General features: G+C 65.4%; 42 protein-coding genes and 1 tRNA gene. 15 read left to right on the top strand and 28 right to left on the bottom strand.

Annotated elements, in window-relative coordinates:
* Window positions 1-288 precede the first annotated feature (288 nt).
* The 8 genes from BLU54_RS22495 to recA all read right to left on the bottom strand — a co-directional run bounded on the left by BLU54_RS22495 (window position 289) and on the right by recA (window position 11137).
* Window positions 289-2097, bottom strand: a complete 1809-nt coding sequence (locus tag BLU54_RS22495) for a PglL family O-oligosaccharyltransferase (protein WP_091913333.1) — start codon at window positions 2095-2097, stop codon at window positions 289-291.
* 935 nt (window positions 2098-3032) lie between these two features.
* Window positions 3033-3500 (bottom strand): pilin, encoded by a 468-nt coding sequence (locus BLU54_RS24335; protein WP_139169798.1) that lies wholly within the window; start codon window positions 3498-3500, stop codon window positions 3033-3035.
* A gap of 1047 nt (window positions 3501-4547) precedes the next feature.
* Entirely contained in the window at window positions 4548-5276 is a 729-nt protein-coding gene (locus BLU54_RS22485; RefSeq protein WP_091913331.1) for a TerC family protein, read from the bottom strand.
* A 228-nt stretch (window positions 5277-5504) separates the two neighbouring features.
* The gene (gene sucD, locus BLU54_RS22480) at window positions 5505-6392 is read right to left on the bottom strand and encodes a succinate--CoA ligase subunit alpha (RefSeq protein ID WP_091913329.1); all 888 of its coding nucleotides are present in this window, start codon (window positions 6390-6392) and stop codon (window positions 5505-5507) included.
* An 81-nt stretch (window positions 6393-6473) separates the two neighbouring features.
* The gene (sucC, locus tag BLU54_RS22475) at window positions 6474-7640 is read right to left on the bottom strand and encodes an ADP-forming succinate--CoA ligase subunit beta (RefSeq protein ID WP_091913327.1); all 1167 of its coding nucleotides are present in this window, start codon (window positions 7638-7640) and stop codon (window positions 6474-6476) included.
* A gap of 12 nt (window positions 7641-7652) precedes the next feature.
* Entirely contained in the window at window positions 7653-8018 is a 366-nt protein-coding gene (locus BLU54_RS22470) for a hypothetical protein (RefSeq protein WP_091913325.1), read from the bottom strand.
* A 781-nt stretch (window positions 8019-8799) separates the two neighbouring features.
* Window positions 8800-9975, bottom strand: a complete 1176-nt coding sequence (gene recX / locus BLU54_RS22465) for a recombination regulator RecX (RefSeq protein WP_211435396.1) — start codon at window positions 9973-9975, stop codon at window positions 8800-8802.
* Window positions 9976-10063: 88 nt separating this feature from the next.
* A complete protein-coding gene (gene recA / locus BLU54_RS22460; protein WP_091913321.1) occupies window positions 10064-11137 on the bottom strand; it encodes a recombinase RecA in 1074 nt (357 codons plus the stop codon).
* A gap of 634 nt (window positions 11138-11771) precedes the next feature.
* Here recA and BLU54_RS22455 point away from each other — a divergent pair.
* From BLU54_RS22455 to BLU54_RS22440, 4 genes are all read left to right on the top strand, one after another.
* A complete protein-coding gene (locus BLU54_RS22455; RefSeq protein WP_091913319.1) occupies window positions 11772-12500 on the top strand; it encodes a response regulator in 729 nt (242 codons plus the stop codon).
* A 153-nt stretch (window positions 12501-12653) separates the two neighbouring features.
* On the top strand, window positions 12654-14252 hold the full coding sequence (locus BLU54_RS24065) for a sensor histidine kinase (protein WP_235838088.1): 1599 nt from the start codon (window positions 12654-12656) through the stop codon (window positions 14250-14252).
* Window positions 14253-15188: 936 nt separating this feature from the next.
* The gene (locus tag BLU54_RS22445) at window positions 15189-16847 is read left to right on the top strand and encodes an MFS transporter (RefSeq protein WP_091913317.1); all 1659 of its coding nucleotides are present in this window, start codon (window positions 15189-15191) and stop codon (window positions 16845-16847) included.
* A 197-nt stretch (window positions 16848-17044) separates the two neighbouring features.
* Window positions 17045-17121, top strand: a tRNA-Met gene (locus BLU54_RS22440).
* 613 nt (window positions 17122-17734) lie between these two features.
* On the opposite strand, the gene BLU54_RS22435 is transcribed toward BLU54_RS22440, so the two are convergent.
* Both BLU54_RS22435 and BLU54_RS22425 read right to left on the bottom strand, forming a co-directional pair.
* A complete protein-coding gene (locus tag BLU54_RS22435) occupies window positions 17735-19300 on the bottom strand; it encodes an FAD-dependent monooxygenase (protein ID WP_091913315.1) in 1566 nt (521 codons plus the stop codon).
* 1288 nt (window positions 19301-20588) lie between these two features.
* Window positions 20589-21095, bottom strand: a complete 507-nt coding sequence (locus BLU54_RS22425; RefSeq protein ID WP_091913312.1) for a hypothetical protein — start codon at window positions 21093-21095, stop codon at window positions 20589-20591.
* A 152-nt stretch (window positions 21096-21247) separates the two neighbouring features.
* Here BLU54_RS22425 and BLU54_RS22420 point away from each other — a divergent pair, with 152 nt between their 5' ends.
* A complete protein-coding gene (locus BLU54_RS22420; protein WP_139169796.1) occupies window positions 21248-21559 on the top strand; it encodes a hypothetical protein in 312 nt (103 codons plus the stop codon).
* Window positions 21560-21811: 252 nt separating this feature from the next.
* Here the strand turns inward: BLU54_RS22420 and BLU54_RS22415 are convergent, their stop codons facing one another.
* Window positions 21812-22927: a LacI family DNA-binding transcriptional regulator gene (locus tag BLU54_RS22415; protein ID WP_091913308.1), complete on the bottom strand. Its 1116-nt coding sequence runs from the start codon at window positions 22925-22927 to the stop codon at window positions 21812-21814.
* Between the two features lie 81 nt (window positions 22928-23008).
* Here BLU54_RS22415 and BLU54_RS22410 point away from each other — a divergent pair, with 81 nt between their 5' ends.
* The 4 genes from BLU54_RS22410 to BLU54_RS22395 all read left to right on the top strand — a co-directional run bounded on the left by BLU54_RS22410 (window position 23009) and on the right by BLU54_RS22395 (window position 28593).
* Window positions 23009-24343, top strand: coding sequence for an MFS transporter (locus BLU54_RS22410; protein WP_091913306.1), 1335 nt, complete (start codon window positions 23009-23011; stop codon window positions 24341-24343).
* A 12-nt stretch (window positions 24344-24355) separates the two neighbouring features.
* On the top strand, window positions 24356-26131 hold the full coding sequence (locus BLU54_RS22405) for a gamma-glutamyltransferase family protein (protein WP_091913304.1): 1776 nt from the start codon (window positions 24356-24358) through the stop codon (window positions 26129-26131).
* Window positions 26132-26441: 310 nt separating this feature from the next.
* Window positions 26442-27449: a LysR family transcriptional regulator gene (locus BLU54_RS22400; protein WP_091913302.1), complete on the top strand. Its 1008-nt coding sequence runs from the start codon at window positions 26442-26444 to the stop codon at window positions 27447-27449.
* Between the two features lie 196 nt (window positions 27450-27645).
* Complete coding sequence (locus BLU54_RS22395; protein ID WP_091913300.1) at window positions 27646-28593, top strand: LysR family transcriptional regulator; 948 nt, start codon at window positions 27646-27648, stop codon at window positions 28591-28593.
* An 83-nt stretch (window positions 28594-28676) separates the two neighbouring features.
* Here the strand turns inward: BLU54_RS22395 and argE are convergent, their stop codons facing one another.
* The 4 genes from argE to BLU54_RS22375 form a co-directional block, all read right to left on the bottom strand.
* Window positions 28677-29834 (bottom strand): acetylornithine deacetylase, encoded by a 1158-nt coding sequence (gene argE, locus BLU54_RS22390; protein WP_091913298.1) that lies wholly within the window; start codon window positions 29832-29834, stop codon window positions 28677-28679.
* Window positions 29827-30504, bottom strand: coding sequence for a DUF1028 domain-containing protein (locus tag BLU54_RS22385; RefSeq protein WP_091913295.1), 678 nt, complete (start codon window positions 30502-30504; stop codon window positions 29827-29829). The genes argE and BLU54_RS22385 overlap by 8 nt, the downstream gene beginning before the upstream one ends.
* Before the next feature lie 10 nt (window positions 30505-30514).
* A complete protein-coding gene (locus tag BLU54_RS22380; protein WP_091913293.1) occupies window positions 30515-30952 on the bottom strand; it encodes a RidA family protein in 438 nt (145 codons plus the stop codon).
* A 102-nt stretch (window positions 30953-31054) separates the two neighbouring features.
* Entirely contained in the window at window positions 31055-32401 is a 1347-nt protein-coding gene (locus BLU54_RS22375) for a flavin-containing monooxygenase (RefSeq protein ID WP_091913290.1), read from the bottom strand.
* Between the two features lie 805 nt (window positions 32402-33206).
* Between BLU54_RS22375 and BLU54_RS22370 the strand changes: the two genes are divergently transcribed.
* Window positions 33207-34604, top strand: a complete 1398-nt coding sequence (locus tag BLU54_RS22370) for a purine-cytosine permease family protein (protein WP_091913288.1) — start codon at window positions 33207-33209, stop codon at window positions 34602-34604.
* A 40-nt stretch (window positions 34605-34644) separates the two neighbouring features.
* Here the strand turns inward: BLU54_RS22370 and BLU54_RS22365 are convergent, their stop codons facing one another.
* The 7 genes from BLU54_RS22365 to BLU54_RS22335 form a co-directional block, all read right to left on the bottom strand.
* Complete coding sequence (locus BLU54_RS22365) at window positions 34645-36105, bottom strand: NAD-dependent succinate-semialdehyde dehydrogenase (protein WP_091913342.1); 1461 nt, start codon at window positions 36103-36105, stop codon at window positions 34645-34647.
* A gap of 61 nt (window positions 36106-36166) precedes the next feature.
* Window positions 36167-37054 (bottom strand): MBL fold metallo-hydrolase, encoded by an 888-nt coding sequence (locus BLU54_RS22360; protein ID WP_091913286.1) that lies wholly within the window; start codon window positions 37052-37054, stop codon window positions 36167-36169.
* A complete protein-coding gene (locus BLU54_RS22355) occupies window positions 37051-38430 on the bottom strand; it encodes an MFS transporter (RefSeq protein WP_091913284.1) in 1380 nt (459 codons plus the stop codon). The genes BLU54_RS22360 and BLU54_RS22355 overlap by 4 nt, the downstream gene beginning before the upstream one ends.
* A gap of 290 nt (window positions 38431-38720) precedes the next feature.
* A complete protein-coding gene (locus BLU54_RS22350; protein ID WP_091913282.1) occupies window positions 38721-40055 on the bottom strand; it encodes an MFS transporter in 1335 nt (444 codons plus the stop codon).
* Between the two features lie 97 nt (window positions 40056-40152).
* Window positions 40153-41562, bottom strand: coding sequence for an LLM class flavin-dependent oxidoreductase (locus BLU54_RS22345; RefSeq protein ID WP_091913280.1), 1410 nt, complete (start codon window positions 41560-41562; stop codon window positions 40153-40155).
* A 77-nt stretch (window positions 41563-41639) separates the two neighbouring features.
* Entirely contained in the window at window positions 41640-42008 is a 369-nt protein-coding gene (locus BLU54_RS22340; RefSeq protein WP_091913278.1) for a DUF4387 domain-containing protein, read from the bottom strand.
* The gene (locus BLU54_RS22335) at window positions 42005-43372 is read right to left on the bottom strand and encodes an acyclic terpene utilization AtuA family protein (protein ID WP_091913276.1); all 1368 of its coding nucleotides are present in this window, start codon (window positions 43370-43372) and stop codon (window positions 42005-42007) included. Before BLU54_RS22335 ends, BLU54_RS22340 begins: the two co-directional genes overlap by 4 nt.
* A gap of 180 nt (window positions 43373-43552) precedes the next feature.
* Here BLU54_RS22335 and BLU54_RS22330 point away from each other — a divergent pair, with 180 nt between their 5' ends.
* The 4 genes from BLU54_RS22330 (at window position 43553) to BLU54_RS22315 (ending at window position 46823) form a co-directional block, all read left to right on the top strand.
* Window positions 43553-44521, top strand: coding sequence for a LysR family transcriptional regulator (locus tag BLU54_RS22330; RefSeq protein ID WP_091913274.1), 969 nt, complete (start codon window positions 43553-43555; stop codon window positions 44519-44521).
* A 162-nt stretch (window positions 44522-44683) separates the two neighbouring features.
* The gene (locus tag BLU54_RS22325; RefSeq protein ID WP_091913272.1) at window positions 44684-45193 is read left to right on the top strand and encodes a flavin reductase family protein; all 510 of its coding nucleotides are present in this window, start codon (window positions 44684-44686) and stop codon (window positions 45191-45193) included.
* 8 nt (window positions 45194-45201) lie between these two features.
* Window positions 45202-46362, top strand: coding sequence for an iron-containing alcohol dehydrogenase (locus tag BLU54_RS22320; RefSeq protein WP_091913339.1), 1161 nt, complete (start codon window positions 45202-45204; stop codon window positions 46360-46362).
* Complete coding sequence (locus BLU54_RS22315; RefSeq protein ID WP_091913271.1) at window positions 46362-46823, top strand: 6,7-dimethyl-8-ribityllumazine synthase; 462 nt, start codon at window positions 46362-46364, stop codon at window positions 46821-46823. Before BLU54_RS22320 ends, BLU54_RS22315 begins: the two co-directional genes overlap by 1 nt.
* 118 nt (window positions 46824-46941) lie before the next feature.
* On the opposite strand, the gene BLU54_RS22310 is transcribed toward BLU54_RS22315, so the two are convergent.
* The 6 genes from BLU54_RS22310 to BLU54_RS22285 all read right to left on the bottom strand — a co-directional run bounded on the left by BLU54_RS22310 (window position 46942) and on the right by BLU54_RS22285 (window position 53128).
* Entirely contained in the window at window positions 46942-48342 is a 1401-nt protein-coding gene (locus BLU54_RS22310) for an LLM class flavin-dependent oxidoreductase (RefSeq protein WP_091913269.1), read from the bottom strand.
* A gap of 76 nt (window positions 48343-48418) precedes the next feature.
* Window positions 48419-49714: an MFS transporter gene (locus BLU54_RS22305; protein WP_091913267.1), complete on the bottom strand. Its 1296-nt coding sequence runs from the start codon at window positions 49712-49714 to the stop codon at window positions 48419-48421.
* 78 nt (window positions 49715-49792) lie between these two features.
* Window positions 49793-50857, bottom strand: a complete 1065-nt coding sequence (locus BLU54_RS22300) for an amidohydrolase family protein (RefSeq protein WP_091913265.1) — start codon at window positions 50855-50857, stop codon at window positions 49793-49795.
* A gap of 12 nt (window positions 50858-50869) precedes the next feature.
* Complete coding sequence (locus BLU54_RS22295) at window positions 50870-51430, bottom strand: flavin reductase family protein (protein ID WP_091913263.1); 561 nt, start codon at window positions 51428-51430, stop codon at window positions 50870-50872.
* Window positions 51427-51756 (bottom strand): DUF4387 domain-containing protein, encoded by a 330-nt coding sequence (locus BLU54_RS22290; RefSeq protein ID WP_091913261.1) that lies wholly within the window; start codon window positions 51754-51756, stop codon window positions 51427-51429. The genes BLU54_RS22295 and BLU54_RS22290 overlap by 4 nt, the downstream gene beginning before the upstream one ends.
* Window positions 51716-53128 carry an acyclic terpene utilization AtuA family protein gene (locus tag BLU54_RS22285; protein ID WP_091913259.1) on the bottom strand — a complete coding sequence of 471 codons (1413 nt, stop codon included), beginning with the start codon at window positions 53126-53128 and terminating at the stop codon, window positions 51716-51718. Before BLU54_RS22285 ends, BLU54_RS22290 begins: the two co-directional genes overlap by 41 nt.
* Window positions 53129-53301: 173 nt before the next feature.
* Here BLU54_RS22285 and BLU54_RS22280 point away from each other — a divergent pair, with 173 nt between their 5' ends.
* Window positions 53302-54252 (top strand): LysR family transcriptional regulator, encoded by a 951-nt coding sequence (locus BLU54_RS22280; protein ID WP_170845269.1) that lies wholly within the window; start codon window positions 53302-53304, stop codon window positions 54250-54252.
* Window positions 54253-54420 lie beyond the last annotated feature (168 nt).

Below are 54420 nucleotides of genomic sequence, written 5' to 3'. Positions count from 1 at the left end.
GCCGGTTGCCGGTTGCCGGTTGCCGGTTGCCGGTTGCCGGTTGCCGGTTGCCGGTTGCCAGCGTAACGGCCTGCCGGGCACTGTGCGTCGGCCCGGCGTCCTGCCGGCCTACCGCGGAGACGCATGCAGCCAGGATGGGGATAACAACGTCAAGCCATCATCGCGACGCAGCCTCTCTCCAACAAGTGCAAGCTGAGCAACAGGCTCATCGGGCGTCTGCCTACCGGCCAAACATGATGGCGCTGTCGAAGCCCACCGGCTCTGCGCCCGCACGGCTTCCATACGCGATCAGTCGTCGACCTCGTCGCCATCGGCATCGTCGTTGACGCTCGCAGCGGGCCGTCCGCCGTAGCGGCGTTGCAGTTCGGCCTTGAAGCCATCCAGCACGACGCCTTGGTCGTCGCACAACGCGTACATCAACCCGAGTTGCGTGGGCCAATCGTTGAGGGCAGTCGCGAACTCGCGCAGACGCGCCACTTCCTCGATCGCCGCCTGCTGACGGCCGTCAAGCGCCAACAGGATCGCGTAACGACGCAATACCGTCTCCCCCGGCAGCAAAGCGATTGCCTGACGATGCATGGCGAGCTTGCCGGTCAGATCATCCGCATTGAGCGGAAGCAGCGTTGCCAGCCCATAGTTGCCCCAGGGGCTGAAGAACGTCGACGGTGCCGCACGGTATTGCTGTTCGGGCCGCTGTCCGTAATACAACACCTCGGCACGCTGATAGTCGGCGAACACCGGATACAGCGCGCCGATGCCGACCACCGTGAGCACGCCGTAGAGCGCGGTGCTCACGCGAGCCGGCACCCGCACCATCGACTCGGTCTCCAGCAGGCCGATCAGCAGCGCGACCGGCAGCAAGAAGAACAGATACTGTTGCGGATACTCCACGCAAGCGTGCACGGCCACCACGCCCAGCAACGTAAAGCAAAACAGGCGCGCATGGCTCAAGCCAGCCGACACGGCCCGCCAGAGCCAGAAGGCAAGGCCGCCGAAGACAACCAAGGCGCCCAGGCCACCGGTCTTGGCCAGCAGGTCGACGACGATGTTGTGCGAATTGTTGGCGATCTCCACCTTGCCGAGCGACAGCACCAGCTCATGCTGCGCGGCAGGGAAATCTCCCCAGCCAACGCCCAACCAGGGACTTCCGAGGAACATCGTCCAGCCGTAGCGCCAGAGCGACAGGCGAGGCGAGATCTGCCCGGCGTCCTTGAAACGCTCGGCCGCGGACACGGCGAGCTTCCAGTCGAGCAGCACGTTGAGTTCACGCACCACCACGTTGACGATCAGATAGATCACCAGCACCCCGGCCGGCAACAACCACGGCCGCAAGCGCAAGCCACGCGGCCGGAAACGTGCGCCGATCTCACGGCTGACCGACCATGCCATCAGCCAGCCGCAAGCAACGATCACCAGCACTTGAAGCCAGGGCGTGCGCGATACCGTCAACGCCTCTCCGACCGCGAACAGGGTCGTCAGAACCAGCCACGCCCACACCGGCAGGCGCCGAGTCTGCACGAGATACAGCGCCGCGGCGAGTGCGAACGCCAGGTAGGTCGCCAGATGATTCGCCTGCGCAAGGTTCGCGAACGGTCGCCGGAAGTCAGCGACACGGTAGGCAACCACAAAAGGCGAAACCTTGACTTCGAGGTGGAACAACTGGATCAACTGGCAGAACAGCGCGAAGGCGCCGCCTGCCAGCAGCGCATACGCGCTGACCAAGACGGTGCGCTCCGCCAGACCCAAACGTCCACTCCAATACCCGACATGCATGACGAGCGTGGCGACGAGCAAGAAGCCTATGCCGAGGTAGATCAGGACCGGTTGCTGTACCGGCAGCAAGAAACGCTGCGCCACCAGCACCGCAGCAAGACCGAGGAATATGAATGCGGCACGGGGGGAAGGATTTAGCCGAGGACGGCCAAGCGCGAACCATTGCCAGCCCAGCGCCGCTGCGCCCAGAACAAACAACGAAAGCGCCGCAAATTCCGAGAAAAACGTCGGGATCGGGTAGGTGTGCGCGGTGATGCTGTACGGCACGGTCCACCACAGGGCGACGAAACCGAGGAATACCAGCGGTGGAAACTTGGAGGACATGAGAGGACTGCCTGACTGGACCCGGCGACTATACACAAAGGTTCGCACCGCGTCACATGGGTCGCACGACACCGTCATGCGCGGCGATGCAAGCGACTGCACGGGCGGCTGCATGAGCGACAGCACAAGCAACCGCACAGCGACGGCACAATCCCGATCAGGGCCGCAGCGACGGCGCTGCCGTCCTGTTCAGACAAGCGGGGCACAGGGGCGCAAACTCTGCCGATGCGTTTCTCCTTTCCTGCAACTGCTCCGGGTCCAGGCTGCCGTCCCGGCGCGCCGCTCATAACGACTGTTCGTACCCGCGTGCTGTCCGTTTTCGCTGTCCGTTTTCGCTGTCCGTTTTCGCTGTCCGTTTTCGCTGTCCGTTTTCACTCGGCCCAATCGCTGCGTCAGTCTGCGCGCAAGCCGGGCCCACAGACTTCTTAACCCGGCGCTCCTGGCCGGCGTTCCCAGCCTGCGCTCGCAGCCAGCGCTCGCAGCCAGCGCTCCTGGTCTGCGTTCTTGGTCTGCGTTCTTGGTCTGCGTTCTTGGTCTGCGTTCTTGGTCTGCGTTCGTGGTCTGCGTTCCTGGTCTGCGTTCCTGGTCTGCGTTCCTGGTCTGCGTTCCTGGTCTGCGCTTCGGCTTCCGCTGCCGGTCCGCGCTACCGGCCTGCGCTCGCAGCCAGCGCTCCTGGTCTGCGCTCCCGGCCTGTGCTGCCGGTCTGCGCTCCCAGTCTGCGCGTACGGCCTCCGCTGCCGGTCCGCGCTCCTGGCCCAAGCTCCCCGCCTGCGCTCTGAGCGGCCCCCCCTGCCGATCTCATCGATCATCTAAGACGACATCGCACCCCGCCCCCTCTCCGCGCCGAGAAATCGCGGTCGGCGGGTCGAAACGCCCGATGAATCGACAATACTGGACAGCTGCGCATTCCTGCCCGGCAGCGTCTGGGTGCGGCGCTAGCCGCGGCATTCCGCCGGCGCCAGCTTACCCGGCAACGTTGGTTGGACTCTCGGCAGCGGTGCGTCGTCGTCAAGCTGAGAGCGGTCCTTGCCCGCTGCGAAGCATTCCCACACTAGTACGCCCTCCTGGCGAACGCCCACCTGAAGGCCGCCACGGGACGCGCCATCGGCCGTCGACGGTACGAGCACGAGCACATTGGACCCGGGCGACGCGACGCGAGCCTGGTAGGCGATGGCAATCTGGCCGCTTGCCGGATCGATTTCGATCGACTCGACATTGCGGGTCGACGCGGGCGGCTCGTAGCCCGCCTCGAAAGCGGTGCCGTTCGACGCATTTTCCGTCACGGCCAGTTGCGCCATGCTCGCCAGAACCAGACCCTCGCTGACGCGGCTTCGCGCAAGGTAGTCTTGGTAAGCGGGAACGGCGAAAGCCGATATCACAGCGACGATCGCCATTACGATCATCAGCTCGACCAGCGTGAAGCCGGCCCACGCGTGGCGCCTCGTGCGCCACCCATGCGGGCCAACCGCGCGGCCATGGACTGCCTGCGCGTGATGTGTGCGCTGGTCTGGCGGTGGCGACACACACTCGGCGACAGCGCGCGAGAGCGGAGCGCGCGACGGGCCGACCCTGGACGCGTCCGCTCCGCAGGCACCGAGCACGCGACATTGCCAGCGCCCGGCAGACCCGCTACCCAGTGCCTCGCACTGAACCGCCGCCCTCGCCCAGCGCCGCCGCTGTCTACGCCGTTCGTGATGGTGGCGTGCCAGCCATCGTGTCGGCCATCCCTCCTCACCTAGCCCGACGCGCTTGACGACCCTCAGGCGGTGCACGAATGGGGGCGGCCGATGCACGCGATGTTTCGGCGCCTCGTGGATGCCAGAGGGTTCACGGAGTCCGGATTGGGCCGCGTCATCCGTGGCCTGGCCGACGGCGCGACCGGCGTCGCGCGGCGCTTGATGTGGTGCCGGAATCGCCAGACGTCGTTCGCCACGCTCCGCCGGCCGATCCGACCTGCTCGGCGCGTCGCACCGAGCGGAACAACCGGGCGACCGCGGGCCGATGCGAATGTCTTGCCGGAGAGGAACGCGCAGCTGGGTCGGCTGGCGCAGTTGTCGGCTCGCTTGCCGGCACGCCTGTTGGAACGATTGCCGGCGCGAATGGCGGCCCGATTGGCGGCGCGATTGGCGGCCCGATTGGCGGCCCGATTGGCGGCCCGATTGCCAGCGCGATAACGTGCTGGCGGCGCGGCGCGTTATCGAGCAGGTGGCTCCGGAAGGTGATGGCTGAGTGTTTGCAGTCGCCGACTCCCGGGACGAGCGACGTCCTCGATCGATGATGGAAGCCGAGGTAAAAGTGCTGGCAGCGGCAAAGTGAGCGGTAGACATCGCGGCACGACCCATGTGACAGGATGTCTACAGTGCGCCGCTCCGAGCCGCTGCGCGACTCGGCCGAACGGCCTACCCCAATCAGTGCAATTGACGAACACGACTCGTGTTCAACATGCTTGGTCAGTCAGTGTGTCGGTCGGGACGCTCGCCAGACACCGCAATGCGCTGCGCGTGCCGCCGCCGCATGAACATTGCACAGACGACGACAAAAACGGCACCTGCTACGTGTGCGGCAGTGACGCCGTAGGGCACGGTAGCGAACGCGGTGCGCTCGACCAATGGATCGGTGACGATCAGCCCGCCGCCGATCCAGCCAAGCAGTGCCGCGCCGGCAATGACGATCCATGGCATGCGATCGAGCAGACGCAGGATCAACTGGCTGCCGAAGACGATGATCGGAATGCTTAGCACCAAGCCGAACGCGACCAGTCCGATCCGATGCGCCGGATCTGCTGCCTCGGCCGCCCCCGCGATCGCGATCACATTGTCCAGACTCATCACCAGATCGGCGACGATGATGGTCTTGATCGCGGCGAGCAGCCGCGAAGCTGGCTTCACGTCGTGGTGCTTGTCGTCCGGCAACGCCAGGCGCACGCCGATCCACAGCAGCAACAAGCCACCGGCCAGCTTGACGACCGGAATATTGAGCAAGGTGACTGCGAAGGAAATCAGCACCAGCCGCAGCAGAATGGCGCCCGCAGTGCCCCATAGAACACCGCGACGCCGCTGTTCGGGCGGCAAGCCCTTGCACGCCAATGCGATCACGACGGCGTTGTCGCCACCGAGCAGGATATCGATGACGACGATTTGTAGCACCGCGCCCCAGTGCAGATCAGTCAGGAATTCCAAGTGTGCCTCGGGATGAAAAAGTATCGCTGAAGGGACTGCCGGCTCGCCTCGCTCATCTTGAAAATCCACCGTGGCAGTAAGAAGGGCCACGCGCAAGGGGATCTGCAGACGCGCCAGCTCAGCCTAGCGCCGGGCCAACGAAAACGGGGTGCCACCGGCACCCCGTATATTAGACGTTCCTTACGGACGCCCTACAGTGTTTTCGCTGCGGCATTGCGCCGTCGCGTTTCAGGCACCGATCGCAGCCTTCAGCAGGCGACCCATTTCCGACGGGTTCTTGGTCGTCTTGATGCCGCACGATTCCATCACTTCGAGCTTGCTCTCAGCCGTGCCTTCGCCGCCCGAGATGATCGCGCCCGCGTGGCCCATGCGCTTGCCTTCCGGCGCGGTGACACCCGCGATGAAGCCGACGATCGGCTTCTTCATGTTGTCCTTCGCCCACAGTGCCGCCGCTTCTTCGTCCGAACCGCCGATTTCGCCGATCATCACGACCGCATCGGTTTCCGGATCGTCGTTGAACATGCGCAGCACGTCGATGTGCTTCAGACCGTTCACCGGGTCGCCGCCGATGCCGACTGCCGACGACTGGCCAAGGCCCAGCGCGGTCAGCTGACCAACTGCTTCATACGTCAGCGTGCCCGAACGCGACACGACGCCGATGCGGCCCTTGCGGTGAATGTGGCCCGGCATGATGCCGATCTTCAGTTCGTCCGGCGTGATCACGCCAGGGCAGTTCGGTCCCAGCAGCAGCGTCTTGCGGTTCTCGCGGCGCATGCGGTCCTTCAGCGCGATCATGTCGCGGACCGGGATGCCTTCGGTGATGCAGATCGCCAGATCGAGATCGGCCTCGACGGCTTCCCAGATCGCAGCCGCGGCGCCAGCCGGCGGAACGTAGATGACCGACACGGTCGCGCCGGTCTGTTCCTTCGCTTCCTTGACGCTACCGAAGATCGGAATGCCTTCGAAGTCTTCGCCCGCACGCTTCGGATTGACGCCCGCGACATAGGCTTCGCGGCCATTGGCGTATTCGCGGCAGGTACGCGTGTGGAACTGGCCGGTCTTGCCGGTGATGCCCTGCGTGATGACCTTGGTGTCTTTATTGATCAGAATCGACATGGTTACCTCTGTCTAATAGGGTGCCCCGCTCGTCGCCACGAGGCGCCGAGCACGGGTTGCGGCATAGGGAAGGCGTCGGACTTACTTGCCGGCAGCCGCGGCGACCACGCGCTGCGCCGCTTCTTCCATGCTGTCCGCAGAGATGATCGGCAGACCCGACTCGGCCAGCATCTTCTTGCCGAGGTCCTCGTTCGTGCCCTTCATGCGCACCACCAGCGGCACCTTCAGAGACACGGCCTTCGACGCGGCGATCACGCCTTCGGCGATCACGTCGCAACGCATGATGCCGCCGAAGATGTTGACCAGAATCGCCTTCAGGTCCGGGTTCTTCAGCATGATCTTGAACGCTTCGGTGACCTTCTCGGTCGTCGCGCCACCGCCGACGTCCAGGAAGTTCGCCGGCTCGCCGCCAAACAGCTTGATGGTGTCCATCGTCGCCATTGCCAGACCGGCGCCGTTGACCAGGCAGCCGATGTTGCCGTCGAGCGAGATGTAGGCGAGATCGAACTTCGAAGCCTCGATTTCAGCCGGATCTTCTTCGGCCAGATCGCGGTATTCGACGATTTCAGGGTGACGGAACAGCGCGTTCGAGTCGAAGTTGAACTTGGCGTCGAGCGCGATGACGTTGCCGTCACCGGTCAGCACCAGCGGGTTGATTTCGGCGAGCGACGCGTCGGTATCCCAGAACGCTTGATACAGACCCTTCAGAACCGTGCGAGCCTTCTCGATCGACGCGTCCGGCACACCGATCTTGCGCGCCAGATCGTCCGCCTGGGCGTCCGACAGGCCTTGCGACGGGTCGACGGCGACCTTGTGAATCAGCTCGGGCGTCTTGGCGGCAACTTCTTCGATTTCCATGCCGCCTTCGCTCGAACCCATCACCGTCACTTTTTGCGTGACGCGGTCGACGACCAGACCGAGATAAAGTTCCTTCTTGATGTCCGCGCCTTCTTCGATCAGCAGACGGCCCACCTTCTGGCCTTCGGCGCCGGTCTGGTGCGTGATCAGCTGCATGCCGAGGATCTGGCCGGCATATTCACGCACCTGGTCGAGCGACTTGGCGACCTTCACGCCGCCGCCCTTGCCCCGGCCGCCCGCGTGGATCTGAGCCTTCACGACCCAGACCGGACCGCCCAGCTCTTCAGCCGCCTTGACGGCTTCGTCGACGCTGAATACTGCGGTGCCACGCGGCACGGCGACGCCGAATTTGCGCAGGATCTCTTTGCCCTGGTACTCGTGAATCTTCATGCGTGATTCCCTTCAGTCAGAATGATTCGTTTGGAAAAAGGCTGGCCGCGTCATTGCCGTCGCAGGTGTCCGTTCGGTATGTGCGCCAGGAAACGGAACGGCATCGAACCGTGCGATTCGGCATTCCTGGATGCGGGATACGAAAGGAGAAACGATGGCAGGCAGTCGAGACGCGGCCGCCGCCAGTTGCGGCAGCCGGAAGTACTTCGCGAACGCGGTGCGCCGGGCGCCGCGGAAAGACAAATGGACCCCGGCGACCGGAACCGACGATGCGCCGGCCGACAAGCGAAGCGCGCGCTCCTTTCGACAGACAATACCTTGCGGAAACGCGCTGCTGCGCGTAAGCGACAAAGGGAAAGCCGGCGGAGCGATCGGCATGCTAATGGGCGGACGAAACGGCCATGTCGGAAACCGTCGGATTCTAGCATAGGCAAAAGCGCCGATTTGACAATGACGTGATGCCCTGAGGGGCGTCCGACGGCCCTGGCGCAGGGTTCATTGACTATGGACCAACAATCGACCGAGGCCTGCCGAGGTGGTACTGCGCGGCTTGAGCGGCGCGGATGCACTTGGCCAGGCATGGATGCACGACGATGGCGGCACGATCGTCACCAGCGTGAGTCACAAGCCGATTACTCTGGCTAGGCAAGACAGCCCGGGCGCGTCGGTCAAGCCTGCGGCGCAGCGCTGTGACGGTTCGCGATCACCGTTGCAGTCGACTTCGCCGGACGTGGGTGGCTCGAGAAGGGCTGGGTCGGTCGGGTCGGTCGGGTCGAGTCGGCTCTGACCGCTCTGGCGATGGCCACTTGGGCCACTTGGGCCACTTGGGCGACTTGGACGACTTGGAACGCTTGAACCGCTTGGACGGCTCGGGCACAGCTTGGACGGCCCCGCCGGCTCAAAGCGCAATGGCACGGTGGTATCGACGCGGCATGAGTTTTCAGAAGCCGGCGCGGAACGGTCGGCGTATCGGCTCGCGATGGCGCGATGGCGCGATGGCGCCTCGGTCAGTACCTTCGCATGTTGCGGCTGAAGCGTTGTCGGCGCGTAGGAGGCCCTGGCCTAGTGTCGAGCGACGGGCCACCGAAAGCCGCGCCGGGCCTTGGTCAAACGGTCCGGTTCGCGACTGCGACATCCATGCGCTGCGCCGGCGCCAACGTCATTCCTCCGACAGGTAGTCGAACGCGTCGTCCGCGCCGCATATGCGCAAGACCTTTACCGAGACCCCAGACGAAAAGCCTCGGGACAACAGGAAGCGCATCTGCTTGGCCCTTGCCTGCGGCGTGTCGGGCGCACCGATGCGACCGAATTTCTTCTGCCATACGTCGAGTGCGCGTCGATATTCGGAGTCTGCCAGTTGTTCCGCGGACTGCTGGACCAGCGACTCGTCCACCTTGCTCCGCCGCAACTCGGACAGGATGCGCTGACTGCCGAAACGGCCCGCGCGACGGTTCAGCAGGCTTTCTGCGTAGCGTTCATCGGACAACCATCCCTCGCGCTGGAGCGCGTCGAGTAGCGCAGCAACCGTATCGTCGCTTTCTTCTTCTGCAAGAAACGGGGCCAGCTTAGCACCCAGCTCTGCCCGACTATGCTCGCGCCGCGACAGATAGCCGATCGCCCGGCTACGCAGGCTTTTTTGCGGTTTCGCTTTGTCGCGCGCCACGTTCATGCGAGGCGTCGCACGCGCCTTGGCGGCCACATCCAACGTCTTGGACGGCGAGGCGGCGGCAGTGGCGTCGGCACGTGAGCGGCGTGCGCCGGGATGCATGAGACCTGCGGTAACGCCCGCAGTAGCACGTGCAACAACGCGTGCAGCAAGGCCTGCTGATGCCGGTCTGTCCACGGTCCGGCGTGCCGCGGCCAGGCGGAATTCTACGGATCTGCCGGCTCCGTCTGCTTCACCGAGTTCATCGAGTTCGTCGAGCCAGTCGGATTCGGCAGCTACGCTCGGCAGCGCCTTGGCATCGCTGTCCGGCGAGCTGACGCCGCTCGCAGCGCTCGCGTCTGTGGGGTCGGGAGCGCGGACCGCAGCGGATCGAGCGGAGTCAGCTTGCGACATCGCGGCAACGTCCACCGCGCTTGCCGAAGCGCAGACATCCGGCGACGGACGTGACAGGGTTGCAGATGACTCGATGCTTTTCGACGTGTGCCCGTCGGTCAGCGGAAACGGCTCGAGCTCGAGCCAGCTGTCTTCTTCATTGACGGGTGTCGTGCGGCTGAGCGGATCCGGTGCTTGGGCAGGACGGACGAATCCAGCACCGGTATCGGCAGGAATGTCGCCCACGTCGATGTCGCCCACGTCGGCGGCCCCGTCCGACGCGCCGTGCAGTGGCAAGGAACGCTTCATTCCGATCGCCTCTCCGACTAGGGCGAGCGGTACGGCACAGCCCATTGCAGGCTGGCCGTACGCCGACCCTACTTACTTATTCACCGATCACGCCATCCGCGTCCACGCCCGGCGGCAAAGCGGCCATCAGTGACACGCCCTTGGCTTCGCGGATACGATTTTCGATTTCCCGAGAAATGTCTGGATTGCTGCGCAGGAATTCACGCGCATTGTCCTTGCCCTGGCCGACCCGCTCACCCTTGTAGCTGTACCAGGCGCCAGCTTTCTCGACAATCTTCGCCTCGACGCCGAGATCGATGATTTCGCCTTCTCGCGAAATACCTTCGCCGTAGAGAATGTCAAAGATAGTTTCCCGGAACGGCGCCGCAACCTTGTTCTTGACGACCTTGACCCGCGTCTCCGAACCGATCACCACATCGGCCTTCTTGATCGAACCGATACGACGGATGTCCAGACGGACCGACGCATAGAACTTCAGCGCATTACCGCCCGTCGTCGTCTCCGGGCTGCCGAACATCACACCGATCTTCATGCGGATCTGGTTGATGAAGATAACCAGACAGTTGGCGCGCTGAATCAACGCCGTCAGCTTGCGCAGCGCCTGCGACATCAGCCGCGCCTGGAGGCCCGGCAGCGAATCACCCATCTCGCCTTCGATTTCGGCCTTCGGCACCAGTGCCGCCACCGAATCGATGACGATCATGTCGATCGATCCCGAACGCACCAGCGCGTCGGTGATTTCCAGCGCCTGCTCGCCGGTGTCCGGCTGCGAAATCAGCAAGTCCGACACCTTCACGCCGAGCTTCGACGCATATTGCACGTCCAGCGCATGCTCGGCGTCGATGAACGCGCAGGTACCGCCCTGCTTTTGCATTTCGGCGATGACCTGCAATGTCAGCGTCGTCTTGCCCGACGATTCCGGACCGTAGATTTCGACCACGCGACCACGCGGCAGGCCGCCCACGCCCAATGCGATGTCCAGACCCAACGAGCCGGTCGACACCACCTGGATGTCTTCGGTCTTCTCGTTGTCACCCAGCCGCATCACCGAGCCCTTGCCGAACTGCTTCTCGATCTGCGCGAGCGCGGCCGCCAGGGCCTGACTCTTGTCTGCCTTCAAAGCGGCCGAACCCTTCTTGCTGTCTTCCATTGAAATGTCCTTGCTGATTCAGAGGCCCCCGACCTGCGCCGGGTCGTCCTTCAAGACCCTCGCCGAAACGCGCGGCGGGTTGTGCAGTGGCGGAAACGCAGATGATGACGAGCGATTCGCTACTGTATAAAAAAACAGTTATGGATGCAAGTGAAATCGTCGTTGCACCGTGAGATGACCAGCATACGCGAGGTGCACGACTCGTCGGACTCGGCGCATTGGCCGGTTGCTGCCTCAACCATTTAGTGGCTGACCGCACATCGTGACGCCGACGCAGGAGCCTGAAGGCGTGCCCAGCCCACCTCTGCCTACCATTGCCTGCATGCAGGCCGCCGATGCCCCGACGTGTGGCTGCTACGATACAGTTAAATGGAGGCATTCTGCGGTTTTGAAATGGCCAAACGGGGGAATTCGAAGCTAGCCTGGCCCGTGACATCCTGCATCGGACTGACCGCCTGCCTGTCGCTTGCTCGAATCTCCGGGCCGGCCCCAATTGTCCGGCGTGGCAATGGCGGCGAAAGTACCGGTGGGTAAACTCGGCCGTCAGACCGAGCATCCCCGCAACCCCGCCAACCGCGGCGCTCGGCGGCTTCTCCCGGTCCGCTCGTTCCGCTTTTCGTCACGAGTTCAAGCCATGCGTATCCTGATTGCGGAAGACGACAGCGTCCTCGCCGATGGCCTGATCCGCTCGCTGCGGCATGCAGGTTATGCGGTGGACCATGTGACCAGCGGCAGCGACGCGGACAATGCACTGTCGCTACACGACTACGATTTGTTGATTCTCGACCTCGGCCTGCCGCGGCTGAGCGGTCTCGACGTATTGCGACGGTTGCGTGCCCGGCAATCGGCCGTGCCGGTATTGATACTGACCGCGGCGGACAGCGTCGACGCACGCGTTCGGGGCCTCGACCTCGGCGCCGACGACTATATGGCCAAGCCTTTCGCCTTGTCGGAGCTGCAGGCGCGCATTCGCGCGCTGACCCGGCGCGGTGCCGGCGGCGGACCAACCGTCATCCAGCACGGCGGACTCAGCTTCGACCAGATCGGTCGGCTGGCCAGCATCGACGGACGCGTCGTGGAATTGTCAGCGCGTGAACTCGGCCTGCTGGAGGTCCTGTTGCAACGCGCGGGTCGATTGGTTTCGAAGGAGCAACTGGTCGACCATCTGTGCGAGTGGGGCGAGGAAGTCAGTACCAACGCGATCGAGGTCTACGTGCATCGACTGCGCAAGAAAATCGAGGCGAGTGGCATTCGGATCTCGACCGTTCGCGGCCTGGGGTATTGCCTTGAGAAAGCGCCGAGCCGGGGCGCCGCCGCAACCGACACGCTGCCGCAGCGGTCATCCGCGCTCGCGGCTCACTGAGGCGCGGCGGACAGCAACGGGCAAGCGGCCTTGCATACGGCGAATCCAGACCTGCGCGGCAGTCCGAAGCGCGCGCAAAGCCATGACGATGCAGTCGAGCCGAGCCGCACCCTGCACGCGCGCGGCATCGGCTCCGCGGCGCCCGTCCCGGACTTGCAAGCCGCGGGCACGCGAGCTGGGGATGCACGTGACGCGGGCTCCCATTCGCTGTTCGGCGAAATCCTCGATTGGCTCCTGGCGCCGCTGTTATTGCTATGGCCGCTGAGCATAGCGGTCACGTATCTGATTGCGAAGTCGATCGCGAACACGCCGTTCGACAATGCGCTTGAGGCACGGGCCCGCGTGTTGGCCCACGCGGTGCAACGAGCCGATAGCGATACGCCGTTGCTGCTTTCGCCGTCGACACTGGAAGCGATCCAGGGCACGGAGAACGACCGGACGCTGTATCGCATCGGCACTACCGACGGCGTCACGCTCGCCGGCGATGCGAGGCTCAGCGCGCCAACCCGAGTCGCGATCCTGACCGGGCGCGCCGACGAGACGTTCGGCGGCCTCTCCGACGCTTCGACGGCGATCGGGACAGCGATCGAGAGAGAAACGGCGACCAAATCGGCATCGGCATCGGCGTCGGCGTCCGCATCGCGTCGCACGACGGCGCGCACACCCTCGCCCATCCGGCCGGCGGTGCAACTGCAGGATGTCACGATTGCCGGCGAAGAAATGCGCACCGCGACCCTGTCCGTCGAGGATAGCCGCACGGGGGAGCGGCGCTGGATACAACTGGCGGAGCCGACACGGGCGCGCGCTTCGCTTGCAAACGACATCATCAAGGGCGTGATCCTGCCGCAGTTCCTGATCCTGCCGCTAGCAATCGTGCTCGTGTGGTTCGGCCTCTCACGCGGTCTGGCACCATTGCATGCGTTGCGCGGCAATCTGCGCGGGCGTCGTCCGGACGACCTCTCGCAACTGTCCACCGAGCAGGCGCCCCACGAGATCGCGCCATTGCTGGCCTCGTTCAACGATTTGCTCAGTCGGCTGGAAGCGAACAACGCCGCGCAAAAACGTTTCATCGCACAGGCGGCGCACCAGATGAAGACGCCACTGGCCGGTCTGCGCATGCAGGCCGAACTGGCGCTGTCTCAGTCTTCGCCCACCGAAGTTCACCATTCCCTGTCGCAGATCGCCGCCAGTTCGGAACATGCCGCCCGCCTCGTTACCCAATTGCTGTCGCTGGCTCGCGCCGAGTACCGCAGCGCGCAAGCGCCGGAGCGCCTGGACCTCGTTGCGCTGGTACGCATGGTGGTTCATGAATGGGTCCCGCCGGCACTCGCGAAATCAATGGATATCGGTTTCGAAGCAGACGAGACAGCCGTTCAGATCGAAGGCCAGGCCGTCTTGCTCGGCGAGATGACCGGCAATCTGATCGACAATGCCATTCGGTACACGCCCGCTGGCGGCCGTATCACGGTCAGCGTGCACGCGGTTGGCGGACAAGCACTGCTGCAAGTCGAAGACACCGGCCCCGGCATACCGGTCGAGTTGCGGGAGCGGGTCGTCGAAAGGTTCTATCGCATCCTCGGGCATGGCGGCGAAGGCAGCGGCCTCGGCCTCGCGATCGTCAAGGAAATTGCCGAATCTCATGGCGGACGACTCGCTATAGGCGGCGCCGCCGACGAAACGATGGCCGGCACACGCATGCAAGTGACGCTGCCCCTGTACGAGCCTCCTTCCAGCCTCATCGACGCAGCCTGACGTGGTCTGCCCACAGGACGAATGTAGGGCAGCGGCGCTCCTTCCTTGGCTCCGGGCCACAACGCCTGGCCACAACATCCCGCACGTGTTGCTGCCTTCGCTCACCCGTTTTATCTTCCGCTCCGGTTCGCATCTTTGCCCACATTGCCGAGTGCGCGCTGCCTTGACCGGTGAAGACGATTGTTGTGGACGCGATCGGCCATCGAGCTTTGCTTCGCGTCGCGACAGTACGCCCCGCGCGGCCCGCTCAGTAGCCCCGATGCCAGCCGCTTCGCAACCGTATTCGCAACGCGATTCGCAGCCCGCTCCACAGCCCGCTCCACAGTCCGCTTCACAGTCCGCTCCACAGTCCGCCTCACAGAGCCCGCCTCACCGCCCGCATCAGCAATCCGTCTCACAACACACTCTGGCAACACCGTCGGCAATCGGCGCTCTACGGTGTTCGCACGGGGCACTCGGCCGGTCGCTGCGGGGCTTGGCAACATGCGTTGAATTGGACCGGTACGGCGATGCGTTCGCACCGCTCGGCGCGCCGACACACCCGGCTGGGTCAGCAACTGCAATCGCGCGAATCGCACCAGCGAACGGCCAGATTTCAGCCGTCAGACTGTCGGAAAGGATCGCATCCGGGTTAGTCAGGACAGGGAAACACCTGAGCAAGATACGCGCGTAACGAACGCGGTGCCGACTTACACTTCAGCCCGGCGACAATCCTAATTGATTGATAATTATGAATATTTTCGGAGATTTCAGCAAGCATGACAGAACGCGTAAGCATGCATGGAGCGCTGTATCGCCTGCTTCCCCGCGTCAGGCTTCGGTAAGTTTCCGGACGAATAATGCCCTCACAGTGCTCGACGCAACAGGGCACCGGAGCGCTTGCGCCGCGACTGTCGCACGGCAACGGCACATTATTCGAACAGCTGGAGACACAACATGGCAACGGTGAGCAGCCCGACCGCACACGCGCCGATGACGAACGCGGAAAAGCGCGTCATCTTCGCGTCGTCGCTCGGCACGGTGTTCGAGTGGTACGACTTCTATCTCGCCGGCTCGCTGGCAGCCTTCATCAGCAAATCCTTCTTCTCCGGAGTGAATCCGACCGCCGGCTTCATCTTCACACTGCTGAGCTTTGCGGCCGGCTTCGCAGTGCGACCGTTCGGTGCGATCGTGTTCGGCCGGCTGGGCGACCTCGTCGGACGCAAGTACACGTTCCTGGTGACGATCCTGATCATGGGCGCGTCGACCTTCGTCGTTGGTCTGCTGCCCGGCTACGCAACGATGGGCATGGCCGCACCGGTCATCTTCATCGCAATGCGGCTGCTGCAAGGCCTGGCGCTCGGCGGCGAATACGGCGGCGCCGCCACCTACGTCGCCGAGCACGCACCGGCCCACCGCCGCGGCTTCTACACGTCGTGGATTCAGACGACGGCAACGCTCGGGCTGTTCATGTCGCTGCTGGTGATTCTCGGCGTGCGCGTTTCGATCGGCGAAGAAGCATTCGCGACCTGGGGCTGGCGCGTGCCGTTCCTGGTGTCGATCCTGCTGCTGGCCGTCTCGGTCTGGATCCGGATGCAACTCAACGAGTCGCCGGCCTTCCAGAAGATGAAGGCCGAAGGCAAGGGGTCGAAGGCGCCGATCAAGGAAGCGTTCGGCGAATGGAAGAACCTGAAGGTCGTGATCCTCGCGCTGGTCGGCCTGACCGCAGGCCAGGCAGTGGTGTGGTACACCGGCCAGTTCTATGCGTTGTTCTTCCTGACGCAGACGCTCAAGGTGGACGGCAATCTTGCCAACATCCTGATCGCGCTTGGCCTGCTGATCGGCACGCCGTTCTTCGTCATCTTCGGCGGACTGTCGGACCGCATCGGCCGCAAGCCGATCATCATGGCCGGCTGCCTGATCGCCGCGCTCACCTACTTCCCGCTGTTCAAGGCGCTCACCCACTACGCAAACCCGGCACTCGAAGCCGCCCAGCAACGCGCGCCGATCACCGTCACCGCGGACCCGTCGACCTGCTCGTTCCAGTTCAATCCGGTAGGCACCTCGAAGTTCACCTCGTCGTGCGACATCGCGAAAAGCTACCTCTCGAAGGCGGGCCTGAACTATGAGAACGTCGCTGGTGCCGCCGGCTCGCCGACCTCCATCGCCGTGGGCACCGAGTCGTTGACCGCCCCGTCAGGCACTGGCGCGACGGCGAAGGACGACGTGGCGACGTTCGAGAAGGACCTCGGCGCCCGCCTGAAATCCGTCGGCTATCCGGGCAAGGCCGATCCGGCGCAGATGAACAAGCCGATGACCGTAATCATCCTGGCGATCCTGGTGATTTACGTAGCCATGGTCTACGGTCCAATCGCCGCGATGCTTGTCGAGATGTTCCCAACCCGTATCCGCTACTCGTCGATGTCGCTTCCGTACCACATCGGCAACGGCTGGTTCGGCGGCTTCCTGCCCGCCACCGCGTTCGCAATCGTCGCGGCCAAAGGGAACATCTATTCGGGCTTGTGGTATCCGATCGTGATCGCGGTAATCACCTTCGTGATCGGGATGCTGTTCATCAAGGAAACCAAGGACGTCGACATCTACGAAAACGACTGATGCTCGACCGGGCCGAGCACCATCCGCTCCTGGAATGGTGCTCGGCCCGGAGAATCGCTCGCCCACTGAAGGAGGTGCGGCAAAGACAGTGGGCGTGCGGGGAGCGCGCCATCGGTGTCAGGGTGACATAAGAATCAAACTTCATATCGACGCAGCGCTTGACACGCCACTGACACCTCCATATACTTCCTCTTCTTGGCGAATTAGCTCAGTTGGTTAGAGCGACGGAATCATAATCCGCAGGTCCGGGGTTCGAGTCCCTGATTCGCCACCAGCATTACTAAGGGGCTACGCATACGCGTAGCCCCTTTTTCATTTCCGCGAAACCTGGCGTGTCCGCAAACGGTGGCCTGCTGCACCCTGGAGGGGATTACACCGGGCAGAAAGCGTCCGCTGGTCGACAGCTTTGCAGCCCTCTCCCTCTCTACGCCGACCATCTCCGGCATCGCGCTTCGACCGGCTGCTGTTAACGCGACCCTGCTGCCACGCCGCATGGTCAGCCACTCTGCAAACACGTCGGCGAGCAACATATCCGTCACCCAGCTGCCGCCCAGATGGATTGGTCCGTCGACTTCAACGCGTCAATTCGTATCGAGCACGCGCAGGCCTGGAACCCGCCTCATTGGCAGCGACCAGACGCATATGTCGGCACCAGTTGCGACGGCGCAAGCCGTGGTCGTGGTCGTGGGCATGGGCGCAAGCTGCAAGCGAACACGCAAGCCGACCACTTAAGCTGACTGCCACGTCGTCGAGCACGCGTTCACGCGAGTCGGCTGCATCGGATGAGCGGACTGCACGGCGTTCGCCATCGACGAACGATGCGCAGGTGTCCGCGCGATACGTCTTGCCTCAGTGCCATGCCATTGGAGCGCGAGACAAAAAGGCGCCTACGCATGTCGCAGGAATGCTATGTCGCGTAGCGCGGCACCCAGCGCCGCCTCCGCATCAGGCTCGCCGCTGCCCGAGCGCCACCCGACAATGCCGTCGGGTCGCACGAGCGATGCTCCGGCGGACGTGATGCCGAATTTGCGACGGACCTCTTCGCGGTTCACATGCACGTCCTTCCCGAGATGCACAGCGACGAGTGGCACACCTGACGATGCACTGACGCGAGCCGCGGCTTCGATCCACCTCGAACCCTCGGCGAAGAGCGTGAACTGCCTGCCTACCAAATCGAGTGTGGAGAGACTGCCGGCTGGAGTCGTCATCTCCAAATACGGTGCGCGCACGCCGGGCTGGCCGCCCCACTCGCTCGGATGTGCCGCGGGAGGCAAGTCGTCGGCAGCACCGATCACCGCCGCCGAGCGGTGCAGTTGACCGAGTTCCATGGCAATGTCGCCAAGCAGGGTTTGAGGGGCCATCGGACCCTTTAGCCATTTCGCGTAGTCGGGTCGTGCAAAGGTCTGCTGGTGGCGTAGCCACCCTATCGGACGCCGTTCCGCGTCGTAGGTCTCCAGCAGCGTTGGCAATGATGCCCCGTCGACGACCATCGCCAGCTTCCAGGCCAGGTTCCACGCGTCGTCGATGCCGGTGTTGGCGCCGAAGCCGCCTCGCGTCGGCGGCAACTGATGGGCGGCGTCGCCCGCAAGAAATACCCGGCCGTCGCTGTACTTCGCGGCGATGCGACCGGCCATCTCCCAGCGCCCCGTCGTGATGATTTCAAAGCCGAGGTCGTCGCCCAGGCACGCGCGGATGAAAGGGACCAGCTGTCGCTCGTCAAGGTCTTGTTCATCCGTGCGCATGAGCACCCAGCGCCCGTCGCCGTAACTGGTCAGGAAGGCGCGCACCCCAGCTTGCTCAATTTCGAACTGCTGGATACCGTGTTCGAGGAACCGGTCCGCTCCCGGGCAGCGGAACAGAACGCTGTCCACCGTTCGCAGGTAGCCCACCCCCTCGCGTGCGATGCCAAGGCCTTCGCGGATGCCGCTGGCTGCGCCGTCGGCGGCCACCAGGTACGCGGCGCGAATCGCGCGAACTTCACCGTTGCCGCGGTTACGGACGAGCACCGATACGCCATCCGCGTCCTGCTCGAACGATATCAGTTCCGTGCCTTGGGCCAGTTGCGAGCCCAGTTCAATGGCACGGGCGCGAAGGATGGGCTCAAGTGTGTCCTGGGGTACGGCGGCGCCGGTGTGAGGCGTGACCCGATCGTTCGGGATCGGAGCACCACTGCCTGGCGTCCATTCAGTTTCTCGAATCCAGTCGCCTGTCAGGCTCTCGACGGTCGCCCGGCGCAGGCGCGTGCCCGGAACGACTTGCGGGATTCTTTCGCCCAGACCGACGGCGGCAAAATACTCCATCGTGCGTTCAGTGAAGCCCATGGCGCGCGGATGCAAGGCGCTGCCTTCGTGCTTCTCGATGACGATGTTCGGGACACCTCGCCACGACAGGAAAAGGGAGGCAGACAAGCCAACCAGGCTGCCACCGACGACAAGAACGGGAGTGTATTGCATGTTCACCTCGACGCAAACGAAGAACGCGTTTTGAACGCGGGCGTGAACGCACGAGGTATCTGTCGACCACGGCAAGTCCCCAGGAAGGGACTCTGGCGCCAGCAGTTGCTGGGGTTCCCCATCGAACAGAAAACGACGCGCGTTCGCTTTCTGTCGTGGTCCGCGACCCTTTCGGGTTGGATTGAGGCTCGATGCCTGGCTGGCATGGAGCTGACCGGGGCTCACCGAAACCGGTCCACCATTTTCGACGTCGTCACTATAGCAAATTGATCGATAGCGGCAATCGGCATGAAGCAGACGGACGGGTCTGGAAGTCGACCGATTGCCCTCGGTCGTGAATGTTGAACAGCACCCGGTGATAGCGCATCAAATGGTCGATGCCCGCCGTCAGGTGTGTCGGCAGTCGCTGAAGCAGAGCCAGCATGCATGCGTAGCAGTCGAGCGCGTCGAGCTTGCTAGCCTGGGCGAGGTGCGCCACGACTGCCGCTCGCTAGCCGGTGCGCAAGCCACCCGCCGAGAGCCGTTTCTGGGAACGACAAGCGCATGGCCTTTTCGGAGGCAAGGCAGGCACATTGCCGGGAAAGTCCCATCCGTTCGCTGCTGCCGAGCGGCAGTCGGCGGGTACACCAAGAACGCCGAAAGCTCGGCGCCGCGCGCGACTTCGCGCTTCCTGCCAAGAACTTGTCTGGCCCTGACCCGTTCATTAAAACGCGGCTTCGCCAGTACACGTAACACCAGCGCGGTCGCCAGCAGCGACGATTCCCGCCAGAGCTGCGGTAGTCAGTCCGTCGCGCTCGGCGCCACTATCGCACAAGGGGGGCGGCGGCAGAGCCACGCTCGCCGCCGCCAACGGTGCGGTTGGCTGCGGCGCAGCTGATCGCGCCGAGCCCTACGCGGCGAGTGCCGCAATGAAGGCCAGCGAGAAGGCGCGTGTTCACTGCCTCACGATCAATTCTTCGCTCGTCGATTGCTCGCCCAGGTCGCTTGGTTGCCGCATTCGACGTGGTCACATGGCCGCCGCCAGCCAGAGCGGCCAATGGCGTCACGGCTTCGGCAGCCTCGACGTCGCATGCGTTGTCTCGCTATGCTGCCCGCTCTGACGCAACCGCACCGCTGGGCCGGCGGGAACGCGCATCGGTTCGCTTCTTACGGCGCCGCCCGGCCTGCCTTCAACTTCCCTTTCCTTTTCACTGCACCCGAACCATCGACGTCGATCGGTTTCATGAGCGCGGACCGTAGGCGCCAGGGTCTCGTCATCGCGAACGACGGCAACGATACGGCGTGCGATTCACGCCGAACGCTGCAGCCGTGCATGCAGCCGTCCATGCAGCCACCACGCAAGCAGCCAGGCAGGAACCGGTACGTTGATCAAGGCGATCACGTCGATGCCGGCGATCGGACTGTCAGGCTCCGCCATGCCGAGCAGCGTGGTGCGGAGTTCCGAATGGACCGTTGCAGCGCACACACCGATTGCAACGCTGCTCCACGCGGTCGCATGGCGGGACCAGCGTGACGCGATCAGTCCTACCAGCGCACCGCTGACGAGCGCGGGAATGAAATAGAGCAGCATGAAGCTGCCGAAGTAGAGCAACGGCACCATGCCGAGACATACGCCAACCAGCTCTCGCGCTGGCGTGCCTTCACTGACCCAAACGCCGAACATCAGCGCCGGGCATAGCACTGCCGCGATCAGCGGACCGGCAAAGGTGAACACGAACGCGCCGTATGCGGCGGCGCGCAGCTTGTGCGTCTTGGTCGATGCACGTTCGTCGGCGCCGGGGCGCAATAAGTTCATGGATGTGGTGGCCAGTCGTGCTTGCGTCGTTTATCCGTTGGCATTCGGTTGGTATTCGGTTGGCGTCCAGTACACCGTCCTTGCCGCCCTGCTGTCAGCCGCTTGCGCCGGCCGCGGCAGCCGGCCGTCGCGGCGAGTGGTCCTTGCAGGTCATGTCTGCCCGTCGTAGCTACTCGCCGTTCAGGGCGGTGAATCATGTGGCGTCTGCCGACGGCTTCTCCAAGCTGCGCCTCTCCACTGTCGTCGTCGCCAAGGCTCGTCGGGGTGATGCGAAGCGCTTCGAAGCGGCCTGTCCGATTCTCCCGATCCATCCGATCCTTCGGATTCATCCGATCGATACCGACGCTCGCATGTTTACCTTGGGTGGCCGGGTGTCCGGCGTCGCGGCGCACCGATGCGATCGGCAGGCATCGTGTGATTCGAACCGCGTCACGAACCATGCAGGCATGACGCTGCCGCAATGAGCGATCGTTCGCAGTAGCCAAGCCCGCCGTTCATCGCGCGGGCTGCCGTTCGACCCATAGGCCTTGCCAGCCTGCATATCATTGGCGAACGACGATCGCGCATCGACGTGACGGACTGCGTGGCGACGTTCCGTTCGCGCACGCGATCGCTTCTACTCCGCGCCGCCAATGCGTCATCGCAGCCGGCAGACGAGACCGTGACGAGCCTGCGCCGCGCGGAGCGCATGTCAGCCGCTCAGGTCCGTCAGCCGCTCAGGTCCTCGTCTTGCCCGGCCGCGTATGGGCCAGTGTAGCGGCCCGTTGACGCGCTCCGTGCCGGCGTTCGTCAGCATCGGCAGGCAAGGTCGATTCGCGAATCTTCAGCGTTGGCATGATCCGGGTGGAGCCGACGTCAGCGGTGCCGCTCACGATCTCGACCAGCTTCTGTACGGCGCCCTTGCCAACGGCGTCGCCATGCAGGTCCAGCGCGGTGATCGGCGGTGTATGGCTGCGCGCCAGTTCGCTATCGGACAGGGCGGCGATCATCACGTCCTGCGGAATCGACAGACCCGCGGCCGTCACGGCTGCGGCCGCCCCTACTGCGAAGCGGCTCGTGGCGCCGATGATCACATCGGGCAGCCGCCCGGCGGCGATCATCGCAGCGACGGCGTCCCGCGCGCCTTCGCTGCCCGCCACGCCCTGCACCTCGACGACGTCGGCCGTCTTGCGATGAGACTTGCACCACGTTCGATAGGTGGACTCGAAGCCGCGCTTCCAGGCGTTGTCGTCGGTGATCGCGACGAGCACCGACGACTGCATGCCTTGCTCAGCGAGATGGTCCAACACGTGTTGCATCGCGGCGGTCTCGTCTCGGCCAATCCATACGTTGCCGTCCGGATGGTCCGGATCCGGATCGACGCTGACCAGCGGCAAGCCGCGTCTGCGCAGCTCGCCGAGTAACGCATCGTTGGCGTACGGGGCGACCACGACGCAGCCATCCATCGGATAGCGGATGTCGTTGATGCGCGTCGCATCCGGCACGTGCAGCAGTCCATAACCCAGACCGAGCGCGCTGGCCGCCGCGCCGCCGGCCACGCGGATGTGGAACTCGGTGCCGTGCAGGGAGCCGCTGATTGCATCGGTCGGTCTGAAGATGATCCCCAACACGCCGGTCCGTCCGGTGCGAAGGCTGCGCGCGATCGGATTCGCGCCGTAGCCGATGCGCTGGGCCGCTTCGATCACCAGCGCTCGCGTGGCCTCGGACGCCCGGCCCTTGCCGTTCAGTATTTGAGAGACGGTCGTCTTCGACACGCCTGCCTCGGCGGCAACGTCGCTGATCGTGGCGCGGGTTGCGGTTGGGGCCTCACTGCGCGCGCGCCTACCGGGCATCAGGGAATCCCCTATGGTGAATCGGTTTATCAAGTTTGAGAAATCGATTTATCATCGTCTGACTTCAGCGGAGTGAACACTATGGCTCACGGTATTTCCAGGGCGGCCGCACCGTCGCCCGCTCGCGTCGCATTCGCGAGCCTGATCGGCACCGCAGTGGAATGGTACGACTTCTTCCTGTTCGGCATCTGCGCGGCACTGATTTTCCCGAAGGCATTCTTTCCGTCGCAGACGCCGGCAATCGCCCTGCTGGCGTCCTTCGCCACCTTCGGCGTGGCGTTCCTGGCGCGTCCGCTGGGCGCCGTGTTCTTTGGTCACCTGGGCGATACGGTCGGTCGTAAAAGCGCGCTGGTCACCACGCTGCTGCTGATGGGCCTCGCAACCTGCCTGATCGGCGTGGTGCCATCGTACGAGACCTCGGGCATATGGGGCGCCGTGATCCTTGTCGCGCTGCGCCTGTGTCAGGGTTTCGCGATTGGCGGCGAATGGGGTGGCGCCGCGCTGATGGCCATCGAGCACTCGCCGGAAGGCAAGCGCGGCTTCTATGGCGTGTTCAGCCAGATCGGCAATCCGATCGGTTTCTTCCTGTGCAATGCGGTGCTGCAGGTCGTCATCTGGCTCACCTCGGAAGACGCGTTCCTGCGCTGGGGTTGGCGCATCGGCTTCCTGATGAGCGCGGTGCTGGTGATCATCGGTCTGTACGTGCGGCTCAACATCACCGACGCCGCGATCTTCACCGAGGCGAAGGCGCGTCAAGCGCCGGCGCATCGCAAGCCGGTGCCGATCAAGACGCTGTTTCGCGACCACTGGAACGTCCTGCTGCGCACGGTCTGCCTGCAAGCCGCGTTCTCCGTCGGCTCGTATGCACTCATCTCGTTCTACGGCGCCTATACGCAGCGCACCCTCGGACTTCCGTCGAGCTGGGTGCTGATTTCCGGCATGGTCGGCGCGGTCGTCTCGATACCGTTCTATTTCTATTTCGCCAGGATGTCCGACCGCATCGGCCGGCGCGGCGTGTACCTGATGGGCATCGGCGCCTGGCTGTTGATTGCGTTCCCCTTCTACTGGCTGATCAACACGTCGAGCCTGTGGGGCGTGATCGCCGCCAGTTCGCTTGCATGGGCACTCGGCCATGCAGGCACCTACGCGGTGCAGTCGAGCTATCTCTCGGAATGTTTTCCGACCGAGATCCGGTACACGGGCATCTCGATCAGCTACCAGCTCGCATCCGTCTTGTGGAGCGCACCGTCGAGCTTCGTCGCGGTCTGGCTGTTCACGCGCACCGGTTCGATCTATGCGGTTTCCGGCTTCGTTGCCGCCGCCGCGCTGCTGGCGCTGCTGGCACTGGCAACGATGCGCGAAACCTATCGCAGCGATCTGCGCCGAAGCGGCGACGCCAGCGACCCATTGCAATAAGGAGGTGCAGTGATGCAGCAATCGATACAGACGGTCAGCAAGACATCGGTGCGCGGCCGCCGCGGCGCGGTGGCCTGTGCGAGACATGAAAGCAGCGCGGCCGCGATCGCGATGCTCGAAGCCGGTGGCAACGCGGTGGACGCCGCCATTGCAGCGGCACTGGTCGCCGGCGTGGTCGAGCCGATGGAAACGACGCTCGCCGGCTCGGGTTTCATGCTGATTCATCTTCCCGGTGAACCTGAGGCGATTGCCGTCGATTTCGGCCCGCGCGCGCCGCTGGCCGCCCGTCCCGATATGTTCACGTTGGACACGACCCGCGCCACCGACCGCGGCCTCGGCGTGTCGGTGGTGGAAAACGACGCCAACGTGCAAGGCATCCTTGCGGCAGGCGTACCCGCGACCCTTCGTGGCTTGACCGACGCACACCGCGCACACGGCCGCCTACCGCTGCGAACCGTCATGCAGCCCGCGATCGCCGCGGCCCACGACGGTTTCGAAGTCGACAGCTATTACGCACTGGAAGTACTGGCCAACCTCGACGCGCTGCGCGCCAACCCGGCCGCGGCGAGCGTGTTTCTCCGCGACGGCTTGCCGCCTCCCGCACCACACCTGGGGGCCGCGACGCTTGGCGCGCCGGTCCGGCTACGGCAGCAGGCGTTGGGAAACTCGCTGGAGCGCATCGCCGAGGAAGGCGCGGACGCGTTCTATCGCGGCGCGGTCGCGGAATCGTTGCTGGAAACCGTCGCCGAACTGGGCGGCATCCTTGCCACCGACGACCTCGCACAATGCCGCAGCACCATCGGTGCCGCGCGTACCATCCGCTTCCGCAACGTCGACGTATGGGTGCCGAACGGGCCGTGCGGCGCGATCACGCAAATCGAGATGCTGCGACTCTGGCAGGCGGTTCATCCCGACGGCGCGCCGTTGGATGACACACCGGAGCGCATTCGCACGTTCGAGCAAGTCAGTCGCCATGCGTTCGCCGACCGCTATCACTGGCTGGGCGATGCCGGCATGGTACCGGTGCCCGAGCACGCGCTGACCAGCATCGAGTATGCGCAGGCGATCGCCAGCGGGATCGCCAACTGTCAGCAAAAACAGGACTGGCGGACGCTGCCGAGCGCGCCATGGGAATACTTCGCATGGCATCCGGCCCACGACCCGTGGCGGTTCGAAGACCGCGCCGCACCCGCGCAGTGGGCGCCGACCGGCGGCACCGAACCGACCTCCGGAACGACACACGTTTCAGTCATCGACGGGGACGGATGTGCGGTCAGCATCACACATACCGCCGCCAATCACTTCGGCTCGAAGGTCGTGTGTCCGCGAACGGGCTTCCTGTTCGATGCCGCGATGGGTTGGTTCAATGCAGTGCCTGGCGCGGCCAACAGCATCGCCGGCGGCAAACGTCCGCTCGCGAACATGGCGCCGATGCTGCTGACACGGGACGGTCAAAGCCTCGCGGCGCTCGGCGCTCCGGGCGGCCGCCGCATCATCAGCGCGATCGCTCAGATCGCGATGCGGCTGGTCGAAAACGGCGACGATGCGTTCACGGCGGTGCACGCGCCTCGCTACGATGCCAGCGGGCCAACCCTGCTGCTCTCCGAGCGCCTGCGGCACGTCGCGAGCGAAATGCCCGAGTTGGCGCCGATCATTCGGTGGGTCGGCGAGCAACATGAAGGCTACGGCTATGAACTGGCGCGTCCCAATATCGTCGTGCGTGGCGGCGATGGCGCCCTCGAAGCCGCCTGCGATCCCTTCTCGAAGGGCTTCGCACTGGCTATCTGAAGCGCTGGCGAACCGGTGACGAAACCGTTGCCGCGTTCAGCTGGCCGCGATAGCCGCAACGCATTGTCGAGCAGATTGGCCTCGGCGCAAGCAAGCGGATAAGGTACCCACCCGAACATTCTGCTGCGTTCGCCAGACCGACACCGAAGGATGCCGCCGGCACGCCAGACAAGGTGACGTGCCCGCGCCAATGTGTCGGCGACGACTGCGGGCATGGTGCCGCCAGCACAATCGGCGCCTCCCGCGTTAGGATAGGAAAGGTAGGGCTCTACGGCCCGCCTACATAGCTTGATTCTATCCAGGAGGCGGCGTGTCCGAGACCGTTCCAATCCGTTTTTCGCTGCGGCAGCTCAGGTATTTCGTCGCGACGGCAGAGGCGCTCTCGTTCACCGCGGCTGCGAAAACACTGCACATCTCGCAGCCGTCGATTTCGACCGCCCTGTCCGAGCTGGAGCAGTCCTTCGGCATCCAGCTGTTCATCCGTCACCACGCGCACGGCCTGTCGATGACGCCGGCAGGACAGGACCTGCTCGCGAAGGCGCGGGAACTGCTGCGCAACGCGGAAGAATTGCAGGCCGCCGCGAGCGAGATGGACGAGGGGCTGACCGGCACGATCGCACTCGGCTGCCTGGTATCGCTGGCGCCACCGCTGATTCCCGGCCTGATCAGCGATTTCGTCGCGAAACACGCCGGGATTGCCTTCCGCACGCTCGAAGCGCACCAGGACGACCTGCTGCAAAGCCTGCGCAGCGGTCTACTCGACGTCGCCCTGACCTACGATCTCGATCTGACCGATGACATCTCGTTCGTGCCGTTGCTCGCGTTGCCGCCGTACGCGATCCTGCCAAAGTCGCACCGGCTGGCAACGGGTGCACCGATCGGCGTGAAGGACCTCGCGGGCGAACCGTTCGTCATGCTGGATCTGCCGCAGACGCGCGAATATTTTTCATCGCTGTTCGACGGCATCTGCCTGCGACCGTCGATCGCCTTCCGCTCGGCGCAGCCGGAAGTGGTGCGCGGACTCGTCGCCAACGGCATGGGCTGCAGCATCCTGAACTTTCCGTTGCAGCACACGACCACCGTCGACGGTCGCGAATTCGCGATCGCGCGTTTTCGAGACAAACTGCGCGGCATGACGCTCGGGCTGGCCTGTTCACGCAGCGTGAAACCGCGGCGTGTCGTCCGGGAATTTGCCGCTTTCTGTTCCGATGTGATCGGGCAGCACGGCAAGCAATTCGATGCGGCCGTGCCGGCGCGTCGGTTACGCGCCGGCGCGCGGCGCGCTCATGAACGCAGCCGGCGCACGGCGCACTCATAAACCCAAGCGGCGGATGACGGCACCGGTCCGGTTGAGCTCGACGCGCGTGGTGCGGCACGACGATGGTCGCGTCAGACAGGCGGACGCGCCGCCCGACGATTGGTGTCGCCATCGGAACTTGCGGTAAGGTACTTGCCCGGCGGCAAGTGGGCGGCGTCGGCCGCACACGATACCCACACAGGCAGCAAAGGCACTCATGGCTTCCTTCACCTTGCGACAACTCCGATACTTCGTGACGACTGTCGAGGCCGGCAGCGTCGCCGAGGCATCGCGCCAACTGTATATTGCGCAGCCGTCGATATCGAACGCGATCAAGAGCCTCGAGGACGGTTTCGGCGTCAAGCTGTTCATCCGCCATCACGCGCAGGGCGTCTCGTTGACACCGGCTGGCGCACGGTTCCATCGCAAGGCGCAAGAACTGCTGCGCATGGCGCACGAGTTCGAGCAGAATGCGCTGGCCGACAACGATGTCGTCACCGGACAGATCGACATCGGTTGTTTCGAGACGGTCGCGCCGCTGTATCTGCCGCAACTGATCGCCGGGTTCCGCAAATGTTATCCCGGCGTCAACATCCGGATCCGCGATGGCGACCAGCAGGAACTCGTCCAGGGCCTGACCGCCGGTACCTTCGATCTGGCGTTCCTGTACGACCACGATCTCGATGGCACGATCGCGACCGAGCCGCTGATGCCGCCGCAAAAGCCCTATGTGCTGCTGCCGGAAAACCATCGCTTCGCCGGTCAGACGCAAGTGTCGCTGCGCGACATCTGCGCCGAGCCGATGATCCTGCTGGACGTGCAGCCCAGCCGCACCTATTTCGTCAGCCTGTTCCACGAGCTCGGACTGACGCCGAACATCGTGTTCGGCTCGCCGTCGATCGAGATGGTACGAGGCATGGTCGGACAGGGCTTCGGCTTTTCGATCCTGGTCACCCGTCCGCATGCCGAATGCACCTACGACGGCAAGAAGGTGGTTGGTATCGAGATAAGCGAGTCGGTCGCGCCCTCGGGTCTGGTCAGCGCGCGGCTCGGGCGCGGCCAGTTGACCAAACCGGCGCAGTTGTTCGTCGATTTCTGCCGGGCGCGCCTGGCCGGCCTCGACCAGCCGGAAGCCGGGCCAAGCTCGATCGCAGCGGGGACGTGATGCAGGCCGGCGCCGACGGCATCACGGCGCCCGCGCGATCAGGCCGGTTATGTCCGTTATGTCCGTTATGTCCGTTATGTCCGCTACGCTGAAAGGTGATCGGCGAGCGCTGCCAACATCGCGTCGCAGCGCGTGAGCTGTTCGACCGAGACGAACTCGTCCGGCTTGTGTCCCTGGTCCATGCTGCCAGGCCCGCAGACCACCGTCGGAATGCCGCTCCGGTCGAACAGGCCGCCCTCGGTGCCGAACGCCACGGTGCCGAAGTCGTCTCGGCCGGTCAGCGCGATCAGCAGCCGCGCGGCTTCGCTGTCAGGCGCGGTGGCAAGCGCGGGATAGGCGCTCAAGGCTTGCAATCGTACATCCGTGTCGCCCTGCACCGCGCGCATGCGAGGCAACAGCTCCGTTTGCGCATAGTCCTGCAGCGCGTCGGCCACGCGCTGCGGATCGTAGCCCGGCAATGCACGGACCTCGAAATCGAACTCGCACTCGGCCGGTACGATGTTGAGCGCACGGCCGCCCTTGATCATGCCGGTCTGCACGGTCGAGAACGGTGGATCGAAACGTGCGTCGTGACGTTCCGGGCGGGCCAGTTCCTCGCCGATCTCCTCAAGCCGGCCGACGAGCCGCGCAGCGTACTGGATTGCATTGACGCCATACGGCGCATACGCGGAATGGCAGGCCGCGCCCTTCACCTGGCAGCGCATCGCCAGCTTGCCCTTGTGACCCAGCACGGGCTTCAGCTCGGTCGGCTCGCCGATCAGGCACCAGCGTGGCTTGTGCGGCCGTTTTTCCAATTCGGCCAACATCGGACGCACGCCAAGGCAACCCACTTCCTCGTCATAGGAAAAAGCGAGATGCACCGGCGTGTGCAGCGACGCCCGCACGAAACGCGGCACGGCCGCCAGGACCGACGCGATGAAGCCCTTCATGTCCGCGGTGCCGCGCCCATAGAGGCGCCCGTCCCGCTCCGTCAATTCGAACGGCGCAACGGTCCAGGCCTGTCCGTCCACCGGCACCACGTCCGTGTGACCAGACAGCACGACCCCTCCGCGGTCGGCGGGACCGATGGTGGCGAACAGGTTCGCCTTGGTGCGCTCGGCGTTGTAGAACAGCTCGCCGGTGACGCCGTAACCGGCAAGGTGTTCGCGAATGAACTCGATCAGCGCCAGGTTGGGATCGCGGCTGACCGTGGCGAAACCAATCAGCCGCGCGAGCAGAGCGCGGGTGCTCATCTCACTCATCGCCCGGTACCCCATAGCTCGGTGCGGCGGTCGGATCAAGCGCGCGGGTCAGATAATCCTGCATCTGCGGGCGGTACGCCTGCCACAAGCGTTCCAGTTCGCCAAGCGGATCGTCATCGGCCCAATCGACACGCAGGTCGACGATCGGCCAGACCAGGTCGCCGACCACCTGCAGCGCGGCCGAATGTACCGGACCGGCTTCGCCGCCAGCCGCCAGACCCGCGCGCATCGCTGCCAGCAGGCGCTCGGCAAGCAGCCCAGGGGCATTTTCGAAGGCGCGGGCCATGGTCTCGACGACCGCCGTGCCGGCCAGCATGTTGCCGGCAGCGACACACTGCTCGCCGTGCACCGCGCCGTGCGTGCCAAGCGTCTCGGTGCCGCTGAAGGACGCGCCGCGCCCCTGGCTGTCCAGCACCGTGACCTGACGATACTGACTCCACCCGTTGGCATCGAGCGCGCGGTCGAGCGCCTGTTGCGGCACGAGCTGCGCGCCGTCCAGCAGATCGAGGATCTGCGGGCCGAGCGCCGGCAAGGTGACGTTCTGCGTCGCCACGACGCCGACGCCCGCCCGCACCCACGGGCAGCGCGCGCCCACGCAGATGCTCGACGAACTGATCGCAATGCCCAGCTGTCCGGTTTCGGGACAACGTCCGATGATCGAGAATGTCATCGCCGCAGCCTCACGCCTGCGACGGCTGCCAGCCGTCCGGCACGACCGCGATCACGTCGATTTCCATCAACCACTGCGGCTGGCCCAGCGCACTGACGACCAGTCCGGTCGAGATCGGGTAGACGCCCTTGAGCCACTTGCCGACCTCCTGATACACCGGCTCGCGATAACGCGGATCGATCAGATAGGTGTTGGTCTTGACGATGTGAGACAGATCGCTGCCGGCTTCTTCGAGCAGTTGCTTGACGTTGCGCATGGCCTGCTCAGCCTGCGCGCGCGCGTCGCCGAGTCCGACGAGCTTGCCGTCGAAATCGGTGCCGACCTGGCCGCGCACATAGACGGTGTTGCCCGCCCGTACCGCCTGGCACAGGTCGTTGTCGAGCGTTTGGTTCGGGTAGGTATCCTTGGTGTTGAACATGCGGATACGTGTGTGCGTGACTTGGCTCATCGATACACCTGACTTTTCAAGAAGCCGGCTCGCCGCGGATCGAAAGTGCGCGGCGGGCAAGGCAATGGACTGGGGCGCCGGCCGTCGCGCCGGCATTCGCGCTCAGAGGACGCCGGTCTCGCTGACCGGGTGGATGCGGGAATCATCCGCCGTGGCATCGCGCCGGCTCGTGCCCGCGGCGGCGTTGCGCTCGTCCGCGCCTTGGTACGCAAGGTACTTGCGCTGCGTCACGATGTGGTCGGCAATATGTTTCGCGTCATGCCAGACACCCCAGATGAACGCGGAGCCACGGCGCGACAGCCATGGCAGACCGAGGAAGTAGACGCCCGGTTCTTTCGATACGCCGCGTTGGTGACGCGGCTTGCCGTTTGCGTCGAACGCGTCGACGTTCAGCCAGCGGTAGTCCACCTCATAGCCAGTCGCCCAGATGACGGTGCCGACGCCGGCCGCGCGCAGATCGAGCGTCTTCAGCGGATGCGTCACGCAATCCGGATCCGGCAGCACATCGCGCGCCGCCGGCTCTTCCGGCAGATCGAGTCCGTTGCGCGCGATGTAAGCGTCGGCCGCGTTCAACAGCGACAGATAATTGTCGTCGCCGCGCGCGAGATTCAGCGCAAGATCGGGTTTGAACGTCACCTGTTCGCCATCGAACGCTTCCGTGACGCCCACCAGCGTGATGCCCTGCTGCGCGAGACGCCTGAAGTCGACGGTGTGCCCGCCGCGCGCGCCACTGACGGCGATCGTCACGTGCTCGCGGCCGGGCCGCGCCACCTCGGCATCCCACTCGCCCAGCACGCCGAGCCACCAGCAGAAGTCCCGTCCGCGGTAGCTGCGCGGCGGGCGGTCGTGCGGGCCGACCGACAGATAGACTTTTTTGCCGGCGCGTTGCAGTTCCTCGGCGATCTGCACGCCGGACGATCCCGCGCCGACCACCAGCACGCCACCCTCCGGCAGTTGTTCCGGGTTGCGATAGTCGGCGGAATGCATCTGCACCAAGGTCTCCGACTTCGGTGCGATCGGCGGAATCACGGGACGCTGGAACGGGCCGGTGGCGACCACCACGCGACTCGCTTCGAAAACGCCCTGATCGGTTTCGACGGTGAAACCGGCGCGTCCCTGATGCCGCTCGACGCGGGACACCGTGACGCCGGTACGGATCGGTGCCGCAATCTGGCGGGCGTAGGCTTCGAAGTAAGCGGCGACCCGGTCTTTCGCGGCGAAAGCATCGGGATCGAGATCGTCGAACACCATGCCTGGAAAACGGTCATGCCATGCCGGCCCGTTGGCGACGAGCGAATCCCACCGCCCGGTTCGCCAGCTCTCCGCGATGCGGTTCCGTTCGAGCACCAGATGCGGCACGCCAGCATTGCTCAGGTGCTCGCTCATCGCGACACCGGCCTGCCCGGCGCCAATCACCAGCGTGTCGATTGACGTTGTTTCAGCTGTCATCGCTGTCTCCTTTTCCGAAAACGGTGGTCATGGCCGGGCCGGCGCTTTTCGTGCAAACGCCGCATGCACGACGACGAGGCTCCTGGCCTTCCCGGCTGCCGGCGAAGCGCAGACCCGCCAGGCACCGAAGCCCGCATTCTGGATAGCCCCGCGAGCGATGGAAAATATGTTTTTTGTCGTCGCTGCCCAGCAAAAAACTATCGACGGCAGGCCCGCACGAAAAATCGGCAGCGGCACACGTCATGCATGCGTGCATGCGCATGGCGCACTGGTCGCGCCGCACCGTGACGCGCAGCTCGCCCGACGTGACACTGGCTCGCGTCGCGACGCAAGTGCGCGGTGCTGCCCCCCCGTCCCCGTGCCAACCGCGAAAATGCCCCGGATTGCATAAGAAGAAGCTATGCAGAACATCGACAAACAATGTTCGCCAAAAAATTATGGCGTCGCTAGATTTCCGCCAATCCGCTGACGATCCGAACGTTTCCGGCTAAGGCCTGACGGCAGCGACGGCAGTGACGGCATGTGCGGCTTGCGATGCGCAGCGTTCGCGCGACGCGCGACGAACCCAGTCCGCCTGGTGCGCATCGAGTGTTGCTGGCGCACGGGCGCATCCGCCAAGTGAACGACGCAAGCGCGCACGTCGACTGTCACGCAGCGGCCGCGCCCTGCGAATGGCGCCTGCGAGGCAGGCGTGGCCGGCCTGGGACGCGAGGCCGGAGGCAGGTGGCGGCAAGCTGATGACGGCCGGCGGGGCCGGCTCGGCGCGGCCCGCGGCGCAGCAACGACTCAATACTGGAGATTGAAGATGGGCGAGAATCGCAATGCGGCGCCGCTGATCGAGAAGCACACGATCGGCTATGTGCCACCTGAGGAACGCCACGGCAAGGTGCGCGATCTGTTTACCCTTTGGTTCGGCGGCAACATCGCGCCGTTGCCGATCGTGACCGGCGCCCTCGGCGTCCAGCTCTACCATCTGAACCTGTTCTGGGGCATCGTCGCGATCATCGTCGGCCAGGCGATCGGCGGCATCCTGATGGCGCTGCACTCGGCGCAGGGCCCGCAGATGGGCATTCCGCAGATGATCCAGAGTCGCGCGCAGTTCGGCTCATGGGGCGCGCTGCTGGTGACGGTGATCGCCGGCATCATGTACGTCGGCTTCTTCGCCTCGAACATCGTCCTGGCCGGGAAATCGCTGCATGGCATCCAATCGTCGATCCCCGTTCCGGTCGGCATCGTGGTCGGCGCGCTGGGCTCGGGTTTGATCGGCATCATCGGCTACCGCTTCATCCACGTGCTCAACCGGATCGGCACCTGGGTGCTCGGCATCGGCATCGTCGCCGGCTTTGCCTACATCCTGACGCACGTCGAAACCGCCGACTTCCTCACGCGCGGCGGCTTCAACTTCGCCGGCTGGCTCGCGACGGTCTCATTGTCGGCGCTGTGGCAGATTGCCTTCGCTCCCTACGTGTCGGACTATTCCCGCTATCTGCCGACCGACGTCAGCGTGGCCTCGACGTTCTGGGCCACCTACCTCGGCTGCACGCTCGGCTCGACGCTCGCATTCGTGTTCGGCGCAGTGGCGGTCCTGGCGGTTCCGACCGGTGTCGACACGATGGACGCGGTCAAGCTGTCGACGGGCGCGATCGGCCCCCTGATGTTGATTCTGTTCCTGCTGAGCGTGATCAGCCACAACGCGCTCAATCTCTACGGCGCGGTGCTGTCCGTCATCACCTCGCTGCAGACCTTCGCCTATCGATGGATTCCGACGGCCAGGGCACGCGCGGTGCTGTCGATCCTGATCCTGGCGGCATGCTGCTTTGCCGCGATCGGCGCATCGAAGGATTTCATCGGACACTTCGTCGACCTGGTGCTGGCGCTGCTCGTCGTGCTCGTGCCGTGGACCGCGATCAACCTGATCGACTTCTATGCGATCCATCACGGCAAGTACGACATTGCGTCGATCTTCCGCGTCGACGGCGGCATCTACGGGCGCTTCAACCCGCAGGCGCTGATCGCTTATGCGATCGGCATCCTGGTGCAGATTCCGTTCATGAACACGCCGCTGTACGTTGGCTCGTTCTCCTCGCACCTGGATGGCGCGGACCTGTCATGGCTCGTCGGTCTGGTCGTGACCACGCCGCTGTACTACTGGCTGGCAACGCGCGACACAGCCTACCGTCGCCGGCAAAGCCAGCCGAGCTGAAGCAACGTTGCCGACGCGCCGCAACACGGCGCCCGGCGCGCTACGCGGCCAGACACAGATACTTGATCACCACGTAATCGTCGATGCCATAGCGCGACCCTTCCCGCCCAAGGCCCGATTGCTTGATGCCACCGAACGGCGCCACCTCGTTCGACAGCAGACCGGTGTTGATGCCCACCATCCCATATTCGAGCGCGTCGGCGATGCGCCAGATGCGGCCGACGTCGCGGCTGTAGAAATACGCCGCGAGCCCGAACTCGGTGGCGTTGGCGAACTGCACCACCTCGTCGTCGTTCGAGAAGCGGAACACCGGCGCCAGCGGTCCGAAGGTCTCCTCGCTGGCCAGCGCCATGTCATGCGTGGCGCCCGCGATGACGGTCGGCTCGAAGAAGCCGTGTCCGAGTGCGTGACGCGTACCGCCGACCAGGATCGTCGCGCCCTTCGCGCGCGCATCGTCGACATGGCGCTCGACCTTGCTGACCGCGGCCGCGTCGATCAGCGGCCCGACCGTGACGCCGGGCGCCGTGCCGAGCCCTACCTTCAGTTCGCGTACCGCGTCGGCAAGCTTGCGCGTGAACGCGTCGTGCACGGCCTCATGCACATAGAAACGATTCGTGCAGACGCAGGTTTGACCGCTGTTGCGGTACTTCGAGGCAATCGCGCCGGCGACCGCGGCGTCGAGGTCGGCATCCTCGAATACGATGAAGGGCGCGTTTCCGCCCAGTTCGAGCGTGACCTTCTTCACCGTCGGCGCGCTCTGCGCCATCAGCAGGCGACCGACCGCCGTCGAACCGGTGAAGGACAGCTTGCGCACGATCGGGTTGCCGGTCATCTCCGCACCGATGGCTTGCGGATCGCCGGTGACGACCGACAACACACCGGCGGGAATGCCCGCGCGTTCCGCCAGTACGGCCATAGCCAGCGCGGAGAACGGCGTGGCCTCGGCCGGCTTGACGACGATCGGGCAGCCGGCTGCCAACGCGGGACCGACCTTGCGTGTGATCATCGCCGCGGGAAAGTTCCAGGGCGTGATCGCCGCGCAAACGCCGATCGGCTCCTTGACGACGATCGGCCGCTTGTCCGCCGACGGCGAGGCGAGCGTGTCGCCACTGACCCGCTTGCCCTCTTCCGCGAACCATTCGATGAAGGACGCGGCGTAGACGATTTCTCCTTTCGCCTCCGCGAGCGGCTTGCCCTGTTCGGCGGTCAGAATGCGGGCCAGGTCGTCGGCATGCGCGATCATCAGGTCGAACCAGCGCCGCATCAGTGCCGCGCGTTCCTTCGCGGTCTTGGCACGCCAGGCCGGCCAGGCACGCTGGGCAGCCTCGATCGCGCGTCGTGTCTCGGCCGTACCCATGCGCGGCACGGTGCCGAGCAGTGCGCCGCTCGCCGGGTCATGCACCGCGAGGGTCGTATGGTCATCGGCGTCTTGCCACGCGCCATCGATGAAGCCGTGGTGACGCAGCAGCGCCGGATCGTTCAGTTCGGATTGCAGGCTCATTCGGATTTCGGGCTGAATGTCTTTCAAGTCGTCATTGCGGAGTCGATTCGACGCGGCCAGCTCACGCGTCCGATGCGGCGAAGCGCAGCTTGAAGCCGTCCGCGCCCTCGTCGACGAACGCCGCGTGGGGCGGCATGAAATGGCCCGGTAGCAGCAGTGCGCGCCGTTCGCACGTTGCCTCCAGCACGCGCTTCCGTGTCTCGGCGGATTGTTTTTGGTCGATGCATCCGAAGCAGCTCCACGCCGGATACTTGACTTGGATCGGGTGATGCAGGATGTCGCCGGTGAGCACCGCCCGCTCGCCGTCCGATTTCAGCCAGATCGCGACGTGCCCGGGCGTATGACCGGGCGCGGGTTCGAGCACCAGGCAGTCGGCGATCTCGGCATGGTCGTCGACGATCAATGCCTGCCCGGCCTCGATCACCGGCAGGACGCTGTCCTGATAGGCCAGCAGGTGCGGACCCTTGCCGTCCGCCGCCAGCCGCGCCTCCCAGTACGCATGCTCGCGTCGCGAAAAGACATAGCGGGCATTCGGGAAGGTCGGCACCCAGCGTCCGCCGACGAGCCGCGTGTTCCAGCCGACGTGATCGGCATGCAGATGCGTGCACAGCACGAAGTCGATGTCTTCGGGACGTGCGCCGGCGCCGGCAAGCCGGTCGAGAAACGGCGTGGACAGTCCGCACCAGTCGGGCCGGCCCGGCCGCTCCTTGTCGTTGCCGACACAGCCGTCGATGAGGATCTTGTGGCGCCCGGTGTCCAACAGCCAGGCATGCATGCTCAACAGCATGCGGCCGGTGGCCGGCACGTAGTGACCGGGCGCCATCCACGACAGGTTCTCGTCGACGGCCGCCGGGGTCGCCAGCGGAAAGAATTCGAGAAAGTCGAACATGTCGTCGACCATCTCCTGCACCAGCGTGGCGGTGACTTTACCGATACGAAATCGAATCATGCTGCCTGATCTCCTGTGGCTGTACCGCGTGCTCCGGATGGCGCGCCATCGCGTGCCTCGCCTGCATCGCTGGCCGGGCTCGCCGGCTCCGCGTCCAGGCGCGCCAATTCGATGCCGGCCGCCTCCCGCAACGGGATGATCGCCAATACCGAGACGACGGCCAGTACGATGATGTAGGCGACCAGCGGCCAATAGCCGCCCGCCCAGGCGATCAGCATCGCCGCGATCATCGGCGTCGGGCCGCTCCAGGTGACCGTGGCCAGCTGATAAGCCAGTGACACGCCGCTGTACCGGACACCGGAGCCATATTGCTCGGCGAACAGACTCGGCTGCGCTGCCTGCACCGAGCCTTCCCCGATCGCCATCGCGACGCTCATCGCCAGCACGACGAGCGCATAGTGGCCGCTGCCCAGCAAGAGAAAGTACGGGTAGATGAAGGCGCCCAGAAAGATCATGCCGCCCATGAACACCTTCTTGCGGCCGATCCGGTCCGACAGCGCGCCGAAAGCGGGATGCGCGACCAGCGTGCAGGCCGCGGCGATCATCAGTGCACGCAACGCGTCGGCGCGCGGCATGTGCAGATTCTGCGTCAGGTACACCAGCGAATACACGGCCACGACATAGAAGCCCGCGCACTGCACCGCTTGCGACGCCACCAGCAGAAAGGTCGAGCGCTTGTGCCGGCGCAGCAACGTCGCAATCGGCACGCTCGGCGTCCGATGCTCGGCGCGCAGGCGCGTGACGCTGGGCGATTCAGCCAGCCTGCGGCGAATCACGATGCCGACCACCACGAGGATGCCGCTGAGCAGGAACGGAATGCGCCAACCCCAGGCGGCGAACTGCTCCGCGTTCGTCAACGCGGTGGTCGCCGCCATCGCACCGGTGGACAGGATCAACGCGCCCGGAATACCCATCTGTGGCCAACTGCCGTAGAAGCCGCGCCGCTTCGCCGGTGCATGTTCGATCACCATCAGCGTCGCGCCGCCCCACTCGCCGCCGACCGCGAAGCCCTGCACGAAGCGCAGCACCGTCAACAGCACGGGCGCCGCAACGCCGACGCTCTGGTAGGTCGGCAGCAGGCCCATCAGGAAAGTCACGCCGCCCATCATCGTCAGGCTCAGGACGAGCATCGCCTTGCGGCCGATGCGGTCGCCGAAATGCCCGAAGACCGCGCCGCCAACCGGGCGTGCCACGAATCCAACCGCGAAGCTGGCCAGCGAGGCGATGGTGCCGGCCACCGGATCGAAGGTCGGGAAAAAGAGATTGTTGAAGACCAGCGCCGCCGCCGACGCGAAGATGAAGAAGTCGTACCACTCCAGGGTGGTGCCGATCGTACTGGCAAGCGCCACGCGGCGGATATCTGCAACCTCGGTCATGTCTGTCTCCTGGCACGCATCCGGCTCGCCCGGAAGCGCGGCAATCTGTTGGCGAATGTCATCGCCGGCCCGGCAAGCGCGTCACGCGTCCGTCGCGCGCGGCCGGTTCGGTTCGAGGCGTGCGAGCGTCCGCGCTCCGCTCGGTACGTCGGGCGGCATGCGCACCGGCACCGCAAGCCAACCTCACCTCCAGGCCGGTCGGCCAGCCCGGCTCGGCAGCATGGCCGGGGCCGACGGCAGGCGGCCGGTGCTGCCGGTGCTGCCGGTGCGGTCGCGCGACGCTTGGCGCATCAGGCCGTCGCGCTGCGCGACGCGGTCTCGCTGGCGTCGCCCGGCAGCGGTTCGAGGCTGCCCAGTTCACGGCCCGCGGCTTCGCGCAGCGGCACGATCGCGAGCACCGAGATCACGGCAGCAATCCCGACGTAGGCCACCAGCGGCCAGTAGCTGCCCGCCCACAACACGAACAGCGCGGCGAGGATCGGCGTCGGACCGCTCCAGATGACGGTCGCGAACTGATAGGCGACCGACACGCCGCTGTAGCGAATGGCAGCCTGGTACTGCTCGCCGAACAGGCTGGGCTGCGCCGCCTGCGTGCTGCCCTGACCGATGGTGAGTGCCAGGGTCATCGCCAACACGATCATCGGATAGCTGCCGGTATCTAGCATCGCGAAGAATGGATACATGAACAGGCCGAGAAAGATCATGCCGCCCATGAACACCTTCTTGCGCCCGATGCGATCCGACAACGCACCGAACAGCGGTTGCGCGAGAAAGGTGAAGAAGGCGCCGATCATCAGCGCGCGCAGCGCGAGCGGACGCGACACGTGCAGGTTTTGTGTCAGATAGACCAGCGAGTACACCGCGATGATGTAGAAGCTGGTGTTTTCCGCGGCCTGCGAGGCGATGACGAGCGCGGTGCGCTTCTTCTGCGTCTTGAGCACGGTGGCGATCGGCAGGCGCGCCTCGCCATGGCTGCGCTGCAGACGCTTGAAGCTCGGCGATTCCGAGACGCTGCGCCGGATCACGAAACCGACCGCCACCAGCAGCCCGCTGAGGAGAAACGGAATGCGCCAGCCCCAATCCGCGAACTGCTCGGGCGTGGTCATGGCGCCCGTCAGCGCCATCACGCCGGTGGACAGCAGAAGCGCGGCGGGAATGCCCATCTGCGGCCAGCTGCCGTAGAAGCCGCGCTTCTTCGCCGGCGCATGCTCGATCACCATCAAAGTCGCGCCACCCCATTCGCCGCCCACCGCGAAGCCCTGCAGGAACCGCAGCAGGGTCAGCAGGATCGGCGCACCGAGCCCGATCGATGCGTAAGTGGGCAGCAGACCGATCAGGAACGTGACGCCGCCCATCATCGTCAGGCTAAGGACCAGCATGGCCTTGCGTCCGATCCGATCACCGAAATGGCCGAACACAATGCCGCCGAGCGGCCGCGCGATGAAGCCGACCGCAAAGCTGGCGAGCGAGGCAATGGTGCCGGCAACCGGATCAAAGGCCGGAAAGAAAAGCTTGTTGAAGACCAGCGCGGCGGCCGATCCGAAGATGAAGAAGTCGTACCACTCGAGCGTCGTGCCGATCGCACTAGCGATCGACACGCGCCGGATATCCGAATCGCTGACCATGCTGTCTCCCTGCCGCCTGATCTTATGGTTGTCGGCATGCGCAACGCAGGCGTTCGTCGCGCGCGCCCCTTTCGTCGAAGGTGTCGTGCTCCTGTGTTCAGCCGGCCTTGCGCAGCGCTTCGCCATTCACGCCGGCAAAGGCCTGCTTGCGCCAGTCGCCTGCGTTGGGGCGCGCCAGCCCGAGGTTCTCGCGCAGCGTCGCGCCTTCGTATTCCTTGCGGAACACGCCGCGCCGCTGCAACTCGGGCACCACCTGCCGAACGAAATCCTCGTAAGCACCGGGCACATGGGTCGGCGATATCACGAAGCCGTCGCAACCGCCCTCGACGAACCACTGCTCCATCTGGTCGGCCACCGTCTTGGCGGTACCGGCGAAGACCGGGAATTCGTTGAGCCGCGCGCGATTCGAGAACTCGACGAAATCGCGTACCGACGGGTTCGGCTTGCCGGACAACATCACCACGCGGTCGCGGAACCCGGTCCATCCCGAAATCGCCTTCATCTCCTGATCGGTGAACGGTGCGTCGTAATCGCGCGTCGAAAAGTCGGTGTTCAGGACCTCGCACAACAGCGTCAGTGCATCGATTGGCCTGGCCAGCGCATCGATGTACTGCCGCTGCTGCTGCGCGATCTCCTCGGACTCGGCCACCACCGTGTAGCAGGCGGTGGCAACCTTCACCTGTTCCGGATCGCGGCCAGCCGCGACGACCGCCTGCTTCAGCTCGGCGTACTGCTTCTTGCCGGCCGCCAGATTCGGATAGACCACAAAGATCAGTTCGCCCCAGCGCGACGCGAACGCGCGGCCACGGCCGCTCTGGCCGGCCTGGATCAGTACCGGATGGCCCTGCTCGGAACGCGGCACCGTCAGCGGACCGCGCGACTTGAAATACTGGCCTTGGTGCGCTAGCCGGTGCACCTTGGCCGGATCCGCGAAGCGCCCGCTGTCCTTGTCGAGGATCAACGCGTCGTCTTCCCACGAGTCCCAATGGCCCATTACGGTCTCGAGAAATTCGTCGGCGCGATCGTAGCGCAGGTCGTGCTCCAGATGCATCTCACGCCCGAAGTTCGCCGCTTCGGAGTCGTTGAGCGACGTCACCACGTTCCACGCGATGCGGCCCTTCGCCATCAGGTCGAGCGTCGCGAAATGTCGCGCGATGTGGTACGGCTCGTAATATGTCGTCGAATACGTCGCCCCCAGCCCAAGGCGGCTGGTTGCCATTGCCATCGCCGTGACGATGGGCGTCGGATCGAGCTTGACCGCGCGCACGCCATGTTCGACGGTCTGCGCATGATCGTCGCCGTAGATGTCCGGCATCGCCAGGCGATCGTCGAAGAACGCCAGATGGAACTTGCCCTCTTCGAGGGTACGCGCGATGCGCTGGTAGTACTCCGGCGTCATGAAATCCTGTACCGCGGCGCTGTGCCGCCAGGAGCCCGGGTAGGTCGAGCAGTTCTGCGCCTGCAGGAAACCGATCAGCGTCATCTGGCGCGTGGTTGCCTTCGTCATGTCACTTGTCTCCGTCATATCGATGTCGTGGCGTTGATACTTTCGAGGCGGTCGCCGCTGTTGGAGCGGGCATGGCCTCAGGCGGCCGCTGTCGCGGGCGCGGCCGCGCCGCGCCGCGGCTCAGGGATCGCCACGTCGAGAAGCGGCGCGTGTTGCTGCGCGCCAAAGGTGTCGCGCTCGCCGACGCTGCCCTGCGCCCACGACCGTTTCAGCGTCAACTTGAACGCGCGGGCGGGATCGAAGAACATCATCGCGACGATGTCCTGCGGCGTCACGTTGTAGAGCCGGCAGATCAGCCGCTCGTCCAGGACGCCGCTCGCCTTCACGTGTTCGTAGACTTGCGGATCGTCGAAGATCACATCGAAGGTGATCTCGAACGGCCCCGAATTCTTGCTGCGCACCACCTTCGCCAGCTCGCGCAACGTCTTGTGCGGTTCAGTCGTCATGCTCCAATCTCCACGACGTCGATCGGGAAAAGCGCTACGGCCGAATCGACTTTCATCACGTGATACACGGTGAACCGGCATACCGGTCCGATCGGGTTTTCGGGCGGATTGAGCGGAATCGCGAAATTGCCCGCCGTCGCGACCTGGCCGGGATACGGCGTGTGCAGCACATCGATGCGCACGCTGCTGCAGATGGCGTTCGCGAGCGTCTGCGTCGGCGCGGTCACTTCACCCAGCAGGCCGATCTCGTGCGGCACCGCGTCGGCAAGGGGCTCGAAGCTGCCCATTACGCCGTTCTTGCCGTAGACGTGGAAGTTCAGCGTCGCCTCGCCCGAGCGGAGCTCCGGATACGTTGCGCGCGCCGCCGCCGTGACGCGAGCCAGGAAGTCGTCGATCTGTCCGACCAGGATCGGATCGCGAATGCCGCCGATGAAGATGGTGCGCATGCCGACCACGCCGGCGCCTTCGAGCTTCACCGTGTAGTCTTCCGCCGGCATGAAGCGGCTGCCGGAAACGCGCACCGCGCGCGGCGTGATCTGCTCGTAGCGCGCCTCGCGCAGATCGAGCACGCCGCCCGGCCCGGTCAGCAGGTCCGGTCGCGTTTTCTCGTAGAGCGTGTGCGCGGCGACCGACGCCGGCGTGCAACGCTCGTCCGGGCTCATCGGTTCCAGGTCGAAGCTGTCGCGCCGGATGGTCGCAAGGATCACCTTGCCCTTCGGCTCCGCGCAGTTCGCGCCGCATTCGACGATCTTGCCCATGTGCCAGAAGATGCCGGGCTCGATGCCGTGCAGCATGCAGAGGCCCGCGAACGGGGCCGGATCGTAGGCGCGGCCCGCTACGATGATGTCCAGGTCGGGATGGTCGCGCAGCGCCTTGGCAAAGGGCTCCGCGCCCATCTGCGCGACGAGGTGCGATGACGCATCGATATCCGCTTCCTGCAACGCGGGTGCCGAGCCGCACGGCGCAATGCGGCCTTGAGCGAACGCATCGCGAACCACGGACGCATCCACGTCCGAGTAGATCTTCGCCACCTTGAAGCGGTAACCGTCACGCTGCGCGATTTCCGCGATGACGTCGACCATGAAGTCGACGTGCTCGCGAATGCCCGGACCGCCGGCCGAGCTGATGTAGATCGGAATCTTGCGGGTCGCGCACGCTTCGAGCATCAGCGTCAGGTCGCGCACGTACGCCTCGCGCGTGACCAGCGTCTTCGGCAAACCGAGCAGGTAGGGACCGGGGTCGGTCGATCCGCCGTCGACGATCATCGCGTCGGGTTGCCGCTCGACGCCGCGCCAGAAATCGGCGACCGGTATCCCGTAACCGAGGATGCCGTTGGGCGTGAGAATCCTGATCTCTTCCTTCATGCTGTCTCCTTGCGAGGCTGTCCGGCATCGGCGGCCACGTCGTTTCGATCGTGTGGCGCGACAGCCGCGCGCCGATACTTTCGGTATGCCATCGATTATCGCGACGGGCCGGCGCGGACACTATTTCCTTTATGAGATAGACTCATAGCCATAGCTGATAAAACCATCGGAGACGCCGTCATGCCGCCCGACAAGCCGGACGAGGGCGCGAATCTCGCATCGCCAGTCACACTGCGTTTCGACCTCGTCGAACTTGAAACCTTTCTCGCAGTAGTGGAATTCGGCAGCTTCAGCGCAGCGGCCAAGCGCCTGCATATTTCCCAGCCTTCGGTGACGGCCCGCGTGCAACGTCTCGAATCGATGCTGAAGACGCGCCTGCTCACACGAACCACGCGGCATGTCGAACCGACGCCCGCAGGCGTGCGCTTGCGCGAACGCGCGGAACTCGCGCTGCGCGACCTGCGCAAGTTGTTGCAGGAGTTCCAGGGCGAGGCCGAAGCAGCGCGCTCGCGCGTGGTGGTGGCCGCCACGCCGATGATTGCGGCGGTCATGCTGCCGTCCCTGATCCATGGCTTCTGCCAGCGCCATCCCGACGTGCAGGTGCAGTTGCGCGACCTGCAGTACGAAGCGGTGGTGACGGCGATCGAATCGGGCGAGGCCGATCTTGCGGTGGTCGCGTTCGACAACGATTCGAGCAAACTCAGCTTCGAGGCGCTGACCGAGGAAGACATGCTGGTGGTGGTGCCGCGCAGTCATGCGCTTGCCGAGGCCGGCGCCGCGACATTGGAACAACTCGCGCAACTGCCGCTGATGTTGCTCGACCGCTATTCGATGCTGCGCGACACGCTGGCCAGCGAGTTCGACAGGCGCGGCTTGATCCTGCGCCCGATGCATCGCGCGGCCAATCTCAGCACGCTGCTCGGCATGGTCGATGCGGGCCTCGGTGCCACCTTCCTGCCCCGCTCGATGGCGCATCGCTATGCACGCGATACACGTGCCACGCTGCAGGTCGCCGACGTCGGCCTGACCCGCAGCTTCGGCATTCTGCGTTCGCGCGACACGCCGCCGAGCGCTGCGGCGCTTGGCTTCGCCAGGCATCTGCAGGCGAACTTCGGCGCGGTGGTGGCGAGCGGCGCACCAACGCGCTGAGCGCGCCTGCGCGGGCGCGCACCGACGCCGACACGGGCGATCTATTCGATTCGTCGATCAATCCGTAGCAAGATCGAAATTGTCTTTGGCGAGGCATGCTCCTAGACTCGGAACATGCCTCGGACACGGCCAGGCGCCCGTCCAGAACCAGGAGACCGTTCGATGACGTTGCAAGACAACCAGACCTTCCGCGATGCCCTCGCCACTTTCCCGAGCGGCGTCACCATCGTGTCCACGACCGACGCGGAAGGCCGTCACTGGGGGTTCACCGCCAGTTCCTTCTCGTCCGTCTCAATGAATCCGCCGCTGGTGCTGGTCTGCCTTGCCAACGCAGCGGAGTCGCATCCCGCCTTCCTGCAGGCCAGCCGCTTTGCGATCAACATCCTTTCGCAGGACCAGAAGGACGTGGCGATGCACTTCGCGCGCAAGGGCGTCGACAAGTTCGGCCCGCACGAATTCCGCTACGGCACCCCGGACGATCCGCATCCACCGATGCTTGCAGGGTCTGCCGCATCGCTGCTGTGCAGCGCGCGCGATGCCCACCCTGCGGGCGACCATACCGTGCTGATCGGCGAGGTCGAGGCGGTCGAACTGGGCAACGCGCCACCGCTCGTGTACTACAACCGCGGCTTCCGCGAACTGGTCAGTGACACCGAGGAAGCACTGTCGTGAGCGCCGCCGTGACTGCATTCAGCTTCGCCACCGTGCCCTCGCTGATCGTCGACTACGGCAGCGCGCGCCGCGTCGGCGAACTGCTGCGCGAACGGTATCGCGCGACGCGCCTGGTCCTGGTCACCGACCGCTTCCTGAACGAGAGCGGCTTGCTGCGCCCCGCGCTGCAAAGCCTGGCCAATGCAGGCTGGCAGGTCAACGTGATCGACGACGTGGTCGCCGATCCGCCCGACCACGTGGTCCTCGACGCGGCGGCGCGCGCGCGCGCGAGCGGCGCCGAGGTGGTGCTGGGCCTCGGCGGCGGTTCCTCGATGGACGTTGCCAAGCTGATCGCGGTGCTGTGCGCGTCCTCGCAATCGCTCGACGCGATGTACGGCGTTGGCAAGGTCGAAGGCCCGCGGCTGCCGCTGGTGCTGATGCCGACCACCGCCGGCACCGGTTCCGAGGTGACCGCGATCTCGATCGTCACGACCGGCGCGACGACCAAGAGTGGCGTCGTGTCGCCAGTACTGTACGCAGACCTTGCCATCCTCGACGCGGAGCTGACGCTGGGGCTGCCCGCGCAGGCCACTGCCGCGACCGGCATCGACGCAATGGTGCATGCGATCGAAGCGTACACCTCGGCGCGTCTGAAGAACCCGCTGTCCGACATGCTCTCGAAGGAAGCGTTGCGTCTGCTGTATCCGAACCTGCTGCGCGCCTGCCGCGATGGCGGCAATCGGCAGGCGCGCGAGGCGATGCTGCTCGGCGCCACCCTCGCCGGCCAGGCCTTCTCGAACGCGCCGGTGGCCGCGGTTCATGCGCTCGCCTATCCGCTCGGCGGCCACTTCCACGTGCCGCACGGCCTGTCCAATGCGTTGGTGCTGATGCACGTGTTGCGCTTCAATGCGCCGCACGCCTCGTCCCGCTACGCCGAGCTGGCCGAGACGCTGGGGTGTGAATTCGCCGCGCAGGCAGGCACCGACGAAAAGGCGTATGCGTTCATCGATGCGATGGAGGCGCTGGTCGTCGCCACCGGCATCCCGCGCACGCTGCGCGAGGTCGGCGTCGCCGCCGCCGATCTGCCGATGCTGGCGGGCGACGCGATGAAACAGCAACGCCTGCTGGTCAACAACCCTCGCGAGATGACCGAGCAGTCCGCGCTCGACATCTACCGGGCCGCACTGTGATGCGCATCGACGCGCCAGCGGACCGGCCCCGCATTGCCTTTATCCAGTCATGCTGGCATCGCGACCTGGTCGATCGCTGCCGTGACGCCTTTCTGCACCAGCTCGCCGCCGCCGGCATCGACCCCACGGCGGTCGCTTGCCACGAGGTGCCCGGCGCCTTCGAACTACCGCTGCTTGCGAAGCGAATCGCTCGATGCGGCGCACACGACGCGATCATCGCCGCCGGCCTGGTCGTCGATGGCGGCATCTATCGTCATGAATTCGTCGCGCAGGCCGTGATCAGCGGTCTGATGCAGGTACAACTCGAGACGCTCACGCCGGTCTTCTCGGCCGTCCTGACGCCGCATCAGTTCCACGGCGGCGCGGAGCACATTGGCTTCTTCTCGAACCACATGGCAGTCAAGGGCCGGGAAGTCGCCGATGCCTGCGTAGCGACGCTCGCGGCGCACGCCGCGGCATGAAAACGTGCATTGCCCCGCGCCCGCGCAACGTCGGCTCGTCCGCGCACGTTCCTTGCCGGAACCGCGTGGCCGCGCCGCACCTTGGCTTCCGGCGTGCCGCGCGGGCGGGGCTCGCCGCTCACGCCGCGCGAATGCGCGCGCCGCCCGGATAAGCCTGCTTGCGCCAGTCGCCCGCCTTCGGAATGGCCAGGCCAAGATTCTCGCGCAGCGTCGCACCCTGGTATTCCTTGCGGAACAGGCCCCGTCGCTGCAGTTCGGGCACCACCATCCGCACGAAGTCCTCGTATGCGCCAGGTACATGCGTCGGCGAGATCACGAACCCGTCGACGCCTCCCTCGACGAACCACTGCTCCATCTGATCCGCAACCGTCTTCGGGGTCCCGCAGAAAACCGGAAACTCCTGAATGCGCGCGCGTTTCGAGAAGTCGACGAAGTCCCTGACCGAAGGATTGCGCTTGCCGGACAGCGTGACCACCCGGTCACGAAACCCGGTCCAGCCGGAGATTGCCGCCATCTCGGCGTCGCTGAACGGGTCGTCGTAACCGCGCGTCGAGAAGTCGGTGTTGAGCACCTCGCAGAGCAGCGCGAGCGAATCGATCGGCTTGGCCAGCGAGTCGATGTACTCGCGTTGCTGCTGCGCGATCTCGTCGGACGTCGCGACGATGGTGTAGCACGCGGTCGAGATCTTCACGTCGTCCGGATCGCGTCCCGCATCGGCGAGCGCCTGCTTCATTTCCGCGTATTGCTTCTTGCCAACCTCGAGATTCGGATAGACGACGAAGATCAGGTCGGCCCAGCGCGACGCAAAGGTCCGGCCCCGTCCGCTCTGCCCAGCCTGGATCAGCACCGGATGCCCCTGCTGCGAGCGCGGCACGGTGAACGGTCCCCGCGACTTGAAGAAGCGGCCCTGATGATCGAGGCGGCGCACCTTGTCGGGGTCCGCGAAGCGGCCGCTGGCCTTGTCGAGGATCAGCGCGTCGTCGGCCCAACTGTCCCAATGGCCCATCACCGTCTCGACGAACTCGTCGGCACGGTCATAGCGCAGATCATGTTCGAGATGTTCGCTCTGGCCGAAGTTCGCCGCTTCGGAATCGTTGAGCGACGTCACCACGTTCCATGCGGCGCGCCCCCTGGTCATCAGGTCGAACGTCGCGAAGGTGCGCGCAATGTGGAACGGCTCGTAGTACGTGGTGGAATACGTTGCGCCGAGCCCGAGACGGGACGTCGCCATGCCCATCGCGGTCAGGATCGAGATCAGGTCCATCTTCACCGCGCGCACGCCGTGCGCCACGGTTTCGGCGTGGTCGTCGCCATAGATGTCCGGCATCGCGAGGCGGTCGTCGAAGAAGGCCAGATGGAACTTGCCCTCCTCCAGCGTACGCGCGATGCGCTGATAGTACTCGGGCGTCGTGAAATCGTGCATCGCGGCGCTGTGTCGCCACGAGCCGGGATAGGTGGAGCAGTTCTGTGCCTGCAGGAAGCCGATCAGCGTCATTTGCCTGGCGGGTTTGCTTGCCATCGTTGGTCTCCAGGTTCGCGCCGCGCGGCCGGACGGCCGGCGGTCGTGGTGGGTGTTTCGATGCGGCGCAAGCGGCTCAAACGCCGATCGACGCACCGGGAGCGTGCGCCGCCCCCGCTTGCCGATGGATCGGCGCGCGCGTCATCAACAGCGCGACCAGCGCCCCCGCCACCGCGAGCACGCCGGCGATGTAGAACGCGTTGTTGTAGCTGTGCGTGAGGGCGACCACATAGCCGGTGGCGATCGGCGCGATCATCGCGAACGAGGCGCCGCCCGTGATCAGCAAGCCGGTGCCGCGGCCGGCCTCGGCGGACGACGGCAGCAGGTCGCCGATCAACGCGATGTTCATTGCCAGCGCCGCTTGCGCGCCGGTCAGCGACAGTGTGAACACGGCCACCATCAACCACATGTCCTCGACGAACGGCGTGACGAGCACAACCGCGGTCAGCAGCATCGAGAACGCGACCATGTTCCGGCGCCCGCCGTTGCGACAGGCGTCGGCGGTGAGCAGGCGATCGCTGGCGCGGCCGATCAGCAGCGCCAGCAGCACCGACAGCGCATAGGGCAGCGCGGTGAAGTAGCCGCTGCGGACGATGTCGAGATGCCGCTCGGTCTGCAGATAGCTCGGCAGCCACGTGAGGAACAGGAACTGGGCGTAGGAGCCGAAGCCTTGCGTGATCAGCAGGCCCCACACGCTGCTCGACCGGAGCATGTCGGCGATCGACAGCGTCGGCGCCGCGTTCGTCTCGGGCAGGCCGCCGTTGCGCTCGCGCAGGATGAAGGCACGCTCGTCGTCGCCGATGAAGGCCGCTTCCTCCGGTTTCCTAAAATAGCGCAGCCAGAAGAAAAGCCAGATCGCACCCGAGCCGCCGACGATCATGAAGCCGGTGCGCCAGCCGAAAAGCTGAACCGCAAACGCGACCAGCAGTGCCCCGATCGCCGGCCCCGCATAGGAACCGCTGTTCAGCGTGGCGGCTGCCACGCCGCGTTCGCTGGCCGGCATCCATTCCCGGATGACCTTGCCGCCGGCTGGAAACGACGACGCCTCGCCGGCGCCCATTACGAGCCGGGTGCACAGGATCGACGCGTAGTTCCACGCGAAACCCGTTGCCACCGTTGCCAGCGAGAAGATCGCCATGCCGGCGGCGTTGACATAGCGCGTGCCCCAGCGGTCCAGCGCCAGGCCCCAGACGATCAGGCTCGCGAAGTAGGTCCAGATGAACGACGACAACAGGAAGCCCATCTGGATCGGGCCGATGCCGAACTCGTGCGCGATCGGTTGTGCCGCAACCGAAAGCGCGACGCGATCAATGTAGTTGATGCTGGTGAGCGAAAACAGAAACACATAGATGAATATGCGTCGATTCTTCACTTGTCTCCTCCATTGGATCCGGGCGCCGGTGGGGTGATCCCTTTTGCTCGCGCCTTGCCGGATGGCTCGTCGGGCCTGCTAGGACACTGCAACCTCCCCCGGCCCCGTCACGTCGAGTGCATAGATGCGTTGTGCGGTACCCGCCAGCATCGCGCGGCGGTCGTCGGCCGGATCGCCGGCGCAGCTGAGCTTGAATGCGTTCCAGACAGCCACGTAGCTGGCGCTGCCCTTATCCACCGGGAAATTGCTTTCGAACATGCACCGCTGCGGGCCGAACAGGTCGATACAGGTCCGCACATAGGGCAGCCAGCGCTCGGCCAGCGCGGCGCCCGTCGGCGGCGACGGTTGGTCGGCAAACCCGAGACCGGTGCGCGGCATCGCCAGACCACCGATCTTCACCACCACATTGGGTTCGGCGGCGACCCGGGCAAGCGCCGTCGACCACGCCGCGCGCACCTGTGCATGCTGCGTGCGATAGGGGCCGATGCCGAGCGGGCCGCCGCAGTGATCCAGCACGATGCGCAGCCCCGGATGACGCGCAGCCAGCGCCGCCGCGTCGTCGAGTTGCGTGTGATAGACCCACAGGTCCAGCACCAGGCCGAGTTCGGTCAGCAGTTCGCAGTAGCGATCCAGCGCGGCCGAGCGTATCGTCGCCTCGGTCGGACCATCGGCCGGCGCGCTGAACGTCGGATCAGCGTGCCACGCCGCGCGCACGCGCACGCCGCGGAGGCGTCCCTGCCCCGCCGCCGCGTGTGCCGCGAGCACCTCGCGCGCATGCGGCGCGTCGGGGTCGCCGTAGGCGACGATGCCCTTGACCAGTCCGTCATGCCCGCCACGGCATGCAGCGGCAATGCGCCCCTCCTCGACCGCGAAACGTGTCTCGCCCACCGGCTGGAAGGCGGCGGGCGCCGTCGCGTCGAAATGCGCCTTGCATTCGACGAAGACGGTTGCGAGCACGCGATGCCCGGCCGCCGCATCGGCGACGAGATCGGCGGCGCGATAGCGTGCCGATTCGACGTCCCACAGGTGGTGGTGCGGGTCGATCACTGCGAGTTCCGGCTCCAGCGCGGACTCCTCCGACAGCGCGAGCCACGCCGGGCGGACGCGCGGAAAATTGCTGCGTTCGTAATTCGGATCGAACATCGCGAAGCCTCCCTAGCGCGGCATGGGCCGGAACGCGCCGAACTGGCCGCTGAGAAACAGCAGCGGCGCACGCGGCGGCTCGTCCAGTGCCAGTGGCCCAACCGCCAACTGTTCGACGCGGCCGATCAGGATCGCGTGCGTGCCGAACGTCACCGTGTCGTGCACCCGGCAAACGATCGACGCCAACGCGCCGTCGAGGACCGGCATGCCGTGCACACCCGTGCGCCACGCACCGTTCGCGAAACGCGCGTCGCCGTCCGGCTTGCGCGCGAAGGCGCTCGCCAAGTCGGCCTGTGCCTCGGCCAGCAGGTTGACGCTGAAGCGCGCGCTGGCCGCGAAGGCAGCAAAGGCCGAAGCGCTGCGATTGACCGAGACCAGCAGCGCGGGCGGCTCCATCGTCAGCGAGGACACGGCCGTGACCGTCATGCCGTGCCGCACGCCGTCGTGCACCGTCGCAAGCAACGCGACGCCGCCCGCGAGCCGGCGCATCGCCTGTTTGAACGAAGCCTGCATCGCCAGCGCCGCATCCTCCGCCGCCGCTGGCGCATGCATCGACATCTCGACCGCATTCATCGCGCACGCTCCATGTCGATCGGTATCTCGAGGTCGAGCATCGGGGCGTGCTGCTGTGAGCCGTACACGTCGGTATCGCCGACATCGCCGGAAGACACCAGCCGCGGCAGCGTCGCCTTGAACGCGCGCGCAGCGCGATATGGCGTGAGCTGCACCTGTTCCGGACGAACCTGGTACAGCGTGGCAAAGCGCTCGCGGGTCAGCACGCCGGTCGCGGCGACGCGATCGAACAGGTCGTCGGTCTCGAAAACAATGTCGAGTGTGACCATGAACGGGCCCGCATTCTTACTGCGGCACACGCTCGCGATGTCCTTGATGGCTGGCATGGAGACCTCCGATGTCTTCGTACTGGATCGGGAAAAGCGAGAGCGCGTGCGCCGGTTCGATCAGGTGGCAAATCGAGAAGTGATAAACCTGCCCGAGGTCGAGATCGGACGGCGAAAACGGGATCGCCATATTGCCTTCCTTGCACAGGCGCCCGGGAAACTCCGCGTGCAGCAGCGTCGTGCGGGCGATCGCCAGCACGGCCTTTGCCGTGTCACGGTCGCGCGCGACGACCTCGGCGACGATGGCCGTCTCGTGCGGGTGCCGCTGCCCGCTTGGCATGGGTTCACGCTCGGCCATCACGCCGTTCTGGCCGTACACACGGAAGCCCAGCGTGTAGGTCTCGGCCGGCGCACCGAAGGCCGCCGCCTTCTCCGCGACGATCTCCCTGGCGCGCACGAGGTAGGCGTCCATGCCGGCTTGCAGCACTGGGTCGCGGGTCGCGCAAAGCGTCACGACGCGATGGCCCCGCGCCGCCACGCCTTCCAGCTTCACGGTGTACGGCGCGGGCTGCCAGCGCATGCCGGCAACGCGCACCGCGCGTTCGCTGACTGCTTCGAAGGTACAAGCGGAGGTGTCGAGCATGCCGCCCGGCTCGTGATGATGGATCGGGCTGCTGTTCTCGTGCAGCGCGAAATAGGCGACCGAGCGGGGCGTGCAGCGTTGCTCCGGATGCATCGGCTCGAGCTCGACGTGGTCGTCGCGCAGCGTCGCGAGCAGGCAGCCCTCGCGCTTCGGCAGCGCGGGTTCGGCGCCACATTCGAGCATCTTGCCCGCGTACCAGCCCAGCTCCGGCGGAAAGCCTGCTCGGATCGCCGCCGCGGCCCACGGTGCGGGATCCGTGCTGCGTCCGGACAGGATCACCTGCGCGCCCGCGTCGAGCGCGGCGATGTATGGCTCGGGCCCCATCGCGCCGACCACCCGCACGGCCTGCTCGACCATCGCCGGTGTCATCTGCGGCAGCCCGTACAGCGGTCGCACCTTGCCGGCTTCGACGTGCTCGATCAGCACATCCTTCGACAACTCCGAGTTGATCACCGCCAGCTTGAATGCAAGACTCGCCTCGCGCGCGATTTCCTTCGTGAGTTCGACCATCATCTGCAGATGTGGCGCGCCACCCGCGCCACCGCAGGTGCTGACGATCACCGGGATGCCACGCGGTACGGCAGCGGTCAGCATCAGCCTGAGATCCCGTTTGGTGGCCATGCGAGAGGTGAACGATTCGCCCGCCGCGAGATAGTACGGCCCCGGATCGGAGCTGCCGCCGTCGGCGCCGATCAGGTGCGGACGGCGTTCGAGGCCGGCCTCGAACGCTTCCTGCGCGAAACCGTAGCCCAGTATCGCGGTCGTGCTAAGCAGCCTGAGTTCTTCCATGCAATGTCGTCTCCGTGGTTCTTTCTGCTTGCGATACGTAGCCTAGTCAGGCGCGGCGGCAAGCGCACGCATACCTGTTATGCATGCCTGGAAACCATGCGCGGGGCGGCTTGCGGATGCCTATACCAAAGGTGCTCGATGAAGCGCCGGACACGAGACCAGGAGACGTCAACGTGGAGTTGAAACAGCTCAAATACTTCAAGGTGGTGGCCCGTGAGGGCAGCCTGTCGCGGGCGGCCGCGATCCTCGGCGTCAGCCAGTCGATGCTGACGCGTCACATCCAGGTTCTGGAGCAGGAACTGGGACCACCGCTGCTGTACCGGCACGGGCACGGCATGTCGCTCACCGAAGCGGGCCAGGCGTTCCTCGCGCACGCCAGCGAGATCCTCGAACGCAGCGATGCTGCGGTGAACCGCATGCAGGCGCTGCGCACGGTGCCCGGCGGAACCGTCACGATGGGCATTCCACCGATGCTCGGCGACTTCCTTCTGGTACCGCTGGTGCGACGCTTCCGCGCGGAGTTTCCGGACGTTCGTCTGCGGCTGCGCGAGGGACTGAGCGGCTACATGCTGGAGTGGTTGCTGAGCGGACAATTGGACATCGGCGTGCTGTACAACGCCGCGCCGCACAGTACGGTGAGCATCGAGCCCCTGCTCTCGGACGAGCTGCTGCTGGTCGGCCCGCCCGGCTCGGCCGCGTTTGCGGACATACCTGCGGACACGCCCGCGAGCGCGATGACGCCGATTCGTTTCGCCGAGGCCGCGCACCTGCCATGGATCCTGCCGGCACGGCCGCACGGGCTGCGCACCCTGGTCGACGATGCCGCCAACGCGCAGGCGCTCACCGTGAATCTTGCTTTCGAGATCGATGCGATGGTCGCGATTCTCGACCTGGTGCAAGCCGGCCAGGGCGTCAGCGTCGCGCCGTTCGCGGCGGTACGGCGCCGGATCGAGCGCGGCGCGCTGCGGGCCCGCCCGATCGTCGAGCCTGCCCTGCCCGGCGTGTTGTCCGTCGCGTTCTCGCCCCGGAAGGAGGCGACGCTCGCGATGAAGGCGCTGTATCGCATCGTCAGACAGGAGACCGACGCGCTGGTGCGCGACGGGGTCTGGTGCTCGATTGGATAGTCCGGCAGGCGGGCGCCTGCCAGCGGCACGGCGGGTACCGGTGGTTCTCGGCCGGGCCACGCTCGGCCGATGGGATCGGTGCGCCATGCGTCGAGCGGCGCCCTTGCCGGCGTACCCCGCCACGCCGTTGCTGTAGTGCTGTAGTGCTGTAGTGCTGTAGTGCTGTAG

Origin of the sequence: Chitinasiproducens palmae, assembly GCF_900095735.1 — a bacterium.
GTDB lineage: Bacteria > Pseudomonadota > Gammaproteobacteria > Burkholderiales > Burkholderiaceae > Chitinasiproducens > Chitinasiproducens palmae.
Note: the sequence above shows the minus strand (reverse complement) of the source record. Positions and strands in the feature narration are given on the sequence as shown.

Bases quoted from the DNA above. Each gene is read 5' to 3' on its own strand.
- BLU54_RS22350 (WP_091913282.1), bottom strand. From the start codon at position 40,055: ATGGTCAGCGATTCGGATATCCGGCGCGTGTCGATCGCTAGTGCGATC.
- BLU54_RS22295 (WP_091913263.1), bottom strand. From the start codon at position 51,430: ATGAATGCGGTCGAGATGTCGATGCATGCGCCAGCGGCGGCGGAGGAT.
- BLU54_RS22330 (WP_091913274.1), top strand. From the start codon at position 43,553: ATGCCGCCCGACAAGCCGGACGAGGGCGCGAATCTCGCATCGCCAGTC.
- sucD (WP_091913329.1), bottom strand. From the start codon at position 6,392: ATGTCGATTCTGATCAATAAAGACACCAAGGTCATCACGCAGGGCATC.
- BLU54_RS22300 (WP_091913265.1), bottom strand. From the start codon at position 50,857: ATGTTCGATCCGAATTACGAACGCAGCAATTTTCCGCGCGTCCGCCCG.
- BLU54_RS22325 (WP_091913272.1), top strand. From the start codon at position 44,684: ATGACGTTGCAAGACAACCAGACCTTCCGCGATGCCCTCGCCACTTTC.
- BLU54_RS22395 (WP_091913300.1), top strand. From the start codon at position 27,646: ATGGCTTCCTTCACCTTGCGACAACTCCGATACTTCGTGACGACTGTC.
- BLU54_RS22285 (WP_091913259.1), bottom strand. From the start codon at position 53,128: ATGGAAGAACTCAGGCTGCTTAGCACGACCGCGATACTGGGCTACGGT.
- recA (WP_091913321.1), bottom strand. From the start codon at position 11,137: ATGGAAGACAGCAAGAAGGGTTCGGCCGCTTTGAAGGCAGACAAGAGT.
- BLU54_RS22410 (WP_091913306.1), top strand. From the start codon at position 23,009: ATGGCTCACGGTATTTCCAGGGCGGCCGCACCGTCGCCCGCTCGCGTC.
- BLU54_RS22375 (WP_091913290.1), bottom strand. From the start codon at position 32,401: ATGACAGCTGAAACAACGTCAATCGACACGCTGGTGATTGGCGCCGGG.
- BLU54_RS22355 (WP_091913284.1), bottom strand. From the start codon at position 38,430: ATGACCGAGGTTGCAGATATCCGCCGCGTGGCGCTTGCCAGTACGATC.
- BLU54_RS22315 (WP_091913271.1), top strand. From the start codon at position 46,362: ATGCGCATCGACGCGCCAGCGGACCGGCCCCGCATTGCCTTTATCCAG.
- argE (WP_091913298.1), bottom strand. From the start codon at position 29,834: ATGAGTGAGATGAGCACCCGCGCTCTGCTCGCGCGGCTGATTGGTTTC.
- BLU54_RS22365 (WP_091913342.1), bottom strand. From the start codon at position 36,105: ATGAGCCTGCAATCCGAACTGAACGATCCGGCGCTGCTGCGTCACCAC.
- BLU54_RS22470 (WP_091913325.1), bottom strand. From the start codon at position 8,018: ATGCCGATCGCTCCGCCGGCTTTCCCTTTGTCGCTTACGCGCAGCAGC.
- BLU54_RS22340 (WP_091913278.1), bottom strand. From the start codon at position 42,008: ATGACGACTGAACCGCACAAGACGTTGCGCGAGCTGGCGAAGGTGGTG.
- BLU54_RS22380 (WP_091913293.1), bottom strand. From the start codon at position 30,952: ATGAGCCAAGTCACGCACACACGTATCCGCATGTTCAACACCAAGGAT.
- BLU54_RS22495 (WP_091913333.1), bottom strand. From the start codon at position 2,097: ATGTCCTCCAAGTTTCCACCGCTGGTATTCCTCGGTTTCGTCGCCCTG.
- BLU54_RS22360 (WP_091913286.1), bottom strand. From the start codon at position 37,054: ATGATTCGATTTCGTATCGGTAAAGTCACCGCCACGCTGGTGCAGGAG.
- sucC (WP_091913327.1), bottom strand. From the start codon at position 7,640: ATGAAGATTCACGAGTACCAGGGCAAAGAGATCCTGCGCAAATTCGGC.
- BLU54_RS24335 (WP_139169798.1), bottom strand. From the start codon at position 3,500: ATGATCGTAATGGCGATCGTCGCTGTGATATCGGCTTTCGCCGTTCCC.
- BLU54_RS22445 (WP_091913317.1), top strand. From the start codon at position 15,189: ATGGCAACGGTGAGCAGCCCGACCGCACACGCGCCGATGACGAACGCG.
- BLU54_RS22425 (WP_091913312.1), bottom strand. From the start codon at position 21,095: ATGAACTTATTGCGCCCCGGCGCCGACGAACGTGCATCGACCAAGACG.
- BLU54_RS22345 (WP_091913280.1), bottom strand. From the start codon at position 41,562: ATGACGAAGGCAACCACGCGCCAGATGACGCTGATCGGTTTCCTGCAG.
- BLU54_RS22415 (WP_091913308.1), bottom strand. From the start codon at position 22,927: ATGCCCGGTAGGCGCGCGCGCAGTGAGGCCCCAACCGCAACCCGCGCC.
- BLU54_RS22435 (WP_091913315.1), bottom strand. From the start codon at position 19,300: ATGCAATACACTCCCGTTCTTGTCGTCGGTGGCAGCCTGGTTGGCTTG.
- BLU54_RS22455 (WP_091913319.1), top strand. From the start codon at position 11,772: ATGCGTATCCTGATTGCGGAAGACGACAGCGTCCTCGCCGATGGCCTG.
- BLU54_RS22385 (WP_091913295.1), bottom strand. From the start codon at position 30,504: ATGACATTCTCGATCATCGGACGTTGTCCCGAAACCGGACAGCTGGGC.
- BLU54_RS22335 (WP_091913276.1), bottom strand. From the start codon at position 43,372: ATGAAGGAAGAGATCAGGATTCTCACGCCCAACGGCATCCTCGGTTAC.
- BLU54_RS22420 (WP_139169796.1), top strand. From the start codon at position 21,248: ATGTCTGCCCGTCGTAGCTACTCGCCGTTCAGGGCGGTGAATCATGTG.
- BLU54_RS22290 (WP_091913261.1), bottom strand. From the start codon at position 51,756: ATGCCAGCCATCAAGGACATCGCGAGCGTGTGCCGCAGTAAGAATGCG.
- BLU54_RS22370 (WP_091913288.1), top strand. From the start codon at position 33,207: ATGGGCGAGAATCGCAATGCGGCGCCGCTGATCGAGAAGCACACGATC.
- BLU54_RS22405 (WP_091913304.1), top strand. From the start codon at position 24,356: ATGCAGCAATCGATACAGACGGTCAGCAAGACATCGGTGCGCGGCCGC.
- BLU54_RS22310 (WP_091913269.1), bottom strand. From the start codon at position 48,342: ATGGCAAGCAAACCCGCCAGGCAAATGACGCTGATCGGCTTCCTGCAG.